At 40.8% G+C, this 57671-nt stretch carries 51 protein-coding genes and 1 pseudogene (1 of these 52 cut by a window edge); 51 read left to right on the forward strand and 1 reads right to left on the reverse strand.

Annotation, left to right across the window (positions count from 1 at the left end; translation table 11 throughout):
- The first annotated feature begins 18 nt into the window (after positions 1 to 18).
- From AC1MCB_RS17950 to AC1MCB_RS18125, 36 genes are all read left to right on the forward strand, one after another.
- Positions 19 to 732: a YjjG family noncanonical pyrimidine nucleotidase gene (locus AC1MCB_RS17950; protein ID WP_479966094.1), complete on the forward strand. Its 714-nt coding sequence runs from the start codon at positions 19 to 21 to the stop codon at positions 730 to 732.
- Positions 729 to 1271: a DinB family protein gene (locus AC1MCB_RS17955; RefSeq protein WP_479966095.1), complete on the forward strand. Its 543-nt coding sequence runs from the start codon at positions 729 to 731 to the stop codon at positions 1269 to 1271. Before AC1MCB_RS17950 ends, AC1MCB_RS17955 begins: the two co-directional genes overlap by 4 nt.
- Positions 1272 to 1441: 170 nt before the next feature.
- Positions 1442 to 2464 (forward strand): glycosyltransferase family protein, encoded by a 1023-nt coding sequence (locus AC1MCB_RS17960; protein WP_479966096.1) that lies wholly within the window; start codon positions 1442 to 1444, stop codon positions 2462 to 2464.
- 35 nt (positions 2465 to 2499) lie between these two features.
- A complete protein-coding gene (locus AC1MCB_RS17965) occupies positions 2500 to 3483 on the forward strand; it encodes a DUF6427 family protein (RefSeq protein WP_479966097.1) in 984 nt (327 codons plus the stop codon).
- A gap of 178 nt (positions 3484 to 3661) precedes the next feature.
- Positions 3662 to 4354 carry a phosphoribosylformylglycinamidine synthase subunit PurQ gene (purQ, locus tag AC1MCB_RS17970; RefSeq protein ID WP_479966098.1) on the forward strand — a complete coding sequence of 231 codons (693 nt, stop codon included), beginning with the start codon at positions 3662 to 3664 and terminating at the stop codon, positions 4352 to 4354.
- Entirely contained in the window at positions 4354 to 5097 is a 744-nt protein-coding gene (locus tag AC1MCB_RS17975) for a type III pantothenate kinase (protein WP_479966099.1), read from the forward strand. Before purQ ends, AC1MCB_RS17975 begins: the two co-directional genes overlap by 1 nt.
- The gene (bamG, locus tag AC1MCB_RS17980; RefSeq protein WP_479966100.1) at positions 5090 to 6382 is read left to right on the forward strand and encodes a BamG family beta-barrel-assembly machinery protein; all 1293 of its coding nucleotides are present in this window, start codon (positions 5090 to 5092) and stop codon (positions 6380 to 6382) included. Before AC1MCB_RS17975 ends, bamG begins: the two co-directional genes overlap by 8 nt.
- A gap of 5 nt (positions 6383 to 6387) precedes the next feature.
- Positions 6388 to 6951, forward strand: coding sequence for an LPS export ABC transporter periplasmic protein LptC (gene lptC / locus AC1MCB_RS17985; protein WP_479966101.1), 564 nt, complete (start codon positions 6388 to 6390; stop codon positions 6949 to 6951).
- 309 nt (positions 6952 to 7260) lie between these two features.
- Positions 7261 to 9363, forward strand: coding sequence for a SurA N-terminal domain-containing protein (locus AC1MCB_RS17990; protein ID WP_479966102.1), 2103 nt, complete (start codon positions 7261 to 7263; stop codon positions 9361 to 9363).
- A gap of 232 nt (positions 9364 to 9595) precedes the next feature.
- A complete protein-coding gene (locus tag AC1MCB_RS17995) occupies positions 9596 to 10111 on the forward strand; it encodes a DUF2480 family protein (protein ID WP_479966103.1) in 516 nt (171 codons plus the stop codon).
- A 157-nt stretch (positions 10112 to 10268) separates the two neighbouring features.
- Positions 10269 to 11042 carry a DUF3108 domain-containing protein gene (locus AC1MCB_RS18000; RefSeq protein ID WP_479966104.1) on the forward strand — a complete coding sequence of 258 codons (774 nt, stop codon included), beginning with the start codon at positions 10269 to 10271 and terminating at the stop codon, positions 11040 to 11042.
- Between the two features lie 30 nt (positions 11043 to 11072).
- Positions 11073 to 11645, forward strand: coding sequence for a DUF3109 family protein (locus AC1MCB_RS18005; RefSeq protein WP_479966105.1), 573 nt, complete (start codon positions 11073 to 11075; stop codon positions 11643 to 11645).
- 393 nt (positions 11646 to 12038) lie between these two features.
- Positions 12039 to 12590: a dTDP-4-dehydrorhamnose 3,5-epimerase gene (rfbC, locus tag AC1MCB_RS18010; RefSeq protein ID WP_479966106.1), complete on the forward strand. Its 552-nt coding sequence runs from the start codon at positions 12039 to 12041 to the stop codon at positions 12588 to 12590.
- Positions 12587 to 13459, forward strand: coding sequence for a dTDP-4-dehydrorhamnose reductase (rfbD, locus tag AC1MCB_RS18015; protein WP_479966107.1), 873 nt, complete (start codon positions 12587 to 12589; stop codon positions 13457 to 13459). The genes rfbC and rfbD overlap by 4 nt, the downstream gene beginning before the upstream one ends.
- Before the next feature lie 109 nt (positions 13460 to 13568).
- Entirely contained in the window at positions 13569 to 14429 is an 861-nt protein-coding gene (gene rfbA / locus AC1MCB_RS18020) for a glucose-1-phosphate thymidylyltransferase RfbA (RefSeq protein ID WP_479966108.1), read from the forward strand.
- 148 nt (positions 14430 to 14577) lie between these two features.
- Complete coding sequence (gene gmd, locus AC1MCB_RS18025; protein WP_479966109.1) at positions 14578 to 15714, forward strand: GDP-mannose 4,6-dehydratase; 1137 nt, start codon at positions 14578 to 14580, stop codon at positions 15712 to 15714.
- A 232-nt stretch (positions 15715 to 15946) separates the two neighbouring features.
- Positions 15947 to 18451 (forward strand): SLBB domain-containing protein, encoded by a 2505-nt coding sequence (locus tag AC1MCB_RS18030; RefSeq protein ID WP_479966110.1) that lies wholly within the window; start codon positions 15947 to 15949, stop codon positions 18449 to 18451.
- 1 nt (position 18452) lies between these two features.
- Complete coding sequence (locus tag AC1MCB_RS18035; protein WP_479966111.1) at positions 18453 to 19619, forward strand: Wzz/FepE/Etk N-terminal domain-containing protein; 1167 nt, start codon at positions 18453 to 18455, stop codon at positions 19617 to 19619.
- A 50-nt stretch (positions 19620 to 19669) separates the two neighbouring features.
- Positions 19670 to 20686 carry a UDP-N-acetylglucosamine 4,6-dehydratase (inverting) gene (gene pseB / locus AC1MCB_RS18040; protein WP_479966112.1) on the forward strand — a complete coding sequence of 339 codons (1017 nt, stop codon included), beginning with the start codon at positions 19670 to 19672 and terminating at the stop codon, positions 20684 to 20686.
- Between the two features lie 2 nt (positions 20687 to 20688).
- Positions 20689 to 21870, forward strand: coding sequence for a UDP-4-amino-4,6-dideoxy-N-acetyl-beta-L-altrosamine transaminase (gene pseC / locus AC1MCB_RS18045; RefSeq protein WP_479966113.1), 1182 nt, complete (start codon positions 20689 to 20691; stop codon positions 21868 to 21870).
- A complete protein-coding gene (pseF, locus tag AC1MCB_RS18050) occupies positions 21863 to 22549 on the forward strand; it encodes a pseudaminic acid cytidylyltransferase (protein ID WP_479966114.1) in 687 nt (228 codons plus the stop codon). Before pseC ends, pseF begins: the two co-directional genes overlap by 8 nt.
- Positions 22539 to 23984, forward strand: a complete 1446-nt coding sequence (gene pseG, locus AC1MCB_RS18055; RefSeq protein ID WP_479966115.1) for a UDP-2,4-diacetamido-2,4,6-trideoxy-beta-L-altropyranose hydrolase — start codon at positions 22539 to 22541, stop codon at positions 23982 to 23984. Before pseF ends, pseG begins: the two co-directional genes overlap by 11 nt.
- Positions 23974 to 25017 carry a pseudaminic acid synthase gene (gene pseI / locus AC1MCB_RS18060; protein WP_479966116.1) on the forward strand — a complete coding sequence of 348 codons (1044 nt, stop codon included), beginning with the start codon at positions 23974 to 23976 and terminating at the stop codon, positions 25015 to 25017. Before pseG ends, pseI begins: the two co-directional genes overlap by 11 nt.
- Before the next feature lie 149 nt (positions 25018 to 25166).
- Positions 25167 to 26624 (forward strand): lipopolysaccharide biosynthesis protein, encoded by a 1458-nt coding sequence (locus AC1MCB_RS18065; protein ID WP_479966117.1) that lies wholly within the window; start codon positions 25167 to 25169, stop codon positions 26622 to 26624.
- A 63-nt stretch (positions 26625 to 26687) separates the two neighbouring features.
- Complete coding sequence (locus tag AC1MCB_RS18070) at positions 26688 to 28136, forward strand: capsular polysaccharide export protein, LipB/KpsS family (protein WP_479966118.1); 1449 nt, start codon at positions 26688 to 26690, stop codon at positions 28134 to 28136.
- 8 nt (positions 28137 to 28144) lie between these two features.
- Positions 28145 to 29080, forward strand: a complete 936-nt coding sequence (locus tag AC1MCB_RS18075) for a glycosyltransferase family 2 protein (RefSeq protein ID WP_479966119.1) — start codon at positions 28145 to 28147, stop codon at positions 29078 to 29080.
- On the forward strand, positions 29077 to 30039 hold the full coding sequence (locus AC1MCB_RS18080; RefSeq protein WP_479966120.1) for a glycosyltransferase family 2 protein: 963 nt from the start codon (positions 29077 to 29079) through the stop codon (positions 30037 to 30039). Before AC1MCB_RS18075 ends, AC1MCB_RS18080 begins: the two co-directional genes overlap by 4 nt.
- Positions 30040 to 30129: 90 nt before the next feature.
- Complete coding sequence (locus AC1MCB_RS18085; protein ID WP_479966121.1) at positions 30130 to 31317, forward strand: hypothetical protein; 1188 nt, start codon at positions 30130 to 30132, stop codon at positions 31315 to 31317.
- Positions 31310 to 32020 carry a glycosyltransferase family 2 protein gene (locus AC1MCB_RS18090; RefSeq protein WP_479966122.1) on the forward strand — a complete coding sequence of 237 codons (711 nt, stop codon included), beginning with the start codon at positions 31310 to 31312 and terminating at the stop codon, positions 32018 to 32020. Before AC1MCB_RS18085 ends, AC1MCB_RS18090 begins: the two co-directional genes overlap by 8 nt.
- 2 nt (positions 32021 to 32022) lie before the next feature.
- Positions 32023 to 32781, forward strand: a complete 759-nt coding sequence (locus AC1MCB_RS18095) for a glycosyltransferase family 2 protein (RefSeq protein ID WP_479966123.1) — start codon at positions 32023 to 32025, stop codon at positions 32779 to 32781.
- A complete protein-coding gene (locus AC1MCB_RS18100; protein ID WP_479966124.1) occupies positions 32771 to 33676 on the forward strand; it encodes an NAD-dependent epimerase/dehydratase family protein in 906 nt (301 codons plus the stop codon). The genes AC1MCB_RS18095 and AC1MCB_RS18100 overlap by 11 nt, the downstream gene beginning before the upstream one ends.
- Positions 33669 to 34646 carry an MraY family glycosyltransferase gene (locus AC1MCB_RS18105; RefSeq protein ID WP_479966125.1) on the forward strand — a complete coding sequence of 326 codons (978 nt, stop codon included), beginning with the start codon at positions 33669 to 33671 and terminating at the stop codon, positions 34644 to 34646. Before AC1MCB_RS18100 ends, AC1MCB_RS18105 begins: the two co-directional genes overlap by 8 nt.
- A 63-nt stretch (positions 34647 to 34709) precedes the next feature.
- Positions 34710 to 36656, forward strand: coding sequence for a polysaccharide biosynthesis protein (locus AC1MCB_RS18110; RefSeq protein WP_479966126.1), 1947 nt, complete (start codon positions 34710 to 34712; stop codon positions 36654 to 36656).
- 202 nt (positions 36657 to 36858) lie between these two features.
- On the forward strand, positions 36859 to 37476 hold the full coding sequence (locus AC1MCB_RS18115; RefSeq protein WP_479966127.1) for a hypothetical protein: 618 nt from the start codon (positions 36859 to 36861) through the stop codon (positions 37474 to 37476).
- Between the two features lies 1 nt (position 37477).
- Positions 37478 to 39175, forward strand: a complete 1698-nt coding sequence (locus AC1MCB_RS18120) for a capsule assembly Wzi family protein (RefSeq protein ID WP_479966128.1) — start codon at positions 37478 to 37480, stop codon at positions 39173 to 39175.
- A gap of 9 nt (positions 39176 to 39184) precedes the next feature.
- Entirely contained in the window at positions 39185 to 40798 is a 1614-nt protein-coding gene (locus AC1MCB_RS18125; protein WP_479966129.1) for a capsule assembly Wzi family protein, read from the forward strand.
- 677 nt (positions 40799 to 41475) lie between these two features.
- Here the strand turns inward: AC1MCB_RS18125 and AC1MCB_RS18130 are convergent.
- On the reverse strand, positions 41476 to 41868 hold the full coding sequence (locus AC1MCB_RS18130; protein WP_479966130.1) for a GIY-YIG nuclease family protein: 393 nt from the start codon (positions 41866 to 41868) through the stop codon (positions 41476 to 41478).
- 305 nt (positions 41869 to 42173) lie between these two features.
- On the opposite strand from AC1MCB_RS18130, the gene AC1MCB_RS18135 reads away from it, so the two are divergent.
- The 15 genes and pseudogenes from AC1MCB_RS18135 to AC1MCB_RS18205 form a co-directional block, all read left to right on the forward strand.
- Positions 42174 to 42821, forward strand: coding sequence for a hypothetical protein (locus AC1MCB_RS18135; RefSeq protein ID WP_479966131.1), 648 nt, complete (start codon positions 42174 to 42176; stop codon positions 42819 to 42821).
- Between the two features lie 897 nt (positions 42822 to 43718).
- Complete coding sequence (locus AC1MCB_RS18140) at positions 43719 to 43937, forward strand: hypothetical protein (protein WP_479966132.1); 219 nt, start codon at positions 43719 to 43721, stop codon at positions 43935 to 43937.
- A gap of 182 nt (positions 43938 to 44119) precedes the next feature.
- Complete coding sequence (locus AC1MCB_RS18145; protein WP_479966133.1) at positions 44120 to 44917, forward strand: polysaccharide biosynthesis/export family protein; 798 nt, start codon at positions 44120 to 44122, stop codon at positions 44915 to 44917.
- Positions 44918 to 45082: 165 nt separating this feature from the next.
- Positions 45083 to 45235, forward strand: a pseudogene (locus AC1MCB_RS18150) (hypothetical protein); the annotation flags it as partial.
- Positions 45236 to 45709: 474 nt separating this feature from the next.
- A complete protein-coding gene (locus tag AC1MCB_RS18155; protein WP_479968760.1) occupies positions 45710 to 47278 on the forward strand; it encodes a polysaccharide biosynthesis tyrosine autokinase in 1569 nt (522 codons plus the stop codon).
- 14 nt (positions 47279 to 47292) lie between these two features.
- On the forward strand, positions 47293 to 48741 hold the full coding sequence (locus AC1MCB_RS18160; protein WP_479966134.1) for an oligosaccharide flippase family protein: 1449 nt from the start codon (positions 47293 to 47295) through the stop codon (positions 48739 to 48741).
- Positions 48734 to 49654, forward strand: coding sequence for a glycosyltransferase family 2 protein (locus AC1MCB_RS18165; RefSeq protein ID WP_479966135.1), 921 nt, complete (start codon positions 48734 to 48736; stop codon positions 49652 to 49654). Before AC1MCB_RS18160 ends, AC1MCB_RS18165 begins: the two co-directional genes overlap by 8 nt.
- A gap of 102 nt (positions 49655 to 49756) precedes the next feature.
- Positions 49757 to 50275 (forward strand): acyltransferase, encoded by a 519-nt coding sequence (locus AC1MCB_RS18170; RefSeq protein ID WP_479966136.1) that lies wholly within the window; start codon positions 49757 to 49759, stop codon positions 50273 to 50275.
- Positions 50272 to 51228 (forward strand): glycosyltransferase, encoded by a 957-nt coding sequence (locus AC1MCB_RS18175; RefSeq protein ID WP_479966137.1) that lies wholly within the window; start codon positions 50272 to 50274, stop codon positions 51226 to 51228. Before AC1MCB_RS18170 ends, AC1MCB_RS18175 begins: the two co-directional genes overlap by 4 nt.
- 8 nt (positions 51229 to 51236) lie before the next feature.
- Positions 51237 to 52382, forward strand: a complete 1146-nt coding sequence (locus tag AC1MCB_RS18180; RefSeq protein ID WP_479966138.1) for a glycosyltransferase family 4 protein — start codon at positions 51237 to 51239, stop codon at positions 52380 to 52382.
- Positions 52383 to 52728: 346 nt separating this feature from the next.
- The gene (locus tag AC1MCB_RS18185) at positions 52729 to 53556 is read left to right on the forward strand and encodes an O-antigen ligase family protein (protein WP_479966139.1); all 828 of its coding nucleotides are present in this window, start codon (positions 52729 to 52731) and stop codon (positions 53554 to 53556) included.
- Positions 53541 to 54464, forward strand: a complete 924-nt coding sequence (locus AC1MCB_RS18190) for a glycosyltransferase (protein WP_479966140.1) — start codon at positions 53541 to 53543, stop codon at positions 54462 to 54464. Before AC1MCB_RS18185 ends, AC1MCB_RS18190 begins: the two co-directional genes overlap by 16 nt.
- Before the next feature lie 14 nt (positions 54465 to 54478).
- Positions 54479 to 55402: a glycosyltransferase family A protein gene (locus tag AC1MCB_RS18195; RefSeq protein WP_479966141.1), complete on the forward strand. Its 924-nt coding sequence runs from the start codon at positions 54479 to 54481 to the stop codon at positions 55400 to 55402.
- The gene (locus tag AC1MCB_RS18200; protein WP_479966142.1) at positions 55399 to 56511 is read left to right on the forward strand and encodes a glycosyltransferase family 4 protein; all 1113 of its coding nucleotides are present in this window, start codon (positions 55399 to 55401) and stop codon (positions 56509 to 56511) included. Before AC1MCB_RS18195 ends, AC1MCB_RS18200 begins: the two co-directional genes overlap by 4 nt.
- 83 nt (positions 56512 to 56594) lie before the next feature.
- Positions 56595 to 57671, forward strand: the 5' portion of a protein-coding gene (locus tag AC1MCB_RS18205; protein WP_479966143.1) for an acyltransferase family protein. It continues 231 nt past the right edge of the window; only the first 1077 of its 1308 coding nucleotides appear in the window; the start codon lies at positions 56595 to 56597; its stop codon lies beyond the right edge, outside the window.

The following is a 57671-nucleotide window of genomic DNA, read 5'->3' on the forward strand; positions in this document are numbered from 1 at the left end:
ACCATTCTCCAACGCGCATTGCCAAATAATCACATTCACAAATCGACAAACCATATCTTCTTTGATCTGGATCATACCATCTGGGATTTTGACCGTAATGCACAGGAAACTCTTTACGAACTTTATCATCTGCATGCCTTAAAAGGGATCGGCATTCATTCTGCAGACTTATTTATAGAAATTTATACAAAAAATAATCATTCCCTTTGGGCGGATTATCATTTGGGGAAGATCAGTAAGGAACATTTACGCCATACTCGTTTTTCAAAAACGTTTACTGATATGGGTATTCCTGCTGAATTGGTGCCCTCGGCCTTTGAGGATGATTATGTACGAATTTGTCCCACTAAAATGAATTTGTTTCCTGAAGCGCATGAAACCTTATCCTATTTATCTGCAAAGTACAAGCTTCACCTAATATCTAACGGCTTCAAGGAATCAACCGAGATGAAAATTGAAAATAATGGCCTTGGAAGTTATTTTAATACAATAGTGATCTCTGAATGTGTTGGATGCAACAAGCCAGATAGAGCTATTTTTGAATTTGCACTTAATGGTGCTAATGCAAGCGTCTCGGAAAGTCTGATGGTTGGCGACAGCATTGAGGCGGATATCAGGGGAGCCCAGGCATTTGGCATGAAAGCCATTTACTTTAATCCCGAACGCAAAGAGAAGCCTGCGGATGTCCCGCATGAAATAACCGAGCTTAAAGAATTAATGGAAATCTTATGAGTTCGGCAGCACAACAACGATCGATGCTCAAGTCGGTAGACATTTATGGCCGTTTTTTGGAGGATCTTAGCGAAGAGGAATTTCAGAAAAGACCGGCTGAGGATGTTTGGTCTTATTCTGAGGTATATTCGCATATCTTCAAAGCAAACCTCGCCTCTTTAATTGCGGCTGAACAATGTATAAACGGCACCGCCGAAAAAAGTTCTGCGGGCACACCCTGGATGATTCGCCTGATACTATTTTTTGGACGCTTTCCTCCGGGCAAATATAAGGTTCCCGAGAGTATTGCGGGTTTTACAGCTGTAATAACAAAAGAAGAAGCGCGAAATCTGATCGTGAAATTTAAGGCCCGGCTTAGTTCAGTGACCCCTTCAGTTAGTAAAGCTACATCCTGGCACAAAGTAAAACACCCCAGACTAGGATTATTTAATGCCTCGCAGTGGTTTCGCTTTATCCAGATCCATACCCTGCATCATGAAAGACAACTTTTAAGGATAAGGGATTTGCATCGTGGAAAGACAAAATTGTTGGGCGCTTAGCCCACGGCAAAGATTTATTCTGACTGCACTCGGGTAAAGAACAATAAATCCTAATTTTGAATATTGATGAGCGGCCGCCATTTAAGTTTGGTGATCGCGATATTTCCTCATGACAACTTCCATGAAATACGTGTGTGATAAACTGATCAGCCGGAATACGGCTTAAGGAGATGAAGATTTTATTTGCCATACAAGCCACAGGTAACGGCCATATTAGCAGGGCAAGGGAAATTGTTCCCTTACTTCAGCAACATGGCCACGTTGACCTGTTAGTTAGCGGCAATCAGGCGGATGTATCATTAGATCAGTCTCTTACCTACCGGTTTCATGGTTTCAGTTTCATCTTTGGTAAAACAGGAGGGGTTAATAACTGGAAGACTTATCGTAACATGAACCTGTTCCGGTTAAGAAGAGACATGTCATCCCTTCCGTTGAAAAAGTACGATCTAATCATTAATGATTTTGAACCGGTTACTGCCTGGGCATGTAAATTACAAGGAATGCCAAGTGTTTCTTTGAGTCACCAGGCCTCGTTCATTTCGAAGAAAACCCCTCGTCCCCCTACAACTTTCAATTGGCACGAGCTTATATTCCAACACTATGCGCCAACCACCCATCATGTTGGTTTTCATTTTAAAGCTTATGATGATTTCATACATACACCCGTAATTCGCAGTCAGATCCGGAATGAGCAGGCTTCTGACCAGGGGCATATCACCGTTTATCTGCCTTCATTTCACGACAGGCATTTGCTGCCTTTTTTTCAACAGCTCCCGGAGGTAAAGTTTGAAGTGTTTTCAAAGCACTCTAAGGTATGTTACCGGGACAGAAATGTTTGGGTAAACCCAATCTCCAATATGGAATTTAATCATAGCCTGGTTCAGTCGCACGGCTTGTTAACAGGCGGCGGATTTGAGGGCCCCTCGGAAGCTTTGTTTCTGGGTAAAAAGGTGATGATGATACCCATGAAAAATCAATTTGAGCAACAGTGTAATGCCGAGGCAGCCCGACAAATGGGGGTTCCTGTATTACATCATTTTGACGCGAACTTTGTTCCGGCCTTGAGGCAATGGATCTCTGAACCATTCAATGTACAAAGTAACTTCAAAAATGAAACACAGCAGGTGGTGGAGAGACTAGTCAAAAAATACAGCACGAAGTCTCCGTTTTTATCATCCGGCCTTTTATATTAATATTGCTCCCTTAAAACAGGCTCTCCGTAAAAAGCATGATTAACCAATTTCGTAGCCTTAATCCCCTAAATATATTGCTGCTAGCAGTGGTAGCCATCATTTTAAGATTAGGGGTACTTTTTGAACTTCCGGATACTATAAATTTCGATTTTATAGAGCCTTTTGCTCGTGTCCTTATAAATATACCCCTTGAAAGTGCTTTTTCACCCTTCTCAAATGTCGTAATAGCACTAATCATTACGCTGGTCCAGGCGTTGATTTTCAATAGGATTATAAACAGTTATAATCTGCTGGGTAAACCAACCTTTTTGCCTGCTCTGCTATATGTCACGGCGTCAAGTTTGTTTAGTCCCTTTGTTTTATTGACACCTACCCTCATATGTAATTTTATAGGCCTCTGGATGATTGAGAAGTTCCTTAGTATTTACCGGCGCAATGACGTACGATCTGTAATGTTTGATTTGGGCATGATGGTGGCTCTTGGAACGCTGATATACTTCCCCTTTGTTGCAATGATGCCACTGCTGTGGCTTAGCTTGTTAATATTCAGGCCCTTCAATTGGCGTGAATGGCTCATAGGGATCATCGGTTTTATGACCGTCTTCTTTTTCCTGGCGGTATATTATTACTGGAACGATTCCCTTGCTCAATTTTATAGAATCTGGTTGCCGTTAGCATCCCCATTTCCCGTTAATCTTCGTATCAACTGGTATGATTACCTGGTATTAATCCCGGTGGTGTTAATTCTAGCTCTGGGTATTTTGCAGCTCCGAAGTAATTTTTTCAGGAGTTTTGTTCAGACACGTAAATCATTTCAGCTTTTATTTTTTATGCTTTTGCTGGGACTGATATCTTTCTATCTTAAATCTGAGTTCAGGCTATACCATTTCCTTTTATGCGCCCCGCCGGCTGCGGTAATGATGGCCTACTACTTTGTCCAGGCAGGCAAGAAGCGCTGGATCTATGAAGGATTGTACGCCTTGCTGGCAGGATTTATAATCTATTTTCAGATCTTTTGAGCTATCATTTAATCTGTGAATGTGTTAATGTGAAAATTGCAAAAATTTATCAATTGACAAATTGTCTTATTAACAGCTTACCACTTTACCTTGTTATCACATTACCTCCTGTGCCTGCTTTAACCTTTTTTAACAAATGCAGTCTTCATCAATCTTAAAAATTGAATAGCTTTGCTGCATGAAGTTTGGAGTAGTAATTTTCCCGGGATCTAATTGCGATAAAGATGTGATCTACGTCCTGGAACACATATTAGGACAAGAAGTAGTTCAATTATGGCATAAAGACCACGATCTGCAGGGGGTTGATTTCATTGTTCTGCCTGGCGGGTTTTCTTTCGGCGATTATTTGAGATCAGGAGCAATTGCGCGTTTTTCGCCACTTATGCAGGAGGTTATCCAGTTTGCAGGCAAGGGCGGCTATGTGATGGGTATCTGTAATGGTTTCCAAATTTTAGCCGAAGCAGGTTTACTGCCGGGAGCTCTGCTTCATAACAGCAACCGTAAATTTATTTGCCATAACGTATATCTTAAAACAGAAACTACTAATTCACTCATCACTTCAGCACTTGATCTGGATAAACCTTTGAAAATACCGATTGCACATGGTGAAGGAAATTACTTTGCCTCCGCAGATGTTTTGAAGGGGTTGCAGGACAACGATCAGATATTATTCCGCTATTGTGATGAAGCAGGAAATATAACTCAGGATTCTAACATCAACGGTTCTCTGGTTAACATCGCTGGAATATGCAACTCAAACCGCAATGTGTTTGGCATGATGCCCCATCCCGAGCGTGCGGCCGATCCAATTTTGGCTAACCAGGATGGACTAGGCATTTTTGAATCAATATTAAAAACGGTTAATGCCTGATGGCAAACCTGGTTATTGACATTGGCAATTCACGAACTAAACTGGCCGTATTCAGTAATCGGGAAATTCAGCATGCGGAGATTCAGGATCTTAATGATGAAAATTGGTTAGATCCCCTGATCACTCGATTTGGTGTCATTAATAGTATTGTTTCCTCTGTTAAGACGGACATCAGCTTATTAGAAACAAAACTTAAAGCCCGAACAAACTATACGCGATTTTCAGCTGCCGAACAAGGATCAGTTAAGATAACCTACCAAACTCCACATACTCTAGGGCTTGATCGCCTTGCCAATATTATTGGCGCTCAACACTTGTACCCCGGTAGAGATTGCCTGGTTATTGATGCCGGGACCTGTATCACCTATGATGCTATCGATCGGGAAGGCAACTTTAGCGGTGGCAGCATCTCGCCTGGCTTGAACATGCGATTTAAGGCGATGCATACCTTCACGGGTCGTTTGCCTTTAGTAAATCCTGATGAAAGTTTTACCGGCTCGCAAGGGTTTGATACTGTTTCGTCAATGATTTCAGGTGTACAAAACGGCATATTTTCTGAGGTCAAAGGCTTTATTAAAAGTTACCATTCGCATTATCCGAATTTGCAGACTATACTCTGCGGGGGCGATGCGAAATTTTTTGATACTCGGTTGAAAAGTAGCATCTTTGCCCACGCTTTTAAAACCGAGCCACATTTAGTGCTAATCGGCTTAAACGAAGTTATTCATCAGCATAATGATTAAAATTTTTAAAAATATATTACTTGTAATTGTCCTGTTTACTTCGGCTTCTGCTAGTGCTCAAAATACTTCAAGCTCACCTTATTCGCAATTTGGTTTAGGTGACCTTAAGGCATCTTTACTTCCGCAAAATAAGGGCATAGGTGGTCTGATCAATGGATTTCGTAAGCCCGGGCCATACAGTAATATAAACTTATCTAATCCGGCATCCTATTCAGCAATTCAGCTAAGTACTTTTGATATCGGGGCTACTACTGACATCAGACAGCTAAGTAAAACCGGTATATCTGAAAATAGCTTCAATGCAAATCTTAGCCACATAACCATCGCAATCCCGGTAAGCCGTAAATCCGCGTTAAGTTTTGGTATCCTTCCATTTAGTCAAACGGGGTACCAGTATAAGAATTCTTCCACTGTTGCCGGCACAAAGGTGGATTATATTTATGGCGGCGATGGAGGCTTGTCTAAAGCGTATTTAGGATATGGTTTTGGACTGGGAAAGAATTTAAGCCTGGGTTTTAACGCAGCGTATATTTTTGGAAATATCAAAGAAAACCGCTCTACTGAATTTCCGGAAGATCTGGCAGCTTTAAATTCACGTACCCAAGTTGGTAATCACGTTAATGGTTTGAGTTTCGATTACGGATTGCAATATGAAGCCAATCTTTCCAAGACGTCAAAATTTATTATTGGTTATTCCGGAAACGCCGGCAACAAACTTAATTCGAAGTCGACAACACTGACAACGCGGTATCTGAAGGATTTTGCGACCGGCGATGAATCGCCAGCAATAGATAGTAGTTTCTTTTCAGAAGGTCAGAACAGAAAGTTGAATCTTCCCCTCACGCATAGTATAGGATTCGCATTTCAAAAGACGGACTATTGGCTTGTAGGAGCCGACGTTTCATACGCCAAATGGTCTGAGTACGGTGTAGAAAACGAAAATGGAGGATTGAATAACACCTATGGCGTTGCTGTCGGTGGCCAGTTTACCCCGGATCCCACAGCTGTTAGCAGCTATTTCAAGCTAGTCGAATATCGCCTGGGCTTTAAGTACGATAAGACTTACGTTAATATTAATAATACAGATATCAACCAGGTTGGAATGACATTAGGTCTTGGTTTGCCGTTACAATCAAGCAGGACCACCTTTTATAAAATCAATTTTGCCGCAGAACTTGGTCAGCGGGGTACGCTTGAAAACAGCCTGATCCGAGAGCGCTATGTCAATTTGACGCTCGGTTTCACAATGAACGACAGATGGTTCATCAAGCCCAAATTTGATTAAAGATTATGAAATTCAAGGCTTTCATCTATTACAGCCTTTTCGCGTGTGTGCTGCTGGCACAAGTTGCCTGTGAAAATGATTTAAAAGATGTGGAGCAAATTTCTTCAAAAAAAATCCCTGTTCCCGTAGATAAGTCTTCCGGAGTGGAAATTATTTATAGTGATTCTGCTATAGTTAAAGCTAAGCTTCTGGCTCCCGAACTTCTTCATTTCAAGACCCAGAATCCGTATTATGAAATGAAGAAAGGGGTGACTATAATTTTCTATGATCCATCCTTAAAAGAAAGCAGCCGCGTTGTTGCCGACTATGCCATAAGACGGGAGAATGAAAAACAAGTGGAGCTCAGACGCAATGTGGTGGCTACGAATGAGAAGAAAGAAACGTTTAAATCAGATGAGCTGATTTGGGATGAGAATAAAAAACGTTTTACTTCTAGTAAGATGGTTAGCGTTACTGCAAATGGCAATACTATTTACGGTACCAGTTTTTGGGCTAACGAAGATTTTTCATATTATGAGATTAAGCAATCAACCGGTGATTTAAGCCTGACTGAAAAGCAGGGTTTCTAATCTGTTATCTGAAAGGAGAGTCATGATACAATCAGAAGACCGGTAGTCTTAGCAGAAATCAACCCATTCATAAACGGTCAAAGTTATTTAGGCTGAACAATGCTCATTTCGTTTTGAGGAAACGGGTCGGGAGAATGTTGATACCGATAAAAGTTGCCATCAAAATATAGCCTCTCTGGTTAGGAGAGGCAATTTTAAGTTGATCGGGCAGACTTACAGTGAATCAGAATTTTGTCTTAGTATATTTTTCTAAAAAGTGTATCTTGCGCCTCTTTTGGAAGTAAAAAATAAAAGTTAGATATGGGAATAATGAGTTTTTTGCGGAATCGCGCCGGTGCAATCATTGTATTTGCGATAGGTTTTGCAATTGTTGCTTTTTTATTGGGCGACGCAGTAAAAGTGGGTACACCTTTTTGGAAGGCTAGCCAAAATGAGGTTGGTAAAGTTGCCGGTGAAACGATCTCTATCGAAGATTTTAATAAAAAGGTAGAAGCGAATACCAATAATTTTAAACAGCAAATGGGACAGAGCAACTTAAATGCTCAAATGACCTCCTATGTAGTTGAGAACACGTGGAATCAAACCGTTTCGCAAATCCTGATGGATGATGAAGTAACCCGCCTGGGATTACAGGTAAGCAAAAACGAGCTGAATGATATGATCACAGGAAAAAATCCTGATCAACAGGTAATTCAGAATTTTGGCGATCCTCAAACAGGCCAGCTTAATCGTGCCCAGCTCAATTCTTTTTTAGCTAATGTTAAAAACCAGGACCCTAACAGCGAAATTAGTCAGCAATGGACACAGTTCCTTGTAAATATTCGCCAGAACAAACTGGCTGAAAAATACAACAACCTGATTAAGAACAGTCTGTACGTTACTTCCCTGGAAGCACGTGAAGATTACGATCAGCGCAATAGATTGGCCAGCTTCCGTTACGTGAGCCTTCCGTATTCGGCAGTTGCTGACAACACGGTGAAGCTGACAGACGAAGATTATAAGAACTATTATAACGAGAATAAGAACCGATTTAAAAATCCTGAAGAGACACGCACTTTTGAGTATGTTGTTTTCGATGCAAATCCATCAAAATCCGATTCGACTGACGCCAAGACTCAGATTAACAAACTTCTTGCTGATTTGAAAACCGCGAGCAATGATTCCATGTTTGTTGCTATGAATTCCGATTCTAAGATTCCCGTGACTTATGTTCGTAAAGGTCAGTTAAACCCCGCAATTGATTCGTTAATCTTTAATGCTGCTCCTGGTTCATATGTTGGGCCAGTGTTTAGCGATGGCACTTATTATGCTGCCAAGGTGATTGATTCTAAATTTGGTCCTGATTCAGTAAAAGCGAGTCATATCCTGATTAACCCTGCCACCGAAGGCGGAATAGACAAAGCAAAAATAAAAGCAGATTCCCTGGCTGCTCTGGTTAGGAATGGCGCTTCTTTCGCTGATCTTGCTGCGAAATACGGTACTGATGGAACGAAGGAAAAAGGTGGTGATCTTGGAACTTTTGGTCGCGGTGCAATGGTTCCTGCTTTTGAAGAGGCGGTATTTAACGGCAAGCCGGGTGATCTTAAAGTGATCACCACACAGTTTGGCGTTCATGTTATCAAAATTGATTCTCAGAAAGGATCTTCGCGTCTTGTTAAAGCTGCGGTTATTGATAAGGTGTTGGCAAGCAGCAATAAGACAGAGCAACTGGCATACGGTAAAGCTTCCGCCTTTCTAAGTGCGGCAGATGACGCCAAGGCTTTTGATGAACTTTCGTTAAAAGATGGTAATAGAAAACTTCTTGCTGAGAATGTTTCCCCATCACAAGGTGCTATTCCAAATATTGAAAATCCACGTGAAATGATTCGCTGGGCATTTAAGGCAAACAAGGGCGATGTTTCAAACCAGGTATTTGAAACCGACAATAAGTTTATTGTTGCCAAGCTGGTAAGCATCAATGAGAAGGGATTCTTGCCTCTAGAGCAGGTGAAGCCTCAGATTCAGGAGCTTGTGAGAACGGAAGTGAAAGCAAAAATGTCTCTTGAAAAACTTAACAAGGCGCTTGCAGGTGCCTCAACGATCGATCAGGTAGCCAAAAATGTTGGAAAAACAGCAGTTCCTGTACAGAATATTGTTTTCGCAAATCCGGTTGTTCCTGGCATAGGTCAGGAAAATAAAGTAATAGGAGCAGTATTTGGCTCCCAGCCCGGCAAGCTTTCTAAAGCTATCAAGGGTGAGTTAGGAGCTTACGCTTTTGTAGTGGAAGGATTCAGCAAACCAGCTCCGTTAACGAACACTTATAAGCAGAAGCTGCAGATGACCGAGTCACTGGTTCAGCGTGCCGCTGCAGACGCCTTTAAAGCGTTACGTGAGAAGGCTGAGATTAAAGACTACCGGGTTAACTTCTTTTAACATCATAAAATACTAACTTTGTGTCCGGAAGAGAGTTGTCTCTTCCGGATTTTTTGTTTGCTGCGAAGTCTTTGTTACGCGGATCGGTGTTGAAACGCGCACTCTAAAAGTTTTAAAATTACAAGTCAGACTATTTTACGGAGCAAATTAAGAGCAACTGATTCGATTATGCCCTTGACCTGATCAAGGTAGCGGAAAGACCTTATCCATATCATCTGTTAGTAGAAAAGAAATGCAAATCCAGGAAAACATCGTTAACAAAGTTGCCCAAAGCGGTTTGATCAGCCTGGATCTGGCCGATCTCTATCCGGCTGGAGAGAGGGTTCTCTATGATATAAAGGACAATTTATTTCACGGCTTAATGTTGCGTGAAAAAGATTTCAGAGAGTTTGTAAAGGAACATAACTGGGCTGCTTATACAGGTAAACATATAGGTATTATTTGTTCTGCCGATGCGATAGTGCCGACCTGGGCTTATATGCTTTTGGCTAATAAATTAGCACCCTACGCGGCTTCTGTTATATTTGGGGATCTGGAAACATTAGAAACTGTTCTTTTTCAAGAGGAACTAAATAAGCTCGACGTTGAACAATATCGCGATCAGCGAGTCGTAATAAAAGGTTGCGGAGATATTGCAGTGCCAACTTCGGCTTTTGTGCAAATAACCAGTAAACTTACAGGGGTGGCTAAAAGCATTATGTACGGTGAACCTTGTTCTACTGTTCCTATCTATAAACGTAAAGACTAAAACCGGGAACCGAGAGCTTCCTGTTGAGAGACCAGTAGTCTGCGCCATTCAGATTTCTCCAAATTAATCCAAAGGTTATTAAACAAGTCTAACTTCACTCAACGCATTTAACTTATGCACAATGCCCGAACATTGAATTAAACCGTAAAACATCTGCATGAAGCATCTCATTTTTCTAATTATAATGTCGCTGTCATCAGGCAGCTTAATCGCCCAGGAACTTCCCAACAGGAAAGATGCTGTTTTTAAAGCTGGAGAAGAGTTAAAGTATCGTTTTAGATATGGATTTATTACTGCTGCGGAGGCTACATTAAGGGTCAAAGAATCTGATGTAAAATTTGACAACAGATCTGTATTCCAGTTAACAGCAGAGGGGCGTACTGCCGGTACTTTTAATGTTTTCTACAAGGTGCGTAATCGCTACGATTCTTATATTGATAAAACCAACCTCATTCCTTATTTATACACGGAGAACATTCGTGAAGCTAATTACCGGCGGAATGATAAAGCGCGGTTCTATCAGGATGAGAAGAAAATAGTCACTAACAGAGGCAATTTTAGGAGTGATGGCCAGACGTTTGATATTGTTTCTGCCTATTATTTCGCCCGAAGTCTGGACCTTTCCAAAATCAAACAAGGTGACAAGTTTACGATGGACTATTACTTGGGTGATGGTGTCACCGACCTGACTGTTCAATATGTAGGGAAAGAGAAGGTCAAAACGTCAATGGGAACTTTCAATTGTTTGAAGTTCAGCCCGTCAATCCAACCTGGGCGTATTTTTCGGAAGGATAGCAAGCTGTATCTTTGGATTACCGATGATAATAATAGAATTCCTGTTAAGGCACAAGTAGAAATATTAGTCGGTTCAGTTACCATGGAGTTGACCGATGCTTCCGGCCTTAAATATCCTTTAATGGCGGCCCAGTAATCTTGAAAAAGAAATTTTATAATTGCAATAATGATTGAGGTACAAAGCACATTGGTGCATGAAGATTTGATAAGCGAGAACTTTGTTTGTAATCTCAATAAGTGTAAAGGTGCCTGTTGTATCGAAGGTGATTCCGGAGCGCCATTGGAACTTTCAGAACTTTCAGTTCTAGATGAAATCTACCCTCACGTGAAGCCATATATGACGGAAAAGGGAATTATGACCATTGAAGAGCATGGCACTTTTGTAAAAGATTTTGAAGGTGATTACACTACACCCTGTGTTGATACTTATAAAGAATGTGCTTATGTAACGTGGGAAAACGGAATCACTAAGTGTGCAATTGAAAAAGCATATGAAGACGGTAAGATAGCCTGGAAGAAGCCGATCTCCTGTCATCTTTATCCCATTCGCATTACCAATTATCCCGAATTTGACGTGCTTCATTATGATCGCTGGAATATCTGCAGTCCGGCATGCAGTTTTGGAAAAGAATTAAAGGTTTCCGTTTACCAGTTTTTAAAGGAACCCCTGATCCGTAAATTTGGCGCGGAATGGTATGCCGAACTCGAAGAGCAGGTTGCGGAGCTGAAACAGCTTTGATACGGAGGGTACAATCTTTTCAACTTCTCCTCAAAAGCGACGGTTCTTCGCGTGCAGTGTTCGGTCCTGTTGCATATTAGGAAGGATGTGGCTCTCTCCGGAGCAACAATAGTAGTCCGATTAACCTTGATATGGGCAATCATAAAAACTAACGCACATACACTTTGGACAATATTACCTTCATGAGATAAAAAACGTGATATGAGCTCATTTGTTAAATCAGCCGATTCACAGTATCCTGAATCACTACGAAACATGTAATTCCAGTTATCCAATGCTTTTCACTATTTTCGCAGAATTTTAAGAAAAGCGCGTGAAAAAAATCTATAGTTTGGTCAACAGCCTAAATAATTGCGTGTCATCTTTTGTGGATAATGGTAAAAAAGGTGGGATATGGAGTTAATACAAACGACCTTGCGGGGCTGTGTTTTGCTGAAGCCAGCAATTTTCAATGATCCAAGGGGGTATTTCTTTGAAAGTTTCAATAAACAAAAATTCCAGCAGCTTACTGGTTTGGAAGTTAATTTTGTTCAGGACAACCAATCCTTCTCTTCATACGGAGTGCTTCGTGGACTCCATTTTCAAAAAGGCGAGCATGCCCAGGCAAAACTGGTCAGAGTTCTAAAGGGCGAAGTTTTGGATGTCGCAATTGACTTGCGGCCTGAATCGCCTACGTTTGGAAAGCAGTTTTCAGTAGTGCTAAGTGAAAAAAACAAACTCCAGCTTTTTATTCCCAGGGGCTTTGCCCATGGGTTTGCGGTGGTCAGCGAACAGGCAGAGTTTTTCTACAAATGCGATAATTACTACAATAAGGAATCGGAGGGTGGACTTTTGTTCAGCGACCCTGAGTTAAATGTAGACTGGAATATTCCTGAATCTGAAATTCTCGTGTCAGATAAAGATTTGCAGAACCCCACCTTTAGTTCTTATAAAAAGAGTTTATGAGTAAAACCATCATATTCGGCGCCTCCGGCCAGCTCGGGCAGTGTTTAAGAAAAGTTTCGGAAGAGAAAAACATTCAAGGAATCATTTTTCCCGATGAGGCAACCGCAGATATTTTAAGGCCAGATTTATTAAAGGAACTTTTTGAAAAAGAAAAACCCGACTATGTAATCAATTGTGCTGCTTATACTGCCGTTGATAAAGCGGAAGATGAAGTTGAACTTGCACGAAGGATCAACAAAGACGGCGCTGCGAATCTTGCCAGGCTCTGTAAATCCTATAATTCAATACTAATTCATGTGTCAACGGATTTTGTATTTGCCGGTGATTCCGTGTTTCTTTTAACTGAGCAAGATCCTGCCGAGCCTGTGAATGTTTACGGGTTAACAAAGCTTGAAGGTGAAAGTGCTATAGCGAGCGCTATGAGTAGTTTTTTCATACTTCGGACAAGCTGGCTTTATTCAGAGTACGGAAACAACTTTGTAAAAACCATGCTTAAGCTGGGTCAGGATCGTACTCATTTAAACGTTGTAGCCGATCAGGTAGGAACTCCGACTTATGCCATCGATCTTGCCTCCTGCATTCTTCATTTAATTGAAGCCAAGAACACCGCCTTCGGCATTTATCATTACAGCAATGAAGGTGTTACTTCATGGTATGATTTCGCTAAAGCGATTTTTGCTATCAGTGAAACATCGGTCATAGTTTCACCGGTAACAAGCAAAGAATATCTGACAAAAGCCCAAAGACCTGCTTTTTCAGTTATGGATAAATCAAAAATTAAATCAGCTTTAAATATCGAGGTACCTTACTGGCGCGAGAGTTTGAAAACATGCATTTCAAACCTACAGGGTATTAACAGCAAAGACTAAGGATCAAAGCAAAGATTGATAGCGCATCTCTTTTCTAATGTTTAGCTACTCGTAACCCAATTATGCTATATCTAATATCTCATATCTCACATCTTAATACTCTTCACCTATGAAAGGAATTATACTGGCAGGCGGATCGGGAACGCGGCTTCACCCACTTACATTAGCAGTAAGCAAACAAATGATGCCGGTTTATGATAAGCCGATGATTTATTATCCCTTATCTATTTTGATGCTCGCAGGTATTCGCGAGATTCTAATTATTTCAACTCCTCACGATCTGCCCAATTTCGAGAAATTATTAGGTGACGGAAGTCGTATAGGCTGCGAAATATCTTACGCTGTTCAGGAAGTCCCTAACGGATTGGCGCAGGCATTTGTAATTGGAGAAAAATTTATCGGCAATGACAAGGTAGCGTTGGTTTTAGGAGATAATATTTTTCACGGTGATGGTTTATCCCGCCTGCTTCAAACTATGAACAATCCTGATGGCGGTGTGGTATTTGCATACCAGGTCGCGGATCCTGAACGCTACGGAGTGGTAGAATTTGATGCTAACAACAACGTAATCTCTATTGAGGAAAAACCAGAGCATCCAAAGTCGCATTATGCCGTCCCCGGGTTGTATTTTTATGATAATTCGGTTGTAGAGATTGCTAAAAATATTAAGCCTTCTCCTCGTGGTGAGTATGAAATCACCGATATCAACAAAGAATATCTTCGTCAGGGCAAACTTAAAGTCGGTGTTTTAAGCCGCGGTACCGCCTGGCTGGACACGGGCACCTTTGCATCACTTATGCAAGCCGGACAGTTTGTTCAGGTTATTGAAGAACGCCAGGGACTTAAGATCGGTTGTATTGAGGAAGTCGCTTACCGCATGGGTTTTATCAACTCGGAGCAGTTGCAGCAAGCAGCGGAACCATTATGTAAGAGCGGTTACGGAGAATACTTACTAAAGCTTGTGAAGTAAATACCCCTTGGCTTAAAGGCGCTAAGCCTTTTAAATCAATAAAAAACAATACTTTTACAGCGCTTAATTTTAGGCTGCAATGGATGCGATGATTGGGGGATCAGCGCCTGATTATTTGTGTTACATCATACCAATTCTATAAATTTTAATGAAAGTTGCTTTAATTACAGGGATCACGGGCCAGGACGGAGCTTATTTAGCCGAGTTCTTATTGAAAAAAGGATATTTTGTGCATGGCTTGAAACGCCGTAGTTCCTTATTTAACACAGATCGAATAGATCATCTCTATCAGGATCCGCATGAGGAAAATTTAAATATAAAACTCCATTATGGAGATCTGACCGACTCAACTAATCTTATCCGGATCATACAGGAAGTTCAGCCTGATGAAATTTACAACCTGGCTGCTATGAGCCATGTTCAGGTAAGTTTCGAAACACCTGAATATACTGCCAACGCTGATGGTATTGGTACTCTTCGTATTTTGGAAGCTGTTCGCTTATTAGGCTTAACAGAAAAAACACGTATATATCAAGCTTCTACTTCAGAGCTTTATGGGTTAGTGCAGGCTGTTCCGCAGAGCGAGACAACTCCTTTTTATCCGCGTTCTCCTTATGCTGTTGCAAAAATGTACGCTTACTGGATCACAGTAAATTATAGAGAAGCCTATAAGATGTATGCCTGCAACGGTATTCTGTTTAACCACGAAAGTCCTATACGGGGGGAAACTTTTGTTACCCGTAAGATCACCAGGGCTGCTGCAAAAATTGCCCTTGGCCTTCAGAATTGCCTGTACCTGGGTAATTTGTCGGCGCGACGAGACTGGGGCCACGCTAAAGATTACGTGGAAGCTATGTGGCTCATACTTCAACAGGAAAAGCCAGAGGATTTTGTAATTGCCACTGGTGTGACCACAACCGTCCGCGACTTTATCAGGATGAGTTTTCTGGAGTTGGGTATTGAAGTTGAGTTCAGTGGGCAAGATGAAAACGAAAAAGGCGTGATCATTGATTTTGATGATGAAAAATGTGCCGAGCTCGGTATTAGTACAGAGACTTTGAAGTTAGGTCAAACGATAGTCAAGGTTGATGCTAAATATTTCAGGCCAACAGAAGTGGATCTTTTAATTGGTGATCCCACAAAATCTAACACTAAATTAGGGTGGAAGCCCAAGTATGACCTGGCAGCCTTAGTAAAAGAAATGGTGGCTTCCGATCTGCATTTGATGAAAAAAGATGAATATTTAAAGAAGGGCGGATTTAAGGTGTTAAATTATTTTGAGTAGGGGATGTTGTTCGGATATAAATCCGGTTTATGATTTCCTGAGGTCACTTACCTAAGTGGAGCCTAAGGATGGAATATCACAGTTACTAGCCCATACAGAAGCATTTTAAAAAGCCAAAACAACATAGACAGAAATTGATTTAAATGTATTGAATGAAGTCCCGATGAACCAAAAACTTGCTGATTCCGGTGCCTGCTCCAATACTCAATACTCAAATCTCATATCTCTTTTAATGAATTGTAAAAGAATCATTCTAATCCTGTGTCTGCTAACAGGCATTTTCTATACAGGGTTAAGCCACGCACAAGCAATAAGTACACAAAACCTAAGTAACATCAGGGTTGATGATCTTTCCGATGATCAAATACGTGCTTTTTTGCGTCAGGTTGAATCAACGGGCTTATCAGAAGCTCAGTTGGAGCAAGTAGCGGAAGCCCGTGGCATGCGCCCCGAAGAAATCAGGAAGTTAAGGGAAAGGGTAGAGAAAATTAAAAAGGGGGCGGGGGACAAGGAAAAAGCCTCGGCTGCTGATAAGCGACGGCAATCCAGCAGCAGGGAATTAAACTTTGAACAGGATACAATTGCCAGGGGCGAGAAAGACCCTGAGACTGAAGCGGAGAAAGCGCTGTTGGAGCTTAAGTCTAAAATCTTCGGCGCAAGCCTCTTCAAAAATGCAAATCTGAGCTTTGAGCCCAACCTTCGTCTGGCCACCCCGGGAAATTATATGATAGGGCCCGATGATGAGATTGTCATCGACATCACCGGTGACAACGAAGCGAACTATAAACTTCAGGTTAGTCCTGAAGGAACTATTCGGATCGAGTATGCAGGCATTGTTTCCGTTAGCGGTTTGACAGTGGAACAGGCTACCCAGAAGATACGCTCAAGGCTGGCTTCGACTTATCCGGGTATTCGGAGTGGCCGAACTCAGGTCACCATCGGCATTGGAAATATCCGGAGTATACGGGTTACACTTCTTGGAGAAGTAGTGAAGCCAGGTTCATACACGCTACCTTCTTTAGCTACAGCATTTAATGCTCTATATGCTTCCGGTGGTCCCACTGAAAACGGCTCTTTTCGTGAAATACAAATTATCCGTAACAATAAAGTAATCGGCAAATTGGATGTGTATGAATTTTTGTTGAAAGGCTTCCAAACAAATAATATTCGTTTACAGGATCAGGATGTTATTCGAATTCCAACCTACAAAATCCGGGTTGAGTTTACTGGTGAGGTAAAACGGCCGGCCATCTTTGAAGCAGTTCCGGGAGAATCTCTTCAGGATGTTATTAATTTTGCGGGAGGGTTTACTACACAGGCTTATAGTGCCCGTATCAAAATATTGCAAAATACAGATCGTGAAAGACGGATTACTGATGTTTTTGCCGCTGAATTTGCCACTTACCAGCCTAAGAATGGGGACAAGTACTTCGCAGAGCCTATTCTTGATCGTTTTGAAAATCGCGTCACGATCGAAGGAGCTGTTTTCCGTCCCGGGCAATTTGAATTGGAGAAAGGCCTGACGTTAGCGCGCCTTATTGAGAAAGCGGAAGGCGTTACAGAAGATGCTTTTATGTCTCGCGGTTACATCACCCGTTTGAAAGCCGATAATACATCCCAACTAATTTCATTCGATCTGGATAAGATAGTCGCAGGCACTGTGCCTGATATCGCCTTGCAAAGGGAGGATATTGTGACGATCGCATCGATATTTGAACTCCGCGATGAGTATAAGGTGTCCATCGACGGGGAAGTTCGTGAACCGGGAACTTTCGACTACTCCGAAGGGATGAGCCTGGAGGACCTGATTGTTAAGTCGGGCGGCTTTAAAGAAGGTGCCAGCCCTAAACGCATAGAAATTTCCAGACGGGTAAGTAACAGCAATGCCTTATCTGCTTCCGCTTTAACAGCGAGAGTCTTCCAGGTGGATGTAGATCAAAATCTGAAACTCGTCGGAAATAAGTTTATACTTCAACCCTTTGATATCGTTTCCGTAAGAAGTGAAACAGGTTATGAAATTCAAAGACAGGTACGTATTGAAGGCGAAGTACTTTATCCCGGCACCTATACTGTCGTTAGAAAAGATGAGCGGATCTCCGACCTGGTTGCAAGAGCCGGTGGGTTAACTGCCCTTGCCTATACTAAAGGTGCATCCTTGAAGCGTCCTGGATCAGCTGCCAAAACTTCTCTTAATAACGATTTTGATAAATCAAATGAAGAACTGGAGAGGGCTAAAAGATTCCAACGCCTGCAGGGTAAGCTAAGTGATACCACTGATTTTGAAAAGGAGCAGGAAGCTATTAGAAATATTTATGTTGGAATAAACCTTGATAAGATATTGGAAAAGCCAGGTTCCGATTATGACCTGACCCTGGAAGAAGGTGACACCATAAGAGTGCCTAAGCAATTGCAAACTATTAAGGTAAGCGGCGAAGTGCTTTCTCCAAATTCAATCATTTATGATAAAGGCAAAAGCTTTAAGCGTTATATATCGGAAGCAGGGGGATTTTCAGACAAGTCATTAAAAAGGCGATCATATATTGCTTATGCGAACGGGGCTGTTAAGAGTACGAAGAAAACATTATTGTTTTTTAATAATTATCCTAAAGTACAGCCTGGAGCAGAGATATTTGTGCCTACCAAAGAGGAAAAGCGTAGAATTAGCGCCGGTGAATTTGTAGGTATCACCAGTGGTCTGGCTTCGCTTGCGGTGATCTTATTAAATCTCATCAAGTAGTATGGAAAATAAGGATCTTAAAAAGCAGCCGCCAGCTTTTCCCACAAAAAAAGCCCCTATCTCCTTTTCGGAAAGCAGCCAGCTAGATCCTGGTCAGAGGTCTTCTGAACCGTTAGGGCGATCCGGCGAAGCCACTGACCGGACAGATGAGATATCTATTAAAGAGATTAGACTTAAGTTAAAAGAGTGGTATAAATATCTTTGGAGCAAGTGGCTTATTATTTTCATCGCAGCACTGGTTGGTGGAGTAATCGGATGGACTTATGCATGGATGAAAAAGCCAGTTTATACGGCTACTACAACCTTTGTTTTAGAAACTGCCGACGGCGTGGGAAGTGGTTTAAGCCGCTACGCCGGTATTGCTTCTATGATAGGCATTGATGCCGGTGGAGGTGGCGGTATTTTCCAGGGAGATAATATTCTAGAACTCTATAAATCCCGGACAATGATCCAAAAGACTTTGCTTAGTGAGATTGATACCGGGGCGGATCTGCTTATAGACCGGTACATTAACTTCAATAAGCTGCGGGCTTCCTGGAACGAAAATGATGAATTAAAGAATATACAGTTCAGACTTAAACCGGGCGAACTATTCAGCAGAAGACAGGATAGCATTCTAGGAGGCATCGTTAAACGTATCAACGAAAGTTATTTAACGGTTTCAAAGCCGGACAAAAAACTTAGTATCATTCAGGTCGATGTAAGAGCTCCTGATGAAATCTTTGCCAAGAGTTTTAATGAACAAATAGTAAAGAATGTAAACGATTTCTACGTTCAGACGAAAACAAAGAAGGCTTTAGACAATGTTGCCATCCTGCAGCAAAAAACAGATTCTGTACGTGCAGCAATGAACAGTGCGATATATACATCCGCCGTTGTGGCTGACGCTACTCCAAATTTAAATCCAACACGGCAGGTTCAGCGCGTTGCGCCCATGCAGCGTTCACAGTTTGCAACGGAAACGAATAAAGCAATATTGAGTGAATTAATGAAGAATCTGGAAATGTCAAAAATGGCCTTACGCCAGGAAACTCCACTAATACAGGTAGTAGATCAACCAATTTTTCCACTTGATAAGAGTGCTATCGGTAAATTAACGAGCGGTTTTCTTGCAGCCATGTTCGTAGCATTTCTAATTAGTCTTCTGTTACTGTTTAGAAAACCATAGTGCCAACATTTAAGGCTATAAACATCAAATAAATTTTTATTATTTAAGATATGTTAGATCTCAACAATAAACAAGTATTGATAACCGGAGGGACGGGATCTTTAGGTAAGGCTTTGACAAAGACCATCTTCGAAAAATGGCCGCAGATCAGACGTCTGGTTATTTTTTCGAGGGATGAACAAAAGCAATTTGAGATGGCGCAGGAATACCCTGTGCACATTTTTCCTGCGATCCGTTTTTTTATAGGCGACATAAGAGACCTTGATCGTTTACAACGCGCATTTAATGGAATCGATTTTATCATACACGCTGCGGCAATGAAGCATGTTCCTATCGCAGAGTATAATCCAATGGAATGTGTCAAAACGAACATCAATGGTGCTGAAAACATCATTAATGCAGCGATGGATTCCGGAGTCAAACATGTAGTAGCGCTATCAACTGATAAAGCTGCAGCCCCGATTAATCTATATGGTGCCACCAAGCTTGTTTCAGATAAGCTGTTTGTTGCCGCAAATAACATCAGGGGTAACAACCCTATTAAATTCTCGGTCGTTCGATATGGCAACGTAATGGGTTCCAACGGATCTGTAATTCCTTTCTTTCTGAAGAAGCGCAAAGAGGGGGTTTTACCCATCACCGTTGAGTCAATGACGCGCTTCAATATTTCGCTTGAGGGCGGTGTGAGTATGGTTCTTCATGCACTGGAGACTGCATGGGGCGGGGAAATTTTCGTTCCAAAGATTCCTTCGTACCGAATTACTGACATTGCAAAAGCAATCGGTCCTGAGTGTGAGCATAAGCTGATAGGAATCAGACCCGGAGAAAAGATTCATGAAGAAATGATCACATCATCGGATTCCTTTTTTACATATGACCTCGGGAAGTATTATGCCATACTTCCGCAAACCCCAAAGTGGCAACTCAGCGATTTTATCGAGCATTTTAAAGCCGTTAAGGTCGCTGAAGGATTTCAATACAGCTCAGACAATAACGAAGAATGGGAAACGGTTGAAAGTATGCGTCAGCTAATAAAAGAGCACGTTAACTCGTCATTTGAAGTATAAATATGAATCCTATTTTTTACGGCAGGCAAAATATCACAGAAGAGGATATAGAGGCAGTTATAAAGACCCTTCAGTCAGATTACCTGACACAGGGACCAATGATTGCCGAATTTGAAGGCGCATTCGCACAATACGTTGGGAGTGAATTTGCAGTGGCGGTTGCTAACGGAACCGCCGCCTTACACTTATGCGCGTTGGCTTTGGATATTAAGGCAGGAGATAAAGTAATCACGACGCCGATCACTTTTGCGGCTTCCGCCAACTGTGTGCGCTATTGCGGTGGAGAAGTGATATTTGGCGATATTGACCCTGATACCTATCTTTTGGATATTAATTCTGTTAGACTTCTATTAGATTCTAGTCCTAAAGGGACCTACAAAGGGATTATACCGGTAGATTTCGCCGGGCGCGCTGTGGATCTGGAAGCTTTCAAAAAGTTAGCCAATGAATATGAGCTTTGGATTATTGAAGATGCCTGTCATGCACCCGGTGGATACTTTATAGATGAGAGCGGCAGTACCCAGAAATGTGGTAATGGAGCTTTTGCCGACCTGGCGATCTTTTCCTTTCACCCAGTTAAGCATATAGCTTCTGGCGAGGGAGGCATGATCACGACTAATGACCGTGCATTATATGAAAGACTGCTGAAACTGAGGACTCATGGAATTGTGAAATCTGAAGATGCCTATACCAATTCTATTGAATTCGCCGGTGGTAAGGAAAGCTACCCGGGATGGTATATGGAAATGCAGGAATTGGGATATAATTACCGGCTGACGGATTTCCAGGCGGCTTTGGGTATAAGTCAGCTTAAAAGAGCAGATGAAGGTCTCGCCAGAAGACGAGCCATTGCGCAGAAATATGCAGAGGCCTTTGATGATAAACCATTTATCAAGGGGCAGTCGGGCATAATCGAGGGCCATGCTTATCATCTGTACGTTTTAGAGACAGAAGATCGATTAGGGTTATATAATCATCTGAGAGAGCATCGCATCTATGCTCAGATCCATTATATTCCCTGTCATTTAATGCCATATTACAGGGATCGCGGTTGGAAGGAAGGAGATAGACCTTTCTCCGAAAACTATTACAGGAGTTGTATTAGCCTGCCTATGTACCCAACCCTTTCGGAGGAAGAGCAGCAATTTGTCATTCAAGAAATTTGCAATTTTTATAGTGTCTAATTTAGCAATTATACCAGCACGAGGTGGGAGCAAGCGTATACCCCGGAAAAATATCAAAGATTTCCTGGGCAAGCCAATTATCGCTTATTCCATCGAGACCGCATTTGCCAGCGGGCTATTCGATGAAGTGATGGTATCCACGGATGATCAGGAAATTGCTGACCTTGCAAAAAAGTACGGAGCGTCTGTTCCGTTTTTTAGAAGCACATCGAACGCGGATGATTATGCGAGCACAATAGATGTTTTAAAGGAGGTCGAACTGGATTATAAGCAAAAGCTGAACAAGTCATTCGAGTACATCTGCTGCATTTACCCAACTGCACCACTGATGAATGTAATTCACCTTCAAAGTGGATTAAGAAAGATGCAAAAAACAGATGTGGATGTCGTATTTCCTGTCGTTTCATTCTCTTATCCCGTTTGGAGAGGTGTAGAAATACAGAATGGCAAGACAAGACTATTATGGCAGGAATATCGGGATACCCGGTCACAGGATTTGAAACCGGTTTACCATGATGCAGGCCAATGGTATTGGTATAATCCTGCAAAAGTAACAGGATCTCTTTTTACTGAAAATACTTCTTCGATCATCCTACAGGAAGAGGAGGTGCAGGATATAGATAACCTTACAGACTGGAAAATAGCCGAGATGAAATACAAGCTCATTAATGACAGATAAGATTTATATACGTGTTGACGGTGGGTCTGAGATTGGCTTAGGGCATTTAGTTAGGTGTATGGCTTTAGCTGAAATGATCAAAAGGGATTTTGTTATTCATTTTGTATCAAAGGAAATTCCCGGCAGTGTTGAAAGCCAGCTTATTCAAAGCGGGTTCTTTTTTACCCACATAACCAGTGAATCCGATTTTTTTGCTTTGCTGAGGGGAGAGAATATCGTGATTTTAGACCACTACGGTTTTAATCTGGATTATCAGAAGCAGATAAAGGATCTCGGAAATAAACTTGTTTGCATTGACGATTTACATGACCAACCTTTCTATGCAGATTTATTGATTAATCATTCACCCGGGGTGACTGCTGAAATGTATAGGGCCCTGCCATATACCCAATTTGCTTTAGGCTTAAAATACGCGCTGTTGCGGCCACAGTTTTTGGAACAGGCGAAACAAAAAAGAAAAATCCAGGCAATCCGATCGGTTTTTATTTGCTTCGGAGGCTCAGATCCGAGGAACCTGACCCTTCAGGTGCTGAAAGTTGTATCAGAATTTGAAGCATTCGATCAAATTATTGTTGTCACCGGTGCCGGCTACCGTGAGTTGAATACCTTAAACCAAGCGATTGCGAACATCAGTAAGATTACGCACTTCCATGCCGTAGGGGAGTCGGAAATGCTCAGGTTGATGTTACAGGCAGAACTTGCAATCGTACCGTCTAGTGGCATATTGCTGGAAGTGCTGGCGGTGGGGTTATGTGTGATATCCGGGTCCTACGTAAATAACCAGACGGGTCTTTTTGAAAATTTCAAAAAACTGGGATCGTTTGTTAGTGCGGAAGACTTTTCGAACAGTTCTTTAAGAATCGCGTTGAATGAGGTGCTTCAAAAAACTGAATTTGATTCAACTGAAATCGATGGAAGATCGCCGGAGCGGATTCTAAAAGTTTTCCACCAGCTTGCCAATGAACAACTCCTCAAGTTAGGTCGTGCACAACTATCTGATGCCAATATAACCTATAATTGGGCGATAAATAAGACGATTCGGGCGTACTCATTTAACAGTGACCAGATAAGACCAGACGAGCATCTGGCATGGTTTACATCTAAGATAAATAGCGCTGATTGTTATTATTATATTGCAGAATTCAACAAACAGATAATAGGTTCGATCAGATTCGACATTAATGACAGGGAAGCCGTAATAAGTTACCTGCTCGATAGCAGCTATCACAATAAAGGCTTAGGCATATCATTATTAAGAGCCGGAATCGCTGAGCTTATGAATGAAGCCGGCGCAGGTTTCACCAGGATCGTCGGTTTCGTGATGCACGGGAATAAAGCCTCAAGCAAAGTTTTTGAGAAATTAGGTTTTATTGAAACCTGTGATGAAAAAAAATTAAAATACACGTACCTAATAACGCCCGCCAATGCAGATTGAAGATTATATCATAGATAGTAACAGCCCTGTTTTTATTATCGCCGAACTTTCAGCGAATCATAATGGCAGTCTGGACGTGGCATTGCAAACAATCCAGGCCGCTAAAAGAGCGGGAGCCAATTGTATTAAATTTCAAACATATACTGCCGATACAATCACGATCAATGCAAGGCAAGATGACTTTAGAATTGGAGGAACAATCTGGGACGGGCAGTATTTATACGATTTGTATAAGGAAGCCTATACTCCCTGGGAATGGCATCAGCAGTTATTTCAATTTGCAAGGAAAGAAGGACTCATTTGTTTTTCATCCCCGTTTGACCATAGCTCGGTCGACCTGTTAGAAAGCTTGGACACACCTGCTTATAAGATAGCTTCCTTTGAAATCACAGACATTCCTCTTATAGAGTATGTAGCAGCAAAGGGAAAACCAGTAATTATTTCTACAGGTATTGCTGAAATCCAGGATATTGAACTGGCCCTCGACGCTTGCAAGCGAATGGGGAACAATGATATAGCTTTACTAAAGTGTACATCCAGTTATCCGGCGCCTATAGAAGAGGCTAATATGGTTATGGTCAGGGACCTTGCCGAACGTTACGGAGTGATAAGCGGCTTATCCGACCACACTATCGGAAATACCGTCCCTGTAGTAGCAACTTGCTTTGGTGCTAAGATTATCGAGAAACACTTTATACTGGATAGGTCTATAGGCGGTCCGGATGCTTCCTTTTCTATGAACGAACAAGAGTTCACTGAAATGGTAAAGGCGGTCAGGGCTGCTGAAAAAGCTATTGGAGTAGTGGATTATAAACTTACGGAGAAACAAAGGAAAGGCAGGGATTTTTCCCGTTCTCTATATGTTGTAAAGGATATTAAGCAGGGAGAAGTCTTTACCGAAGAAAATATTCGCTCGATCAGGCCAGGTTATGGCCTTCATCCACGGTATTATAATGAGATTTTGGGCAAAAAATCCAATGCCGATATTGCTTTTGGCTCAAGGCTCAGCCTTTCACATATTGACAAGCAATAGCGACCGGGTACCTTCGTGGTGGCCATTAGCGCTTAATAAGCCGTTGTAGCAGCATTTCTTGCAGTTTAGTTCATGATTAATACTGGTTTCGATTAGAAACCTTGCTTCTTTTTTACCCGGAATTACAAGTTAATGCACAGATAAGGTAGATGAAAGTTTCTAAAAAGAAATTCATAGCAGATTCATTAATCTATATTTTTTTACCGAAGGTCTCTGTACTTGCTTCGATCATAATCCTTCCTTTAATCTCGCCATTTCTAACCCTGGAAGATTATGGTTTATATGGTTTGATTCTCGCGTATGTTTCCATATTTCAGATCGCTCTTATTCTGGGCCAGAATGTGATCCTTCAAAACTCATACTTCGACTATAAAAATAAGTTCTTCCTGGTTTGGCAAAGGTGCTTCGGCATCATGACCATAGGCGCTATTTTATCTAGTGTGATATTCTTTCTGATTCTGTATTTCACTCTGCAATCTGAATTAAAGGATTCATGGTTATTGGTTGGCTTCCTGATTACTGTCTTTTTAGTTCTCTCGCCTCTTGACACCATAGCTGTCAGTTATTTTGTCTTGAAAGAGAAATCCCTCCCCTTCGCATACGGCTCTGCTCTAAGCGGATTAATCGGTGTCGTGGTGACTTTTGTCTGTATAAGGTATTTCGGTTTGGGTTATTTGGGATGGATCATTAGCCTTCCGGTTACAGCGCTTATAAAGTGTCTCTGCTATGTTAGAACCTTATTTTTTCGTGAAAAGATCTTTCCGGTATTTAATATCAAAAAGAGGTTTTGGAAAAAGGCCATCCGTATTGGATTACCCCTAACCCCGCATCAGCTCTCTCTATATATCCTGGGGTCATCAGACAGGCTGCTGCTCCAATACTTTAAGATCCCGGTTTCACAATTGGGCTTCTACAGCCAGGGTTATAATTTCGGTTCTCAGTCAAGCATTATTATTGGCGGAATTTTTCAGGCATTATCAAAGAACTTACAAGAAGGCTTTCGGGGAACAGAGGAATATCATAGGATATTTATCAGGAAGCTAATGATCATTGTACCTCTTTCTATTTCGTTGTTTTTGTTTGCCGGTAGTCTATGGACCAGGGAGATATTTTTCTTTCTTTTCAGAAATCCTGAACTAAGAATGTCTTATCCGGTTACGATTGTTGTTATTTCTTCATACATGTACTGGAGTGTGTACACCTTTTTTACCTATCCGCTTTCTATAAAGGGAAAAACATTTTCAATTTCTAAGATATCGTTAACAGCTTCTGCGGTGAATATTGCTGGTAACTTAATCGCGATACCTTTGTTCGGTATCTGGGGTGCCCTTGGAACTACCTACCTATCGTATATGATATTTGGGATAGCAGGTATATTCAATAAGGAGAACCGGGAATTTCTAAACCGGTATATCAATGTAACTAAACTTTGTTTTTATTTCATGATGATTAATCTTGCGCTTTTTGTTGCCGCGTTTTTAACTAAAGATTTGAATATCACAACAAAGTTATTTGTAACCCTGGGGATACTTTCGATATTAACTTTTTCCCTTCTAAAACTTTTTCCGGGGTTAATAGCACAGCTTCGCAGGAACCTGCCCAATTAGCCGGTAACCATCCATCTAACCTAATCTGTACATAAAAAAAGATTATGTTTACATTTGTCGCCTATGAAAATACTAATACAGAGCTGCTATTCTTATGCGCCGCATTTAGAAACTGAATTAGAACTTGCATTTGATTACGTACAAAAGGGGCATGATGTCTATTTTTTGCTTGGTAATGATGTCTTCGAATACTCTTTTGCAAATCCCCTTAACAGAAAATTGATCTCCTGGCAAGGTGAATCGCGCATCAAAAATGGAATCACGCTTTTGAAGGAGGTTTCCGGCGCAAACAAGGACAGAGTCCATAGTCTCATTTATCCGCAAATGGATGTCAGGTTTCCTGAAATTCCCGTGTTTAAAGATCTTTCAGAGCTGAAGAGGTATGAGTATAAAGGTATCGATGTAGGCTTAGCTGCTGCTTCATCGCTTATATCCTTTGTTCGGGATCACAAGATGGACACCTTCGAAAACAAGGAATTAATTGAAAGGGCAATCAGGACAGCGATCTTTGTTTTTGAGACCGGACAGAAGATCCTTGACGAGGTCAATCCCGATAAGGTAATTATTTTTAACGGTCGGTTTGTTGAAAACAGGCCTCTGTTACGTTTATGTGAAATAAAAGGCATCGACTATTATACTCATGAACGAGCCGGGAAGCTGGACCGCTATCTTTTCCGGGAGAACGCTATTCCCCATTCCATTGAATCAGCCTTTAAGGAAATAAATGACTTATGGGATAGTGCGGAAAACGATAGAGAGGAAATTGGCAAGCGCTTCTTTCTTGACCGTCAAAAGGGGCTGGAACAATCCTGGTATTCATTTACCGATAAACAGGAAAAGGGACTGTTACCTGCGGCGTGGGACGAAAGCAAATCCAATATTGTGATCTATAATTCATCTATGGACGAGTATGAAGGAATAGCAGGCTTTGATAATCCCATTTACGAAAATGACAATGATGGCATTGACCGGATCTGCAAGGATTTGTTAGAAACCAGCGACACGCAAGTTTTCGTCAGGATACATCCAAATTTAAAGAACTTAAATAACAGCCAGATACGGCAGTTGGAAGAGTTTGATGCCCGGTACCCAAATCTACATCTGATCCGTGCAGAGGAAGTTGTTGATTCGTATGCATTACTTAAAGCTGCTGATAAGGTTTTGGTATTTACTTCGACAATGGGGGTAGAGGCGGCTTTTTGGAATAAAATTGTTATCCTCGCCGGAAGATCCTTCGCGGAGGGTTTAAACTGCTTCCACAAGCCAAAAAGTCACAAAGAAACCATTGAGCTACTGCTTAACACAGATCTTCCAATCCTGGACAAGGCTGATTCCTTAAAATACGGTTATTGGCAATTATCATATGGCAGGCCATTCAAATATTATAAGCCGGAATCCGTTACTTCCGGTAGCTTCATGGGAAAATATATAAAACCGGGATATCTTTACAATCTGTTAAATGACGTTGCTACAAATATTCACATACTTAAGAAGCAATTAAAAAGCGCCTGACCCAACCTATGGATGAACCACTGGTTTCTGTTGTTATGCCGGCATATAATTCTGAAGGATATATTGCCCAGTCGATTCAAAGTATAATTGATCAGACATATAATAACTGGGAACTGATAATTATCAATGATGGGTCTTCAGATAAAAGTGTTGAGATTGTTAACACATTTAATGATAAGAGAATAAAGCTTTTCCATAATGAAACTAATTGTGGACTTGCAGTAACCCGGAATAAGCTCTTTGACCTGGCCCACGGAGATTTCATTGCCATATTAGATAGCGATGACCTGGCCCGGCCTGACCGTTTAACAAAGCAGGTCAGCTTTCTAACAGCGAATCAGGACTATGGAATGATTGGCAGTTGGATAAGTTTAATAAACAGCGACGGTATTAGTTTGAACAACACAATGAAGTACAAAGCTAAGCCGCACGAAATTCCGGGAATCTTATTCCTTGACAATTATTTTTCGCAATCAGCCATCATGATGCGAAAGACACTTGCAAAAACACTCAATTATAAACTGGAATACCCACCCTGTGAAGATTATGATCTTTGGATAAGAGTCTCAAAAATAACGAAGGTCTGGAACTTGCAGGAATCACTCATTGATTATCGGGTACATAATTCCAACATCTCTAAAACTCAGGCAGATAGAAGAGAGGTTAGTGAAAGGCTGATCTTGAAAAATCAGCTTGATGAGATAGGCCTGAAAGTCACCGAAGATCAATTCTCATTTTACTATCAATGCCTTAAGTGTGGCGCTCCAATCAACTGTTCGATGATTGATGCCTGGAAATGGACCCGCGATTTAATTCATCAGATTAATATCTGTAATGATCCGCAGTTAACCTATTTACCCGGTTATATCAAGATGAAATTCTTAAAGATGTTAGTCAAGAGTATGATCGGTAGAAGAAACATAACTAAAAAAGCAATAGTTTGAACCTGGTAAGTATTATAGTCCCCTGTTATAATTATGGACATTTATTGCCATATACTCTCGATAGCATATTAAGTCAGAGCTATCAGAATTGGGAGGCAGTTATTATCGATGATGGGTCAGCGGATAATACCAGGGAAGTAACTTTAGGCTATCAGCAAAGGGATCACAGGTTTCGATATGTATATCAAACTAATTCAGGCCTGTCTTCAGCAAGAAATACCGGGATTAAGAATGCTCTCGGAGACTTTATTATATTTCTGGATGCTGATGATCTGATATCTAAGGAAAAGATCAAAGCTCACATCGATCATTTCAGCCAGTCTGATGATATTGATATCAGTTATTCTTCTGCATTGTATTTTGCCCATGACCGGCCGCAAGAGTTCTATAAAAGAAGTTCCCTTGATCAGCGACCCTGGATGCCAAAGATATCGGGCAGGGGCTATGAAGCATTGAAGGAGATCGTCAGCGGTAATATAATGCCTGTAAGTTCCCCCTGCATGCGCCGCCGCGTAATCGATCAGCTGGTTGGTTTTGACGAAAGCCTGCCGTGTATGGAAGATTGGGAATATTGGCTCAGATGTGCATTAAACGGTTTTAGCTTTTTTTATCTGGAAGACGAGAATTGCGCGACGTTTATACGGGTCCAAAAACAAAGTCTAAGTAAAAACCTTGTGAGAATGGCTGATAACGAGTCAGGGATCAGAAAATTACTTACCTACTGGCTGAATGGACATCATACTTATCTTATCTCTCCTGAGCAGCTGACGTCTCTGCACACCTTAAATTCGCTTCATGCTTTTAAGGCACAGATGCGGTCGGGTAATTACAACAGTTTTTTGAAATTCTTTAAAAGCTCAATTAATTTATCGACCTCCCAAAAGGTAGAGATAGCAACGGCGGATCTTCTGCGGTTTATACGGTTTAAATTGTCAACACGCTATTTTTCAATTAATTAAAAAAGTGAGAGTATTTTTGAATGCCCGCTGTTGTATCAATCAAATTTCTAATCAAGTGTAGTTTCTCTGATGGTAATAAAGTTCAGTTCCTTGATTTTAATTTTACTATTTCTATCTATTGGTATAAATACCGGAACAGTTTACAATTATCTCTTCTTTGTACTTATAATTCTTTTGACCTTTTTCTACATTGTTAGGAAGGGATCTATATTCAAAGAGCTCTCTTTCGAGGATTCCATCCCTTTAGGTTTCATACTGCTCTGGATATATGGCCTGGTGTTAGGACTACTAAAGGGAAACAGGATTGAATATATAGTGGCCAACAATGCGGGGATGGTCTTGTATTTCCTCTATTACATTATTATACAATATCAAATTCCAAAGAGGTTGATCTTCAAATTATTAGTCTGGTCATCCTTCTCAATTTGCCTGATCACCATTCTTTTATACAGTTTTAATGTACTTGGTATTTCTTCAGGCCCTATCAGTTTATTGCTGGGGGATTTTGTGAGCGGTTCGAGCACAGGTCAGCGAAGGATATATTTTGTGAGCCAGATGACTCTGTACCCGGCCCTCGCTTTATACTTAGCCGTGTTTTTATCATCAAGAAATACGCTTGCCGAAGAATTACGCAGTCATAAAGTTGGTAATAGGTTTTGGGTAATTGCATGTGTTCTAGCGTTCACTTTATGCCTGGTATTTTTTACCGCTTCAAAAGGGTTTATGCTGGGATATATCTTTTTGCTATTTATTTTACCTATAGGCTTGTACAGCAAAGGCTTATCCGAGGGCAGAGTTAACCGGAATATTATCATTTTCCTGGTGTTGATCTTCATTTTAGTTATAACATTGCTTTCGTTTGGGTACTTTAATATTATTACCTCCATCGTTGATAGTGACGACGATGCTAATCTGCTTAGATACGAGCAGTTTGTTTATTTGATTGATGACCTCACATTTTGGGGTAAAGGTTTAGGATCTGTAATTCCCGGGTACTTTAGAAATGAGGACAAGCCTTATGGTTTTGAGCTCTCATATCTTAGTTTGATCCATAAGTTTGGTGTATTTTCAATTGTCGCCATTGCTTTGTATGTTGTGACCATTGTCCGGGCATTAAAGAATTTATTTATCGGCCACCAGGTAATGTACTCTTCCGTCGCAATTGGAGCAATGTGCTATTTGCTGCCTTCGATTGGGAATCCCTTATTATTCGCCCCACAGGCAGTTGTGTTACACTGCCTGGCCATTTACTTACTAAAAAAACGCCTTCATGCATAAGATTTCAGTATGTATAGCTACATATAATGGAGAAAAGTACATCCACGAACAACTTGATTCAATATTAGATCAATTGGGTCCTGCTGACGAGGTTATCATATCCGATGACTCCTCTACAGACGGCACTCTTTCAATAGTCAGGTCCTTCAATGACAAGCGAATTAAGATCTTTGCAAATCAGACCTTCCGTAATCCCATTCTTAACTTTGAAAATGCTTTAAAGCATGCGCAGGGAGACATCATCTTTTTATCCGACCAAGACGATATTTGGGCCGATCAAAAGGTTAAAAAAATGGTTGACGCAATGGCACATGCAGATATGGTTGTCTGCGATTGCTGTTTTATAAATGATGATAATAAGGTAATTCTGGATTCTTATTTTGCACTGGTGAAATCCCGTCCCGGGATTCTGCGGAACCTTCGAAAGAATACTTACTTTGGATGCTGTATGGCATTTAAGAGGCAAATATTAAAGAAAGCCTTGCCATTCCCAAAAGACATTCCAATGCACGACATTTGGCTGGGATTTATAGGTGACCTATTCTATAAACCTGTCTTTTTGAATGAAACGCTAACCAATTACCGTAAGCATGACAATAATGTATCCATTGCTTCTGATGTGATAAGTAATCTCGGTCTGATAACTAAGTTAAAATTCAGGCTGAATATTCTCAAATATGTTCCTGCTCTGATGTTTAGATAAGTATGAAAGTTACTGTAATTACTGTTACCTATAACTCTGAACAATTTATACATCAGTGTATCTCATCTGTATTAGAGCAAACCTACCAGGATGTGGAGTACATCATCATAGATGGTAATTCCAGTGATAGCACTTTGAAGATCGTAAGATCCTTTACCGGTATTCAATATGTTTCCGAACCGGATAACGGCATTTACGATGCTATCAATAAGGGTATTAAAATGGCCACCGGTGATCTCGTTGGCATTCTGAATTCCGACGATTTCTTTAACCATAAAAATGTGCTTGCCCGAATCGTTCAGGAATTCCAGGAAAATGAGCAGCTTGATGCGGTGTTCGCCGACGTCTCTTTCATTGATAGAGTAAACCCGGGCAAAACCTTAAGGTACTACTCCTCCAAATTTTTTAAGCCTTGGATGTTTAAGTTTGGCTTTCAACCTGCGCACCCAACCTTATATGTAAAGAAGGATGTTTTTAATTCTCACGGCCTTTATCGGCCGGACCTGAAAATTGCGGGTGACTTTGAGTTCATGCTGCGAATTTTTCTTAAAGAAAGGATACGTTTCAAATATATCGACGACCTTTGGGTAAAAATGCGGGTGGGCGGAGCCAGTACCTCTGGTGTTCAGAGTTTGGTTTTGCTGAATAAGGAAATTATACGTTCTTGTCGTAGCAATGGTATTTATACAAATCAATTGATGGTGTATTCAAAATATTTAATTAAGTGGTGGGGCTTTATATTCAAAAAATTTGATAAGTAAAATTCTGCTGACTGGAGCAACCGGGTTTGTTGGTACAAATCTGCGGGCTTATTTAGAGGCTGACATTCAAAATATATCCAAACTATGCTTGCGTGGCAAGTGGGATACTGGTATTGCAGAAGATACCGATTGTATAATCCACCTGGCCGGCAAAGCTCACGACCTCAAAAAAACATCTCAGCCGGAAGAATATTACCAGATAAATTTCGAGCTGACCAAACAGCTCTATGATGTTTTCCTCGAATCAGATGCTAAAAAATTCATCTTCATAAGCTCAGTAAAAGCGGTGGCAGACAGGGTAGACGGTGTCTTAACAGAAGATGTAGTTCCAAACCCACAAACTCACTACGGAAAATCCAAACTAATGGCCGAGGAGTACATCCGAAGTCAGCCCTTGCCGGCAGGCAAATCATATTATATTTTAAGGCCCTCTATGATCCATGGCCCGGGTAATAAAGGAAACCTGAACCTCCTTTACCAGTTAGTAGCCAAAGGAATACCATATCCGTTGGCGGCCTTTCATAACCGGCGATCTTTTCTCAGCGTAGAAAATCTATGCTTCATTATCCGGGAGATTCTATTGCGGGATGACATTTCCGGGGGCGTATATCACGTGGCCGACCATGAACCGCTTTCTACTAATGATCTGATAAGAATACTTAGCCAGGCAATTGGCAAAAGCCCGCGACTATTGAAAATCCCGGCATCGTTAATTAAAGCTTTAGCCCAAGTTGGAGATAAGATTCGTCTTCCTTTAACCTCCGAACGCTTGCAGAAGCTCACGGAAAATTATGTTGTAAATACTCAAAAAATTAAATTAGCTTTAAATAAGGACTTACCTTTATCCGCCCGGGATGGAATTTTGTTAACTGCAAGGGCCTTCAAAAATGCTTGATCCGTTAATATATATTCTTTTAGCCGTCGCTTTTTTGCTAATGGAGCTGCTTTACTTCTACATAGCAGACAAGTATAATATAATTGACCACCCGAATGAACGTAGTTCTCACTCAGTTGTTACTTTGCGCGGTGGTGGAATCATTTTCCCGGTAGCAGTTGTTTGTTACGCCTGGTATGCAGGTTTCGAATATCCGAATTTCCTGCTGGGTCTATTGTGTATCAGCTTCATAAGTTTTTGGGATGATGTAAATACTGCATCAAGCAAGCTTCGCATTGTGTTCCACCTTATGGCCGTAACCTTCCTTTTCTTCGAACTGCAGTTGTTTCAGTTTCCAGTATGGATAATCATTGTGGGCTATATCCTGGTTATCGGAACAATAAATGCTTATAATTTCATGGATGGAATCAACGGAATTACCGGGATATATAGTTTGGCGATCGTTTTAACACTCCTTTGGCTAAACCAGTCTATTGAATTTATTAACAGTAATATTTTGATCATCACCTCACTTGCCCTGGTGGTATTCCTGTACTTTAACTTCAGACATAAAGCCCGCTGCTTTGCTGGCGATGTTGGGAGCGTTTCAATGGCCTTTATCGTTATTTTCGCCCTCGTGATGCTCATGCTAAAAACTAACGAGTTTTTGTATGTTTTGCTGCTCGGAGTGTATGGTGTAGATACAGTGCTAACCATCTTCCTCAGGCTATTCAACCGCGAAAACATCTTCGAAGCGCACCGCTCTCATACCTATCAGATATTAAGCAACGAGCGGCGAATCTCACACCGCATCGTAGCCCTTACCTATGCCTTATTACAGGTTGCTGTTAACATCCTGGTGATTTATATCATCCAGCTGAACTACGGTTTGCTTTTTGAAATCGGTTTTGCAATCGCTTTGCTTTTGGCTCTTTCTTTGTTGTACGCAATTGCCAGAACAAAGGATAATTCTTATTCTGTAACTGCATGAGTAAATATTATATTTTTTTTTGCTCCTATTAACGTATTTTTATTCTAATTAAATCAGGATATTTTGTTTAGCCGAATAAATATAGTACCCCGCTGGATTATCTTTTCATTAGATCTGAGTTGCACTGTTTTCTCACTTTGTTTCGCCTACTTTATTCGGTTCAACTTCGATGCTGATCAGATCGCCATGAGCGAGCTGAGCCGTAACCTGCTTATCATGGCGGTCATCAGTTCACTCGTATTTTATAGTATTAAAACCTACGCAGGCATTATCCGCTACACCAGCGCGCAAGACTCCTTTCGTATTCTATTTGCTATAGTTATCAGTAATCTGATCTTTTTTGTGGCTAACCTGATTATGGTGTCCATGGGAAAACATGGGGTGATACCTAATACGGTTTTAATCATCAACGGATTGACATGTTTCTTGCTTCTCATTACGTATCGGGTAATGGTAAAATACTTTTTCATCTATGTCAAAAACCTGAAGATAGACAAAAGAAGGGTTATAATTTATGGAGCCGGGGAGGTAGGTTTGGCAGCCAAGCGGACCCTTGACCATGATCGGAAGGTGAACATGAACGTTGTTGCTTTTATCGACGACGAAGAGCGCAAAAAAGGAAAGGTTATTGACGGCGTGAAGATCTATCATATCACTGAGTTGTCTAACCTTCTGCTGATCGAAAAAATAGACGACCTGATCATTGCCGATCAGGAGTTACTTCCCGAAAAGAAAAACATGATCGTGGATCTTTGTCTCGAACATGATATCAAGACCCTGATCCTTCCACCGGTAGAAAGCTGGATCAATGGCCAGATCAACACCCGCCAGATCCAAAATATCCGCATTGAAGATTTACTGGAACGCGAGGGCATTGTTATACAGAACGATGTGATCAGCGGACAACTTCAGGGCAAACGTGTACTGGTAACAGGGGCTGCAGGTTCCATAGGCAGTGAAATTGTCAGGCAGGTATCCCGATTTCATCCGCAGATGATCATTCTTAATGATCAGTCTGAATCGCCACTGCACGACATGCAACTGGAATTGCAGGAAAACAACATGTCCAATAATTTCCATTCTTTTATTGGCGATGTCCGCGACAGTTGCCGCATGGAGATGCTTTTTAAAACCTTCAAACCACACTACGTTTATCATGCTGCGGCCTATAAGCATGTCCCTTTGATGGAACATAACCCCGCAGAGGCAATTCGTACTAATGTGATGGGTACCAGAATCATTGCTGACCTCGCCGTTAAATATGGCGTTCAGAAGTTTGTAATGATCTCAACAGATAAGGCGGTAAATCCAACCAACGTGATGGGAGCCTCCAAACGTGTGGCAGAAATCTATGTTCAATCCCTATATAACTCCTTTAAAAAACAAAGTGGAGTTACCTATACCAACGGCCTCTCGCATTTAAATGGGAACACAGGTAAAGCAGTAACTAAATTTATTACCACCCGCTTTGGTAACGTACTGGGCTCAAACGGCTCGGTGATACCCCGATTTAAAGCACAGATTCAAAAGGGCGGACCAATAACAGTGACCCACCCCGATATTACCCGTTATTTCATGACCATCCCCGAAGCCTGCCGCCTTGTTCTCGAAGCGGGGTCGATGGGAGAAGGCGGAGAGATCTTTATCTTTGATATGGGGAAATCGGTGAAGATTGTTGAGTTAGCCAAAAAGATGATCCGCTTATCTGGCTTAATTCCAAACCAGGATATTGCCATCGAGTTTTCCGGTCTGCGCCCTGGTGAAAAGCTTTACGAAGAACTACTCAATGACCTCGAAAATACCATCCCTACCCATCACGACAAGATCATGGTCGCCCAGGTGCGGGAGTATGATTTCGAAATGATCGATAAGCATATTGATGAACTGATCAAACTAAGCTGTGAATACAAAGACCTCCAGGTGGTCATCAAGATGAAAGAAATTGTACCTGAGTACAAAAGTAACAACTCTATTTACGAAGAACTGGACGGGAAGACAGCGAGTGTTTAATTAGTAAATTAGCAAATTAGATAGTGGGGTAATTAGTCAATGAGGTATCTGTGGCCCGAGATTTCCATTTGCACATCTGCTAATTTCCAAATTTGCTAATTTGCCCATCTGCATTATTTGCACATTCTTTTTCCGCATCTTTGTCGCCATGGAACTTTTTTGCACCCATTATTTGCGGTCCGCGTACAGGCTTGCGTTATTCATGTGCATTTTATTGACCATCTCAGCCTGCCGGAAAGGTCCGCAGGAGCAGGTAACAGTTTATTCCAACGATTTCGAGAATAGTGATCTCAGTAATATCTCCGGAGGACAGATCACTTCCTACAATAATACCATGGTACTGGGGCGGTATAATAAAGGTGGGTTTGGCCTTCAGCTCTCCCAACTTTCCAAGCATGACCTGGTAGAAATTTCCTTTGATCTTTACATTCATGATTCGTGGGACGGCAACGACAAAAGCCCTGATGGCCCCGATATATGGAAGCTGGAAATAGAAGGCGTTGATTTTATTAGAACCACTTTTTCCAATAAAGAATGCCCTTACCTCTGCTTTCCGCAGTCGTACCCTTTTAATTATTTAAACAGCAACCAGCGAACGAAAACAGGAGCATCTAATCCGGCGCTTCCTGGTGTATGCCTGTGGGCCGACAATCCCCGCGGGACCTCCATGTATAAGATCGTCAAACAGGTGCGCCACAGCGGCTCTACGTTCTCCCTGCGCTGCCTTGACGAGCTGATTCAGAGCAATGTAGTCGAACAGACCTGCGATGAAAGCTGGTCGGTAGATAACCTGGTCATTAAAACCATAAAACTTGATTAACTTGAACCGGCTGATATCAAAACTTTCATTGCTGTTATTCCTGTTTGGCAGTTTGCCTGTTGCGTACAGCCAGTCATTACCCGTAGGCAGCACCATGCTGGAAGACCACTACCGCAGAGCTCAGCTTTCTTCAAAACTGGATTCAAGCATCTCTTTTACCATCCGCCCGCTTGCCAGGGTATCAAATCTGAGTTTTCAGCAACTTAGCTATCCTGATTCCGGGCAAAGGGTAAATAACTTCTTAAACAGTCCTGCAACTATTCCCTGGGTTGATAGTAAGGGAATCACACGTCTGTTGCCACTAGAGGTAAAGGCAAGGATAAATACTGACCATCCTTATGGCTGGAATGATGGTGCTATGATTCCTGCAAAAGGTCTGCAGACGGTGATCAGCGGCGGTGTGTATGTCGAATATGGCCCGCTCAGCGTTCAGCTAAAGCCCGAAGTCGTTCTGGCAAGCAATGATGCCTTTAAGGGGTTCCCTACGAAGCATTACGAAGTTATCTGGGCGCGATATTACGATCATTATAATTACACGGATCTCCCGGAGCGCTTCGGTTCAGATCCTTATGCACAAATATTTTGGGGGCAAAGCAGCGTACGGCTGAACTTTGATCCAATATCGTTCGGCCTGTCCAGCGAAAATCTTTGGTGGGGACCCGGCAAGCGCAATTCCCTGCTCATGAGCAATACCGCCCCGGGCTTTAAACACCTCACCCTAAATACTACCAGACCGGTTAAAACTCCCCTGGGTACCATAGAGGGGCAGTTAGTTGCCGGCCGGTTGGAAGGTTCGGGCTTTGATCCCTTAACTCCCGGACGGGAATTCTTCGGCTCCCCGTTAACACTGGCAAAGCCTGACGACTGGCGGTATCTCTCGGGCCTGGCTTTTACCTGGCAGCCTAAGTGGATTCCGGGTCTTTTCCTCGGGCATACCCGCAGTATGCAGAATTACAGTAGCAATATAGGCAAGGGTATAGGAGAATATCTGCCTGTCTTCGGGGTTTCCGAAAAATCACAGGCCGATGAAGGAGCCAACCGGCGTGATCAATACAGCTCACTTTTCGCCCGCTGGGTGTGGTTTGAAGAGCAGGCAGAGGTTTATTTTGAATATGGCAGAAACAATCATCTCAATACCCCCCGCAACAACTTCCTCGAGCCGGAAAACTCGAGAGCGTATTTATTTGGATTGACTAAATTATTCAATCTCAACCGTCGGCCCGGTGAGAACATTGAAGTGAATCTCGAAGTAACGCAGCTGCAGGGCACCAATCGTGACCGCGTTTTGCACGCCGACTCCTGGTATCTCAATAAGAATATTCGGCATGGTTATACCAATAGGGGCGAAGTGCTCGGCGCCGGTATAGGTCCCGGAGGAAGTCTGCAGTCACTCGATGTAAACTGGATCAAAGGCTTGAAGCGCTTTGGGCTTCAGCTGGAGCGCTATATCCACAACAATGATTTCTATTATTATGCCTATGTTGATTCGAAGGATTGGCGCCGCCACTGGACGGACCTGAGCATCGGCGGGAAAGCCGAGTGGAACCATAAAAACTTTCTTTTTTACAGCAATGTAAAAGCACTCCAGTCGCTAAATTATCAGTGGTACCTGGAGAACACAACGAACGGTGAATATTTCACAAACGGGGAAGACAGATTTAACCTGAACATCGACCTCGGCTTTACTTACCGGTTTTAATCTTTAAGGATGATAACGAGACTATCCAAAATTATCCTGACGACTGTTACATTGCTGCAATCGGTCGCATTCGCTCAAAGCATCCCTACCACCATTCAGCCCGTAGAAGACGCATACCGCCGTGCGCAGCTTGCAGGTCAGCTTGACTCATCCGTATCATTCACCATTCGTCCTTTAACGCAGGGCTTGGCGTTCAGTGATGACAGCAGCAGCAACGAGTTAAACAAATGGACCGCATACACCGGATTAAGATCCGTAGACGGTAAAAGCGGAATCGGCATTTTACCCCTTACCTGGAACCAGCAATATAATTCGAATGTTGCCTATGGCTGGAACGACGGTGCAATGATTCCCGGGCGCGGCTACCAAACCCTGGTGAGTGGGGGGATCTTTGCAAAGCTGGGCTTCTTAAGCATTCAGCTGAAACCTGAATTCGTTTTCGCCGAGAACAAGGATTTCGAGGCTATAGATATTTATAACGGAAAGCCCGACCTGCCGCCTCGCTTCGGAAACTCATCTTATAGCCAGGCATCCTGGGGACAAAGTAATGTCCGCTTAACGTTCGGACCAGTTTCCATGGGCCTGTCAAATGAGAACCTATGGTGGGGGCCCGGCACACGAAACTCATTACTGATGGGTAATAATGCACCTGGCTTCAAACACCTGACGATAAATTCTGTGAAGCCAATTAAAACCTGGATAGGTTCTTTTGAGTTTCAGATGATCAGCGGCCGCCTTGACGGTTCCGGCTTCAGTCCCTTAGAGTCAGACACAACCTATAACGACTGGCGGTACCTGTCGTCATTTTCCATTAGCTATCAGCCGAAAATCGTATCGGGCTTATTCCTGGGTTTAAGCCGCAGTTTCCAGGCTTATAATCAAAGCCTTAATAATTTCAGCGACTACATCCCGCTCTTTGCGCCCTTTCAGAAGGTAAATGCAACGAATGATAGCAACGGTCTCGATAACAAGGATCAGATCATATCAGCTTACGCACGGTGGTTATTCACTAAAGCCAAGGCAGAGGTTTATTTCGAATACGGTATAAATGATCACTCGCATAATTTCAGGGATTTTATCATGTCGCCCGAGCATTCACGCAGTTACCTTTTTGGGCTTCGCAAGTTAGTTGAACTTAACAGGTCGGATGAGATGCTCGAAATAAATGCGGAGATTACCCAGATGTCACAATCAATGGATCGGGTCGTCAGGGACGCCGGAGGATGGTATGAGCATGGCCAGATATTGAGGGGGTTTACTCACAAAGGCCAGGTGCTTGGCGCCGGGACCGGCAGGGGAGGCAACCTGCAGTCATTTGATGTAAGCTGGGTAAAAGGAATCAAGAAGGCAGGCATCCAGTTCGAGCGCTATGTCCACGACGATGATTACTACCAGGCAGTCATCAAAGATTTCAATGGCCAGAGCCGCCGTTGGGTTGACTTCGGCATTGCAGCCGTCGGTACATGGGATTTCAACCATCTGCTATTAAATGCGAAGCTGCAAGGCATCCAATCGCTTAATTACCAGTGGCAGATGAAGAACTTTACACCTGATTCTTACTATATCCCAGAAAATGATCTTTTCAATGTACATGCTGAGCTGGGACTCACGTATCGATTTTAAGAAGATTTCACAGATTCCCCCCCCCCCCGTCATTTCGACGACCCTTCGGAGGAGAAATCCCCCATACGGGCCGTAAACTGAGGCTATTCTCGATACCTACCTCGTCATGTCGACGACCTCTTGGGAGGAGACATCCCCCATACGGGCCGTAAACTGAGGCTATTCTCGATACCTACCTCGTCATGTCGACGACCTCTTGGGAGGAGACATCCCCCATCCGGGCCGTAAACTCAAGCTATTTCCCCAATACCTACCCCGTAATGTCACCACCTGCCAGCTCCGTCATTTCGACGACCCTTCGGAGGAGAAATCTCCCTTACGGGCCGTAAATAATCCCTCCAAAGAAAACCGTGGGTGCACCACAGATTAAGAAGATTTTCACAGATTTTCATCTCATGTCGCCACCCGCTAGTCCCGTCATTCCGACGACTCTTCGGAGGAGAAATCTTCCTTCCGGGCTACTGATTTTCTATAGTCACTAATACACCCGTCATGTCGACGACCCTTCGAGGAGACATCCCCACTCCAGGCCACAAAACTCAATCTATCCCCCAATACCACCCGTCATGTCGACGACCCTTCCGAGGAGACATCTCCCTTCCGGGCCACAAATAATCAACCTTACCAATGAATTCGTAGCCAGCATCATGGTGACGAAGTCTCAAGCTGCTATCCCCTCACCACTCCTTAATCTCTCCCCATAAGTCAACCCATTGTGGATTAGTCGAATTAATCAAAACTTCCTTTTTCTCCCTACGCCATTTCTTGACTTCCTTCTCACGAGCAATAGCTTCTTCAATCGAACCGTACTGTTCATAGTAAATGCAATCCTCCAGGTTATACCTTGCCGTAAGGCTGTCCGGATAAAAATGCTCCCGGTGCTCAGTGATTCGCCTTCTTAAATCCGAAGTCACCCCAATGTACAAGGTAGTCTTCCATTTATTGGTCATAATGTAGATGCAGCCACCTCTTTCCATTATTGAAAATAAGTTAATATTCTGATACCACACCAGTTCCCTCGTCTTTCGACGACCCTTGGAGGAGAAATCCCCCCTCCGGACCGTAATCATTAATCTCACCAATGAATCTATCTTAGCGGTCCTATCGCCCTTCCCCACAGCCCCCCCGTCATTTCGACGACCCCTTGGGAGGAGAAATCCTCCTTACAGGCCGTAATCATCAATCTCACCAATGAATCTGTCTAGCCGCCTTATTGACGACCCCCTGGAAGGATAAATCACCGCACCTCAAAAAACTCCTCTTATTCCTTAATTCCCCTTGATCGATTCCACGACCCTTTTGAGCAAGGGTTTTTGTGGTAAGGTTAAAATATCACGGCCCGTATGGGGGATTTCTCCTCAGAAGGATCGTCGAAATGACGGATAGAAATTTCTGCCTACTACGAAGGTTTGTTGAAATCATGGGTTATGCGGTTCAGGGTTTTTGTGGTAAGGTTCAATATCACGGCCCGTATGGGGGATTTCTCCTCAGAAGGATCGTCGAAATGACGGATAGAAATTTCTGCCTACTACGAAGGTTTGTTGAAATCATGGGTTATGCGGTTCAGGGTTTTTGTGGTAAGGTTCAATATCACGGCCCGTATGGGGGATTTCTCCTCAGAAGGATCGTCGAAATGACGGATAGAAATTTCTGCCTACTACGAAGGTTTGTTGAAATCATGGGTTATGCGGTTCAGGGTTTTTGTGGTAAGGTTCAATATCACGGCCCGTATGGGGGATTTCTCCTCAGAAGGATCGTCGAAATGACGGATAGAAATTTCTGCCTACTACGAAGGTTTGTTGAAATCATGGGTTATGCGGTTCAGGGTTTTTGTGGTAAGGTTCAATATCACGGCCCGTATGGGAGATTTCTCCTCAGAAGGATCGTCGAAATGACGGATAGAGATTTGTGCCTACTACGAAGGTTTGTTGAAATCATGGTTATGCGGTTCAGGTTTTTTGTGGTAAGGTTCAATATCACGGCCCGTATGGGAGATTTCTCCTCAGAAGGATCGTCGAAATGACGGATAGAAATTTGTGCCTACTACGAAGGTTTGTTGAAATCATGGTTATGCGGTTCAGGGTTTTTGTGGTAAGGTTCAATATCACGGCCCGTATGGGGGATTTCTCCTCAGAAGGATCGTCGAAAATGACGGATAGAGATTTGTGCCTACTACGAAGGTTTGTTGAAATCACGGGTTATGCGGTTCAGGGTTTTTGTGGTAGGGTTCAAATATCACGGCCCGTATGGGGGATTTCTCCTCAGAAGGATCGTCGAAATGACGGGTTAAAACAATTGCATCTCCAGAAATCTTTTCGTGCTCGTCATTAATACAAAACAGCCTATCCCCACCGTTAAAACTCCGTTTGGTTTCCTAGGGGTTTGCTAGTACTTTCCTAGTAGTTTCCTAGTAGTTTCCTAGTAGTTTCCTAGTAGTATTCTACAAGGAAACTACTGTGATTCCTTTATGAAATATCAATAGATTTGGGATGATTTAATTCAGTGGGGTTTTGTAGTCCTTTCGTAGAACCCTGGTTGTTGCAGGCATCCAACAAAAATTCATTCTTAAAACCTTGATCTTAACCGCTAAAATATCTTTCGGGATATCCGATGTACAAGAAAACCCGGTATTCTGCGTTTAATTGTGGCATTCTCCTTGCAATAGTTAGGTGAATAGCCTTTAATTAAAAACGTCTGTTATAATAAATCAGCTTAAATACTTATATTCAGTTTGAAATAAATTTAATAGCAGGATAAGTATTTAAAGTATTATAAATGAGTGCCTTATTTCGTAGAAATTTACATCTAAACTTGTTTGCTGGGTATGGATGTAACTTTACCGAAACTTTTTTTACGGTGAGCCGTTAAAGATGGTAGTTGACATAACGACTCTCCTATACACACACATAATAAAACGTTTATGTCTCAGATCTTAAAAGCAGAAATTCAGACCAGTTCTCCTGTTTCAATGATGGGAGTGAAGAATGTGTTTTCTAATCTTTTGTACAGAAAACAATTCATAAACCTTAAAAGGAGTCAACAAGAGATGTTATGCCAGGCTCTGGCGGTTGGAGTAAGTATGGCCATGATCCTGCCGCTTGCAGTGATACTTTATTATGTTATTAATAATTTTCTATAGAACATTAGTAGGGGAATATTTTTAATTGATTGTTATCACGCAATTTCATTTAATCATTAGATACCAGTTTAGTGATAGAATTAAACGCTTTAACGTAAAGTGTTTCTTTACTGTACATTAAGTTAAACTTTCTTAACCTACTTCAATTATTTTAGTACTTTTGCGGCTCGTTTAAGATCTGCATGTATAAATTTGTTCCCTCTGCCTTTTTCTTTATAACTCTCTCTCTTATAATCTCCTTTTCCTCCTGCGTTAGCCGCCAGGACGTTACTTATTTTCAGTCTTCTTCTCTTGAAAACGATAGGGAACAACTGGAAATCGCTACAAAATACGTAGCCACTATCCAGGAAGGGGACATCTTGCAGATCATTGTAAGTAGCCTGAGCCCGGAAGCAAGCGCTATGTTTAATCCTTACTTAGCCGCTCAAAGTGGCGTTAGCCAGAATTCAACTAATAGCATGCCATCTGCTCTCGGATATCTGGTGGATCAGGAGGGTAATATTACCTTACCTCTTGTTGGAAAAGTGCAATTGAAAGGCTTAAACACTACCGGTGCTAATGACCGGATTACTCAGAAGCTCGACAAGTTCTTACAACAGCCTACTGTGAGTCTTCGTATTTTAAACTATAAGGTTTCGGTGATGGGGGAGGTTAACAAGCCTTCAGTTTATACCATACACAATGAGCAGATTACGCTGCCTGAGGCTATCAGCCTGGCCGGTGACCTGACCATCTTCGGCAAGCGCAATAATATTTTGGTGATCCGCGAAGTTGATGGTAAACGTAATTTTGCCCGGGTAGATCTGACCAAACGGGACCTATTCAATTCTCCTTACTATTACCTTCACGCAAATGACGTAGTTTATGTAGAGCCTACCAAGGGTAAGGTAACTTCCAGCGACCGCACCATACAACTGGCACCGATCGCCATCAGCGGCTTGTCATTACTAATTGTTTTAATCACTACGCTAGTTAAGTAGGTTGGGTTGTTCTCTCTAACAATTAACCAACTAACCAACGAACAACTACACACAATGCAGAATGCCCCCTAGGATCCCTTTTTCTTCGCAAAGGAAGAAGAAAGTGACTTCAACCTCAAAGAGCTTTTCTACAAATATCTTTCATACTGGAAATGGTTTCTTTTATCACTCACGATTGCCCTATGTGCGGCTTTTGTATACCTGCGCTATCAGACACCCGTCTATAACATCCACAGCAGTATTCTCATCAAAGATGAAGGAAAAGGATCGGATGCTATGATGAAGGAATTGGATCTGTTCTCATCCAATAAAGTAATTGATAATGAAATAGAGATTCTGAAGTCATATTCCCTATTGGAAAAGGTTGCCAAAAATCTGAACCTGCAGGTCAAGTACTTTACAAGGGAGAATTTTTCGAAAACGGAAGAACTATATTCAGAGAGTCCGGTGGTCCTCCAGTTCAGAGAAGTAAACGAGCTGGCGTTTAAAGAACCCCTTGATCTGCGTATCATTGATTCCGGCAACGCAGAATTGGAAGGAATTAAGTTTCCCATCAACCGGGAAGTGAAAACCGCATATGGTATTTTCACCGTGAAGATGACCGGCAAAAGTCTGGAAATCAAAGAACTAAAGTTAAGAGTAAACCCGGTTGAGGCGGTGACTGAGGAACTTATTGGAAACCTTACCGTAGCCCCCAGCAGTAAAACGTCATCAGTATTATTGTTGAGTATCCTTGATGCCAAACCTAATCGTGGTCGCGATATTTTAAATAAGCTGGTAGAGGTCTATAACATGGCAGGACTGGAGGACAAAAATAAAGTTGCAGCCAATACGCTTCGCTTCATTGAAGACCGCTTGGTGCTGATCTCAAAAGATCTGACTAACGCAGAAAAGACAGTAGAAAACTATAAATCACGTGAAGGTATTACAGACATCAGCGCCGAATCCGGTCTGTTCTTAGCGAGTGTACAGGAGAATGATAAAGCTCTAAGCGAGATTAAAATTCAGCAGATCGTCCTTGAAAATATCGAAAAATACGTCCGGAATAAGGATAATGCTACAGGTACAGTACCGGCTACCCTAGGTATCAGTGATCCTACCTTGCTTGGCCTTATTCAGTCCTTGGGTGAGATGGAATCTCAGCGGGCACAGTCCATAAAAATGGTTAAGGAGGATAATCCTATTGTCGCTGCTTTAGACGATCAGATAACCGGTACCAAGAGAAGTCTTGCGGAAAACCTCTCAACCTTACGTAAAACATTATCCATAACCCGCCAGCAGCTAGAGACCCGCAATAACCAGATGGAAAGCATTATCCGGACGGTTCCAGGTAAAGAACGGGCATTGGTGGATATTACCCGTCAACAGGGAATAAAAAATAACTTGTATGTATATCTTTTACAGAAGCGCGAAGAAACTGCTCTATCTTATGCATCGGCAGTCTCTGACAGCCGAACAATCGATCTGGCCAGGAACAGCGGCATACCCGTTAAACCCGTTAAACGTAATATTTATTTGTTATTCGCCCTTTTGGGTTTAGCTATTCCATTTGGAATTATTTATTTGCTAGATCTTTTAAATGATAAGATCAGTAGCCGCCGCGATATAGAAAAGGCCACTAATGCTCCTATAACGGCTGAAATTTCCTATACAGAACATTACGATGCACTGTTAGTTGGTGGTACAGCCCGAAACATCATGGGTGAACAGATTCGTTCGTTGCGTACGAACCTGTCATTTTTAAACCCTGGTACCGGCGTGCAGAGCATACTCTTCACTTCTAGCATGAGCGGCGAAGGCAAATCGTTCATCTCACTAAATCTTGGTGCCAGTTTAGCGATGACGGAAAAGAAAACCATTATCCTCGAACTGGATTTGCGTAAACCCAAGCTGCATGGAGAGTTGAAGATGCGTAACACAATCGGTTTAAGCAATTACCTTATTGGTAAGGCCACACTGGATGAAATTATCTTCCCTGTTGTCGGGCAGGAAAACTATTTTATAATTACCTGCGGCGATATACCGCCAAACCCTGCGGAGCTTCTTTTAAGCCCTCGGCTTGCGGAACTATATCGCGAACTGAGAGAAATCTTTGATTACATCATTACAGATGCGCCTCCAGTAGGGGTTGTAACAGATGCCCAGATTTTGGAACAGCAGGCTGATGCAACTCTTTTTGTCTTGCGTCATGAGTATACACCGAAGGAACGCCTTAAAGTATTGAATGAGCTATATAAAGAGAAGAAATTCAAGAACCTGAATGTAGTGTTTAATGCTGTAAAACAAGGGGGCAAATATGGATCTGGAAATGGGTATGGCTACTATGAGGCTGCGTCCGATGTTAAAAAGTTGAAACTCTAGGCTATCCCGATCGCATGAGTATAAAGAACAACTACTTATTTAACCTGTTACTTTCTGTTACACAGTTGTTGTTTCCTTTAATTTCATTTCCATACGCTACACGTATTCTGGGCGCAGAAGGCTTAGGATTAACAAATTTTGCAATATCCTTTTGCACATACTTTATCCTTTTCGGTGCTCTTGGCATCCAGGTGTATGGTTCAAGAGAAATAGCAAAATTGAAAAATGATAGTGAAAAAAGAAGTTTATTGTTTACTGAATTGTTTACAATACATCTAACGCTAACACTGATATCGCTAGTTATCTATTTTATTTTGATTTTTTCATTTTCAGAATTCAATACTTATATCAATTTATATTTACTTGGTGGCATTTATATTCTCTCAACGGTTTTCACAATCGAATGGCTTTTTTCGGGCCTTGAACAATTCAAATATATTGCAATAAGGTCAATTGTGATTAGAACATTGTCCATCGTCGCGCTATTTTTATTTGTTAAAGAATCATCAGATTATTTAGTGTATTTCTTCTTAACAGTTGCAACAAGTGTTATTATAGGGTTAATTAATATTATTTACAGCTGTAAATTCGTACGATTTAATTTTGATTTAAAAGGTCTTAATATTATTAGCCATCTAAAACCGCTCACTTTAATTGCCAGTTATACGATCGCCATAAGTATCTATACCTCTATGGGCATCACCTTGTTAGGAACTCTTTCATCTAAAGAATCTGTTGGGTATTTTATAGCGGCTAACAAAATCGTGTTAATTTCCCTTACAGTTTTTAGTTCTTTAAGTACAGTACTCGCACCTAGACTATCTTTTGTAGCTTCTTCTAAAGATATTACGCAATTCACCGAGATTATTCAGAAATCTATTAATTATGTAATTACGTTTGGATTTCCAATTGTGTTTATGATATTCTGTTTGGCTCCGCAAATTGTTTTAGTCTTTGCGGGAAGTAATTACGCGCCAGCTGTATCATGCTTGCGTATTATGAGTAGCCTTACGCTAATTATAGGGTTTGCTCAGATTTTTGGACCTCAGATTTTAATTCCGTTTTCAAAGGATGGGCAAATTCTATCTTCTGTAATTATAGGCGCAATTGTAAGTTTATTGCTAAATTTTATATTAATACCAAAAATTGCTGAAGTTGGAGCATCGATATCATTAGTTATTTCAGAATTAGTCGTCACTGTTGTACTATTTGTATTCGCTAAAAATAAATGCTCTTTCAACTTTGATCAAGTGTTTCTTCATTTATTACTTAGCATTCCCTACCTGTTGATCTATATAATAGTTATAGCGCTAACAGCGAATACTCTTCTTGTTCTTGCATTTTCGATATTTCTATCCCTTGGCTACTTCTATTTATCGCAAACAGTTTTTCTGAGAAATAAGTTAGTTATTGATTCTGTTGGGTCGTTATTAGGTTTCTTTATTAAAAGAGTACATGCTTAAGCCAAAGGTCACCATAATGATTCCTACTTATAACCAGGAGGAATTTATCGCTGAAGCCATCGAGAGTGCGTTAATGCAGGACTATGTCAATTTAGAAGTTGTTGTTTCTGATGATTGTTCGAGTGATAGTACTGCCGAAATTGTTCAACAATATCTTGGAGATCAACGCTTACGATATTTTAAGAACCTAAACAATCTTGGAAGAGTCGGCAATTACCATCAAACATTGTATCGCTATGCAAAAGGGGATTGGGTCGTAAATTTAGATGGGGATGATTACTATACCGATAAATACTTCATCTCACATGCAATTGAAAGTATAACACGGTCTATTCAGAGTGGTGAAAATGTTGTTGCATATTGCGCACAACATACCAACATCAAAAAGATTAAACGAAATGGATATTCTGATGGCGTGATACATGGTAATACATTAATAATCAATGGCATATCGTATTTTAAGCACTATGCAGTAGTTGGCCAGTTTGCGCATATGGCATGTATTTATTCTCGAAAGAGTGCAATGCAATTGGACTTTTACACGAAAGATTATCTAGCAGCTGATTTTCAATCATTTATGAAGTTGGTCTTGACAGGGAGTATTATATTATCAAGCTCAACGCCAGGTAAATGGAGGAAACATGAAAACAATGCTTCTCAAAACAATTTACAGGAAAAATTTAACGAAAACATTGAGGTAATAAAGGACATAGCTGGCTATAGTTCAAATTTTTTAAGCATTGCGGAAACTAATAAATGGTTGGAAATAGCTCATCGCAAAACTGTAGATATATATAATTTTGACACAATTTTCTCATGCAGCACTAAAAGTGAAAGACTTCAAACTCTTTATTCAATGTTCATTTGGAGAAAGCCCTACTTCCGAGCTTTGATTTCTATATTAATTCGCTAATTACCCTGATTTTTTAAAATGTATATGGATCTAATGGTGAAGTTTTTTCTAAAGTGTGTTTCAATTTTTGAATTTTTATATTCTAAAGCAATAATACACCGATTGAAGAAGGAAGCTTTCAAATTAGGTGATGATCCAGTAATAGAAGCTCCAATAGACCTTTATAATCCTTCTTATTTTAATGTTGGTAACAATTTTACTGCTCGACGAAACTGCAAAATTAGGGCTTTCGATTTTTATGAAGGATATATATATACTCCACGAATTATTATTGGGAACGATGTTCACTTTGCCACTAATTGTCATATTGCCGCAATTAATCGGATTGTAATAGGAAATAATGTCACTCTTGCATCCCATGTAACCATCATCGATCATAGTCACGGTAAAAGAAATTATTCTGACTTACTTATACCTGTTTTAAAAAGAGAATTGACTTCTAATGGCCATATAAACATTCAGGATAACGTTTGGTTGTGTGAGCATGTAGTAGTTCTGGCAGGAGTTACTATTGGTAAGAATTCTATTATTGGGGCGAATTCTGTAGTTACAAAATCAATTCCTTCAAATTGCATTGCAGCAGGTGTTCCTGCCAGAGTTATCAGAAATATCGAAGAATGAGATTCTCAGTAGTTATTCCCACTTATAATGGTTCAAAATTCGTCGAAGAAGCCATATTGTCTGTTCTAGCTCAAACCCGAAAATTCGAGGAGATAATAATTTCAGATGATAATTCAACGGATGAAACTTTGGAAGTTTGCAAAAAGTATAATAATGAGATAAAAATATACTCCAATCCTCAAGGTCCTTCAGGTTTCGTCAATGGATGGAACAATGCAATTGCACTAACTACCGAGGAATATGTTGCGATCCTGCATCAGGATGACTTACTAAGCCCTGATTTTTTAGAAGGCATTGAATCTGCTCTCATTAAATTTCCAAGGGCGCAACATATTTTTTCTAGTTGTAATTACATAAACGGCAGTGGAGAAATCATGAGAATTTCAACAGCTACTTCAAACGAAATTAAATTATATTCCGGATTAGAATACATAAAAGCTTATCAGAAGGCAATTATTTCAGGACCCATCCATTTGCATCGTTGTCCAGGGGTGGTCAATCACCGGGACGTTTATAATAGTACCCTTTACAATTCTGCAGCTGGACATATAGCAGATGATGATTTTTTTTATAGAGTTGCGAAGCAAACATCCATCGTAGGAATAAATAAAGCTTTAGCTTCTTATAGAATGCACAGTAGTTCGGAAACCGGCAGTTTGGATGACATTGAGTTGGTAACTCGGCTATCTAATGATTATATTTTTCAATTCAGACAATGGCAAGGCGATCTTTTCGTAGATGCAGAGGTGTTAAATTTTTTTAAAGCGAATGCTGTAAAATTCACTAAGAGATTATTTTTTTATGGTCTGTTTAAGAGAAATATAAATATGATGGGAATAGCGTCTCGAAATTTTAAGATTATTCAACGGGAATTTAACTATAATATCCGTGACATTAAGGATTTGGTTATAGTGATTTACAGTCAAGTTTTGCGCCGAGGTTTGTATAAATAATATTCACAATGAATAATCGAATTCTTGTTGCGATTCCCAGTTTGTTGATTGGCGGAACTGAAGTTCAGACGCTTTATTTATGCCGGGCATTGGTTGATTTGTTTTATGAAGTTCATGTTGTTTGTTTTTTTGAATCGTCGTCCGAAATGATTAAGGAATACGAAAAAATTGGTGCTCAGATTCATTTATTAAGCCCAACTACTACGTCTAGGCCGAAAGGTGTGCAGCTAATACACTTTCTATATAAAAAATTAAAAAAAATTACGACTTCCATAGATCCGAGCATCGTACATACACAGTATATGGCCCCGGGAGCCATACCGATTTTCATATTTAAAATACTTGGTGCCAAAACTATTATTACTACAAATCATACTCTCGCGGCGGTCTATGGTAAAAACGTTTGGTTACCCAAATTGATAGCTAATTATTTCACTAGGTCTTTCATCTGCGTTAGTAAGGCTGCCGATTTTTCTTTTTTCGGCGAATCTCACTTACTCTCCCAATCAACAAATTTGGATCAAAATAGACATTTAACCATTTACAACTGTCTAAGTTTTGATTTCAATAGTGGTAACGACCCTTATCAATACAATAACGAGGGTATTTTTAAAATCGGCATTGTCAGTAGATTAGAAAAAATAAAAGGTGTTGATATTGTCTTGAGAGCTATAGCGAATAGTAGCTTGAAATATAGAAACATTAAATTGTTAATAGCCGGTGCTGGTGGTGAAGAAAGCAAATTAAGAGAACTGGCCAAAGAACTTAAAATCGACTCATTAATTGAATGGCACGGTCGCCTAAGTCAGAAGAAATTGCCTGCATTTTTCCGTTCCAATTGTGTACTGATTGTGCCATCAAGACTGGAAGGGTTTGGGCTTACTGCTATTGAGGCAATGGCTTTCAAGCTCCCTGTAATTGCAAGTAATATTGGCGGTTTACCGGAGATTGTTCAACATGGTTATAATGGTCTTTTATTTGATTCTGAAAATCATATTGATCTTAGCAACAAGATTATTGATTTATTGAATAATCCTGAACTAAGAATTCAAATGAGTGGAAATGCTGTATCCACCGCAGATAAATTTTCGTTTGAACGTTATAAATCGTCCATAGATATACTTTATTCCAAAGTTACTGGTACTGTCTGCTAATATGGAGGAATCAAAGACACTAAATTTTTATAAGGTAGTTTTTTTTACATCTCTGCTACCTTACTTGACCACCCTACCATTTCTGCCGACGACGATCGGAGGGTTCAATTTTTCTGGACTTGCTTGGTTATCAATGTTATTGTACTCTTTATTTGTAATATTAAGGGAAAGAAGAGCTTCAATGCCATACTATTTCTGGCTGCCATGGATATTTTACATTCTTATTTATAATTTCTTTGTCTTTTCTTTTGACGGCCTCCAACTAAGTCTGCAATACCTTTGCTTTATTGTAACTGGAATTGCGGCATCTTCCTTAACCTACTCTCCGTCGGTTATAAAAATCCTTTTGAAATGGCTTAAAGCGCTTACTTTATTCGTAATTATCTGGGTTTATAGTACCACTTTGATTATCGGAGGAGGGACACCATACAGTGGACAAATTGTTATGACTGCAGTTTTACTAGCTACCTTATATCTTTCAATTTTCTTTGTTTCGAATAATAAAAAGAGTCTGACAATGTATGCTTTGCTTTTAATTATTCCTGTCATTAATATTACTAGATCGCCAACAGCAGCTATGCTATTAATCGCATTTTTTCATTTTGCAAACACGAAAATCAATACAAAAATTCTATCTGCGTTACTCATTATTTTCATTGGCCTATCAATTTTTTTGTTGCCGTCATTTCAGGAAAAGATGTTCTTTTCTGGCGGAGGTTCTATTTCTGAATTAAGTTGGAACAATGAAAATATGAATACCAGCGGGAGAAACACCTTAAGAGTAGTTTTAGAGAAAGGTTTGATGGACAATCCTCTCTTGGGGAATGGTCCCCGGTCGGACTTGTTCGCTTTTGAAAAAGGACAACTTCAGATTCGTGAAGCACATAACGATTACCTTTCAGTTAGGTACAATTACGGCTATGTGGGGTTGGGATTGTTGCTTTTTGGTTTTATTGCTCAGTTTATAAAACTTTACCAGCTTAGAATGAATAATAACATGAGTAAGCTGCTCCAAATAATTTTAGCAACTGCTCTTACCGCCTTTATTCCTTGGTCTCTCCTGATGTACACAGACAATATTCTTAAATATTCTGTTTTTTTTGGGAGTTTTCATTTTTGTTTTATCGGGACATTATACAGCATTATTAATATGAAAAAATGGACATTAGCGTAGTAATAGCTCTCTATAATAAAGAAGACACTATTCATCGAGCAATTACGTCTGTGCTAAACCAAATACTTTTGCCCAGGCAAATTATTATTGTGAATGATGGATCAACAGATAAATCTTTAGAAATCGTTAGAGACATTGATAATGGTTTAATTAAGATAATTACACAGAAAAATTACGGCGTTTCCGCTGCTCGAAATGCTGGTATTGATGCTGCTAACTCTCAGTGGATAGCTTTTTTAGACGCTGATGATGAATGGGAAGAAAATTTCATTAATAATGTTACTGAAGTATATAACAAATTTAGTTTTGTTAGTATGATTGCAACAGCATACACAACCGAGATCAATGGAGTACGGTCATCGATTAAACTTAATCAAATTTCTTTTAGTCATGACTTTGGTGTATTAACTAATTATTTTGAAGTTGCAGCATGCTCCTCTCCGCCTATTAACTCGTCATCGGTAGCAATCTTAAAATCCGCTATCTCAAGTATCAAGGGATTCCCAACTGGAATTAAGTCTGGCGAAGACTTGCTGACCTGGGCCAGGATAGCGTCAAAATTTGAAGTAGGTTACCATTTAGTTCCGTCGTCTATTTTTCATTTGGATAATGCAAATTCCTACAAAGACAAGCCTTCAAGGGTCCCTGATTCGGAAAATTGTGTAGGTATCGAGTTGGAAAATATTTATATAAATAACCCAGACATCAAAGGAATCAAAGAATATATTGGATTATGGTATAAAATGAGAGCCTCTATCTACTTGAGATTAGGAAGTAATTCAAAATCGTTTGAAGCAATTTTGCATTCTTTAAAATGGTCAGTGAACTGGAAGTTATTTATCTACATTAGTTTACTCTTAATTCCTGCGAATCAAAGAGTAAGATTATTTTCAAAGATTAAACACTAAGAGTCTGAACCCCTATGCAATTAGCGCCAGTTGTAATTTTTTGTTATAATCGACTATCTAGTTTAAAGCAAACAATCAATTCGCTTAAACTTAATAATCTGGCCTCAGATTCAGAGCTTCATGTGTTTTCTGACGGGCCCAAAAACGATAAAGATATTTCCCAAGTAATCGAAGTCCGGAGTTATTTAAAAGGCATCACAGGCTTCAAGAGCTGCAAAGTTGTTGAAAGTCAATTAAATAAAGGTCTTTCTAATTCTGTAATCGAAGGGATAACGTCAGTACTGCGCGAGTATGATTCTGTTATTGTATTAGAAGATGATACTGTGCCCTCCGACAACTTTCTCTCATATACAAATCAAGCATTGCAAACGTACCGATCGAGCCAATGTGTATTTTCTATTTCAGGTTATACCCCTCCGATAAAAAGCTTGAAAAATTTAAGTAAAGATGGATATTGGGCATCTCGAGCTTCTTCTCAAGGTTGGGCTACATGGAATAATCGTTGGCTTGGTATTGATTGGGATGTTAAAGACTATGAGTCATTTCTTAAAGATAAAAAGGCTATCAATGCGTTTAACCAGGGAGGAAGTGACTTATCTAACATGTTAACTCGACAACAGAGAGGTGAAATTAATTCCTGGGCCATAAGATTTTGTTATCATCAATACAAAATGGGAGGCCTCACCTTATACCCAAAGTTAAGTAAGATCCATAATGTCGGGTTTAACAGTGGAGCTACAAACTCTTATTCATTTGACCGTTATAATTCTCAGCTAGACGATTCTAAAAAACGCAGTTTCAATTTACCCACGGTAAGTGATTCCACTCCCGATGTTACTGCCGCGTTCCAATCCTTCTATGGGATTCGACAACGAATAGTAGGTAGGCTTCGTACTTACCTTTTTCGTTTCACTAATTTTATTCAGAACGCCAATTGAAAATTAGATATAAAGGCAATCGAGATACTAATTCGAAAGTTGCGCTCATCACGAATATCCCTGTCCCTTACCGTGAAAAGACTCATGAAATCTTAAATAGCTTTTTTGGAATAAATTACAATGTAATTTATTGCGCCTTGTTGGAACCCAATCGGAAATGGAAGTTGGGATCAGGCAATTACAAAAAAATTTTTTTATCAGATAAGGCAAACACTTTCTTTCACAACAATCTGGCTGTTTGGCGGACTTTAACGGACCTAAAACCGGATGTGGTCATTACAACAGGTTTTTATCCGACGATGTTATATGCATTTTTTTGGGCTATCATAAATAGTAAGGCGCACATTAGCTTTACAGACGGAACTTATCTCTCGGAGCGAAAATTAAGCCGGGTACACAAATATCTTAGAAAAATTGTTTACTCGAAATCTCATGCTTTTATTGGTCCGGGTAAGGGAAGTTTTAACCTGTATAAAAGTTATAACATTCATCCTTCCAGAATATTTTCAAGCTGTTTATGTATAGATAATGAGTTGTTTAACTCCATAGATTTCGACAAACGGGAGTTTGATCTGATGTTTGCCGGCCAGTTAATCGAGGGTAAAATGCCATATTTTTTTCTTGAAGTTGCGAAAAAGGTTAAGGATAGCTTAGGTCATTGCAGAATTCTGATTTTAGGAGATGGAATTTTAAAAGAAGAAGTGTTTTGTAAGTTAAGGGAATACGAATTGGATTACGAGTATCCTGGATTTGTGGATCAGCTCTTATTGCCAGGGTTTTATTCAAAGGCTAAATTATTTTTATTTCCCTCTAAGAATGACACTTGGGGTATTGTCGCAAATGAAGCGATGGCTTCTGGAGTGCCGGTAATCACGTGTGAAAACACAGGTGTAGCAAATGACTTAGTAGTGCATGGTCAAAACGGTTATGTATTACCGTTGGACGTTGATATTTGGGCAACTCATTCCATCAAACTCCTTCAGAATGGTGAATTGTATAAAAAGTTTTCTGAAAGCAGTTTTCAAGATGTTCAAAAGTATAATTCACTTAGTGCTGCGGAAGGTATTATTGGATCAGTAGAATTTAGTGTTTCTCAAGTAAAACAGTAATTCTAGGATTGCTTGAATGAATCGCAAGTTTTATTCAAGGCGAAAGTTTATCATATTTATTTTATTCTATTATCATTTCGTTCATGCAAGTCGCTGCAAAAGTCAAGAAACCGTTAAAAAGGAAAATTATGTTAATAGAAGCTGTTAGAGGATTAGCAGCAATGTATGTGGTTCTTGGACACATTGTACTGATATTGCAACCTTATAAATTCAACCCAGAATATTCATTCGCAGTTAAAACAGCATTTGGATATGGGCATTACGCTGTTATTCTGTTCTTTATTGTTTCAGGCTTCAGCATACATTACAGTTCTGAATCTATAGACTTTACCCAGAAAAAGAGATTAAAAGAATATTTTCTAAAACGGCTTAAAAGAATTTATCCTATTTTTTTTGTGTCAATGATTTTATCGCTGATAGTCTTAGATATTACTTCTACTCCTTCAAACATCAGTAGAAATATTTTTAGTTTTTTTTTTATAAGTGATATTGCTGATGGCTCAATCGTTCTGCCAATCCCTACAAATTTTCCAATATGGTCATTAAGTTACGAGATGCTTTACTATCTGTTATATCCCTTTCTGGCAATTCTAATTGCCAAGTATGGAAGAGATAAAATTTTCATAGCTGTTCTGATCGTCAGTTTAGGGAGCTCAATTTATCCAATTTTTTTCTCTCCTAATCATTTTACGAATGTCATGGGGCTTTTGATTATCTGGTACATCGGAGCGTACATAGGGGAAATGAAAGTAAGAAATGAGACGTTGGAGATTGCGAATATTAAAGGATGGATAGTTGCTTTTTTAGGATTAGCATTAACGCTCGAAAAGGCCTTTTCTTTTACTAACTGGGCATGGGGAATATTCTTCGCCTTGATAATGACCCTGTTTTTGAGTAAGAAAAATGATAAATCCAGACCAATGGAAATAATTATCTCAAGTATAATGCTTTTGATTTGCTATGGTCTAACCTTTCTACCCGACATTGTTACTCATCAAAAAATTCTGCGTCTGATTGTTATTGGATTCTTTATTATTACAGTCATTCTTTACTTCGTTTCGCTTATTACGATTAAAAATATTATTAGAAAAACGCTTCTGCCATTTTCATTCTCCGGTGCTTTTTCATATGCCTTATATATATATCATTGGCCAGTTTTG

It is taken from the genome of Daejeonella sp. AP26 (assembly GCF_056680515.1).

What these genes read in the sequence shown, in the direction of transcription:
- AC1MCB_RS18155 (WP_479968760.1), top strand. Translation starts at nt 45,710, where the DNA reads ATGGCAGGACTGGAGGACAAAAATAAAGTTGCAGCCAATACGCTTCGC.
- AC1MCB_RS18000 (WP_479966104.1), top strand. Translation starts at nt 10,269, where the DNA reads ATGAAGCATCTCATTTTTCTAATTATAATGTCGCTGTCATCAGGCAGC.
- AC1MCB_RS17975 (WP_479966099.1), top strand. Translation starts at nt 4,354, where the DNA reads ATGGCAAACCTGGTTATTGACATTGGCAATTCACGAACTAAACTGGCC.
- rfbC (WP_479966106.1), top strand. Translation starts at nt 12,039, where the DNA reads ATGGAGTTAATACAAACGACCTTGCGGGGCTGTGTTTTGCTGAAGCCA.
- pseG (WP_479966115.1), top strand. Translation starts at nt 22,539, where the DNA reads ATGACAGATAAGATTTATATACGTGTTGACGGTGGGTCTGAGATTGGC.
- AC1MCB_RS18070 (WP_479966118.1), top strand. Translation starts at nt 26,688, where the DNA reads ATGAAAATACTAATACAGAGCTGCTATTCTTATGCGCCGCATTTAGAA.
- AC1MCB_RS18135 (WP_479966131.1), top strand. Translation starts at nt 42,174, where the DNA reads ATGACGGATAGAAATTTCTGCCTACTACGAAGGTTTGTTGAAATCATG.
- pseB (WP_479966112.1), top strand. Translation starts at nt 19,670, where the DNA reads ATGTTAGATCTCAACAATAAACAAGTATTGATAACCGGAGGGACGGGA.
- AC1MCB_RS18065 (WP_479966117.1), top strand. Translation starts at nt 25,167, where the DNA reads ATGAAAGTTTCTAAAAAGAAATTCATAGCAGATTCATTAATCTATATT.
- bamG (WP_479966100.1), top strand. Translation starts at nt 5,090, where the DNA reads ATGATTAAAATTTTTAAAAATATATTACTTGTAATTGTCCTGTTTACT.
- AC1MCB_RS18180 (WP_479966138.1), top strand. Translation starts at nt 51,237, where the DNA reads ATGAATAATCGAATTCTTGTTGCGATTCCCAGTTTGTTGATTGGCGGA.
- AC1MCB_RS18030 (WP_479966110.1), top strand. Translation starts at nt 15,947, where the DNA reads ATGAATTGTAAAAGAATCATTCTAATCCTGTGTCTGCTAACAGGCATT.
- AC1MCB_RS18090 (WP_479966122.1), top strand. Translation starts at nt 31,310, where the DNA reads ATGCATAAGATTTCAGTATGTATAGCTACATATAATGGAGAAAAGTAC.
- AC1MCB_RS18095 (WP_479966123.1), top strand. Translation starts at nt 32,023, where the DNA reads ATGAAAGTTACTGTAATTACTGTTACCTATAACTCTGAACAATTTATA.
- AC1MCB_RS17990 (WP_479966102.1), top strand. Translation starts at nt 7,261, where the DNA reads ATGAGTTTTTTGCGGAATCGCGCCGGTGCAATCATTGTATTTGCGATA.
- AC1MCB_RS18145 (WP_479966133.1), top strand. Translation starts at nt 44,120, where the DNA reads ATGTATAAATTTGTTCCCTCTGCCTTTTTCTTTATAACTCTCTCTCTT.
- AC1MCB_RS18140 (WP_479966132.1), top strand. Translation starts at nt 43,719, where the DNA reads ATGTCTCAGATCTTAAAAGCAGAAATTCAGACCAGTTCTCCTGTTTCA.
- AC1MCB_RS18005 (WP_479966105.1), top strand. Translation starts at nt 11,073, where the DNA reads ATGATTGAGGTACAAAGCACATTGGTGCATGAAGATTTGATAAGCGAG.
- AC1MCB_RS17965 (WP_479966097.1), top strand. Translation starts at nt 2,500, where the DNA reads ATGATTAACCAATTTCGTAGCCTTAATCCCCTAAATATATTGCTGCTA.
- rfbA (WP_479966108.1), top strand. Translation starts at nt 13,569, where the DNA reads ATGAAAGGAATTATACTGGCAGGCGGATCGGGAACGCGGCTTCACCCA.
- AC1MCB_RS18115 (WP_479966127.1), top strand. Translation starts at nt 36,859, where the DNA reads ATGTGCATTTTATTGACCATCTCAGCCTGCCGGAAAGGTCCGCAGGAG.
- pseC (WP_479966113.1), top strand. Translation starts at nt 20,689, where the DNA reads ATGAATCCTATTTTTTACGGCAGGCAAAATATCACAGAAGAGGATATA.
- gmd (WP_479966109.1), top strand. Translation starts at nt 14,578, where the DNA reads ATGAAAGTTGCTTTAATTACAGGGATCACGGGCCAGGACGGAGCTTAT.
- lptC (WP_479966101.1), top strand. Translation starts at nt 6,388, where the DNA reads ATGAAATTCAAGGCTTTCATCTATTACAGCCTTTTCGCGTGTGTGCTG.
- AC1MCB_RS17960 (WP_479966096.1), top strand. Translation starts at nt 1,442, where the DNA reads ATGAAGATTTTATTTGCCATACAAGCCACAGGTAACGGCCATATTAGC.
- AC1MCB_RS18160 (WP_479966134.1), top strand. Translation starts at nt 47,293, where the DNA reads ATGAGTATAAAGAACAACTACTTATTTAACCTGTTACTTTCTGTTACA.
- AC1MCB_RS18195 (WP_479966141.1), top strand. Translation starts at nt 54,479, where the DNA reads ATGCAATTAGCGCCAGTTGTAATTTTTTGTTATAATCGACTATCTAGT.
- pseI (WP_479966116.1), top strand. Translation starts at nt 23,974, where the DNA reads ATGCAGATTGAAGATTATATCATAGATAGTAACAGCCCTGTTTTTATT.
- AC1MCB_RS18175 (WP_479966137.1), top strand. Translation starts at nt 50,272, where the DNA reads ATGAGATTCTCAGTAGTTATTCCCACTTATAATGGTTCAAAATTCGTC.
- AC1MCB_RS18130 (WP_479966130.1), bottom strand. Translation starts at nt 41,868, where the DNA reads ATGATTACGGTCCGGAGGGGGGATTTCTCCTCCAAGGGTCGTCGAAAG.
- AC1MCB_RS18035 (WP_479966111.1), top strand. Translation starts at nt 18,453, where the DNA reads ATGGAAAATAAGGATCTTAAAAAGCAGCCGCCAGCTTTTCCCACAAAA.
- AC1MCB_RS18125 (WP_479966129.1), top strand. Translation starts at nt 39,185, where the DNA reads ATGATAACGAGACTATCCAAAATTATCCTGACGACTGTTACATTGCTG.
- AC1MCB_RS17995 (WP_479966103.1), top strand. Translation starts at nt 9,596, where the DNA reads ATGCAAATCCAGGAAAACATCGTTAACAAAGTTGCCCAAAGCGGTTTG.
- AC1MCB_RS18105 (WP_479966125.1), top strand. Translation starts at nt 33,669, where the DNA reads ATGCTTGATCCGTTAATATATATTCTTTTAGCCGTCGCTTTTTTGCTA.
- AC1MCB_RS18190 (WP_479966140.1), top strand. Translation starts at nt 53,541, where the DNA reads ATGGACATTAGCGTAGTAATAGCTCTCTATAATAAAGAAGACACTATT.
- AC1MCB_RS18165 (WP_479966135.1), top strand. Translation starts at nt 48,734, where the DNA reads ATGCTTAAGCCAAAGGTCACCATAATGATTCCTACTTATAACCAGGAG.
- rfbD (WP_479966107.1), top strand. Translation starts at nt 12,587, where the DNA reads ATGAGTAAAACCATCATATTCGGCGCCTCCGGCCAGCTCGGGCAGTGT.
- AC1MCB_RS17955 (WP_479966095.1), top strand. Translation starts at nt 729, where the DNA reads ATGAGTTCGGCAGCACAACAACGATCGATGCTCAAGTCGGTAGACATT.
- AC1MCB_RS18075 (WP_479966119.1), top strand. Translation starts at nt 28,145, where the DNA reads ATGGATGAACCACTGGTTTCTGTTGTTATGCCGGCATATAATTCTGAA.
- purQ (WP_479966098.1), top strand. Translation starts at nt 3,662, where the DNA reads ATGAAGTTTGGAGTAGTAATTTTCCCGGGATCTAATTGCGATAAAGAT.